Source organism: Nocardia sp. NPDC127526 (assembly GCF_042672265.1).
Taxonomy (GTDB): domain Bacteria; phylum Actinomycetota; class Actinomycetes; order Mycobacteriales; family Mycobacteriaceae; genus Nocardia.
The window spans coordinates 56,315-111,467 of the sequence record NZ_JBHXVO010000017.1 but is presented as its reverse complement, the minus strand read 5'-3'; the positions used below and the strand labels follow the sequence as shown (position 1 = coordinate 111,467).

At 68.3% G+C, this 55,153-nt stretch carries 56 protein-coding genes and 1 pseudogene (1 of these 57 only partly in view); 26 read left to right on the top strand and 31 right to left on the bottom strand.

Annotated features, from left to right (window positions below; translation table 11 throughout):
• Both icmF and ACFVIV_RS25045 read left to right on the top strand, forming a co-directional pair.
• A protein-coding gene (gene icmF / locus ACFVIV_RS25050; RefSeq protein WP_379200222.1) for a fused isobutyryl-CoA mutase/GTPase IcmF crosses the window boundary here: on the top strand, nt 1-2,730 show its 3' portion. It extends 558 nt beyond the left edge of the window; the window shows 2,730 of its 3,288 coding nt (coding positions 559-3,288); its start codon lies beyond the left edge, outside the window; it ends in the stop codon at nt 2,728-2,730.
• 108 nt (nt 2,731-2,838) lie between these two features.
• A complete protein-coding gene (locus ACFVIV_RS25045) occupies nt 2,839-3,900 on the top strand; it encodes an amidohydrolase family protein (RefSeq protein ID WP_379200220.1) in 1,062 nt (353 codons plus the stop codon).
• Between the two features lie 43 nt (nt 3,901-3,943).
• On the opposite strand, the gene ACFVIV_RS25040 is transcribed toward ACFVIV_RS25045, so the two are convergent.
• Nucleotides 3,944-4,900, bottom strand: coding sequence for a DUF2157 domain-containing protein (locus ACFVIV_RS25040; RefSeq protein WP_379200218.1), 957 nt, complete (start codon nt 4,898-4,900; stop codon nt 3,944-3,946).
• A gap of 53 nt (nt 4,901-4,953) precedes the next feature.
• Nucleotides 4,954-5,355 (bottom strand): Dabb family protein, encoded by a 402-nt coding sequence (locus ACFVIV_RS25035; RefSeq protein WP_379200216.1) that lies wholly within the window; start codon nt 5,353-5,355, stop codon nt 4,954-4,956.
• 109 nt (nt 5,356-5,464) lie between these two features.
• Here ACFVIV_RS25035 and ACFVIV_RS25030 point away from each other — a divergent pair, with 109 nt between their 5' ends.
• Nucleotides 5,465-6,088 (top strand): TetR/AcrR family transcriptional regulator, encoded by a 624-nt coding sequence (locus tag ACFVIV_RS25030; protein WP_379200215.1) that lies wholly within the window; start codon nt 5,465-5,467, stop codon nt 6,086-6,088.
• On the opposite strand, the gene ACFVIV_RS25025 is transcribed toward ACFVIV_RS25030, so the two are convergent.
• Nucleotides 6,073-6,750 (bottom strand): TetR/AcrR family transcriptional regulator, encoded by a 678-nt coding sequence (locus tag ACFVIV_RS25025; RefSeq protein ID WP_379200213.1) that lies wholly within the window; start codon nt 6,748-6,750, stop codon nt 6,073-6,075. The genes ACFVIV_RS25030 and ACFVIV_RS25025 overlap by 16 nt on opposite strands.
• Nucleotides 6,751-6,853: 103 nt before the next feature.
• Between ACFVIV_RS25025 and ACFVIV_RS25020 the strand changes: the two genes are divergently transcribed.
• The 4 genes from ACFVIV_RS25020 to ACFVIV_RS25005 are packed head-to-tail and all read left to right on the top strand — an operon-like array spanning nt 6,854 to nt 10,860.
• Nucleotides 6,854-7,690, top strand: a complete 837-nt coding sequence (locus ACFVIV_RS25020) for an SDR family NAD(P)-dependent oxidoreductase (protein WP_379200211.1) — start codon at nt 6,854-6,856, stop codon at nt 7,688-7,690.
• Nucleotides 7,691-7,706: 16 nt separating this feature from the next.
• Nucleotides 7,707-8,630 (top strand): ferritin-like domain-containing protein, encoded by a 924-nt coding sequence (locus ACFVIV_RS25015; protein WP_379200209.1) that lies wholly within the window; start codon nt 7,707-7,709, stop codon nt 8,628-8,630.
• On the top strand, nt 8,627-9,325 hold the full coding sequence (locus ACFVIV_RS25010; protein WP_379200207.1) for a hypothetical protein: 699 nt from the start codon (nt 8,627-8,629) through the stop codon (nt 9,323-9,325). The genes ACFVIV_RS25015 and ACFVIV_RS25010 overlap by 4 nt, the downstream gene beginning before the upstream one ends.
• The gene (locus ACFVIV_RS25005) at nt 9,322-10,860 is read left to right on the top strand and encodes a flavin-containing monooxygenase (RefSeq protein ID WP_379200205.1); all 1,539 of its coding nucleotides are present in this window, start codon (nt 9,322-9,324) and stop codon (nt 10,858-10,860) included. Before ACFVIV_RS25010 ends, ACFVIV_RS25005 begins: the two co-directional genes overlap by 4 nt.
• A 297-nt stretch (nt 10,861-11,157) precedes the next feature.
• Here the strand turns inward: ACFVIV_RS25005 and ACFVIV_RS25000 are convergent, their stop codons facing one another.
• Together ACFVIV_RS25000 and ACFVIV_RS24995 are read right to left on the bottom strand one after the other, a co-directional pair.
• A complete protein-coding gene (locus tag ACFVIV_RS25000) occupies nt 11,158-11,928 on the bottom strand; it encodes an SWIM zinc finger family protein (RefSeq protein ID WP_379200203.1) in 771 nt (256 codons plus the stop codon).
• Complete coding sequence (locus tag ACFVIV_RS24995; protein WP_379200201.1) at nt 11,925-14,819, bottom strand: DEAD/DEAH box helicase; 2,895 nt, start codon at nt 14,817-14,819, stop codon at nt 11,925-11,927. Before ACFVIV_RS24995 ends, ACFVIV_RS25000 begins: the two co-directional genes overlap by 4 nt.
• A gap of 255 nt (nt 14,820-15,074) precedes the next feature.
• Between ACFVIV_RS24995 and ACFVIV_RS24990 the strand changes: the two genes are divergently transcribed.
• Both ACFVIV_RS24990 and ACFVIV_RS24985 read left to right on the top strand, forming a co-directional pair.
• On the top strand, nt 15,075-15,437 hold the full coding sequence (locus ACFVIV_RS24990) for a hypothetical protein (protein WP_379200199.1): 363 nt from the start codon (nt 15,075-15,077) through the stop codon (nt 15,435-15,437).
• Nucleotides 15,438-15,552: 115 nt separating this feature from the next.
• Nucleotides 15,553-16,257: an HNH endonuclease family protein gene (locus ACFVIV_RS24985; RefSeq protein ID WP_379200197.1), complete on the top strand. Its 705-nt coding sequence runs from the start codon at nt 15,553-15,555 to the stop codon at nt 16,255-16,257.
• Here the strand turns inward: ACFVIV_RS24985 and ACFVIV_RS24980 are convergent.
• Entirely contained in the window at nt 16,198-16,776 is a 579-nt protein-coding gene (locus ACFVIV_RS24980; RefSeq protein WP_379200195.1) for a TetR/AcrR family transcriptional regulator, read from the bottom strand. The genes ACFVIV_RS24985 and ACFVIV_RS24980 overlap by 60 nt on opposite strands.
• A gap of 120 nt (nt 16,777-16,896) precedes the next feature.
• Between ACFVIV_RS24980 and ACFVIV_RS24975 the strand changes: the two genes are divergently transcribed.
• Nucleotides 16,897-17,628: a class I SAM-dependent methyltransferase gene (locus ACFVIV_RS24975; protein WP_379200194.1), complete on the top strand. Its 732-nt coding sequence runs from the start codon at nt 16,897-16,899 to the stop codon at nt 17,626-17,628.
• Nucleotides 17,629-17,637: 9 nt separating this feature from the next.
• On the opposite strand, the gene ACFVIV_RS24970 is transcribed toward ACFVIV_RS24975, so the two are convergent.
• The 3 genes from ACFVIV_RS24970 to ACFVIV_RS24960 form a co-directional block, all read right to left on the bottom strand.
• On the bottom strand, nt 17,638-18,471 hold the full coding sequence (locus tag ACFVIV_RS24970; protein ID WP_379200192.1) for a sulfurtransferase: 834 nt from the start codon (nt 18,469-18,471) through the stop codon (nt 17,638-17,640).
• A 296-nt stretch (nt 18,472-18,767) separates the two neighbouring features.
• Nucleotides 18,768-20,003: a benzoate/H(+) symporter BenE family transporter gene (locus tag ACFVIV_RS24965; RefSeq protein ID WP_379200190.1), complete on the bottom strand. Its 1,236-nt coding sequence runs from the start codon at nt 20,001-20,003 to the stop codon at nt 18,768-18,770.
• 79 nt (nt 20,004-20,082) lie between these two features.
• Nucleotides 20,083-20,631: an Lrp/AsnC family transcriptional regulator gene (locus ACFVIV_RS24960; RefSeq protein WP_379200188.1), complete on the bottom strand. Its 549-nt coding sequence runs from the start codon at nt 20,629-20,631 to the stop codon at nt 20,083-20,085.
• 178 nt (nt 20,632-20,809) lie between these two features.
• Between ACFVIV_RS24960 and pdhA the strand changes: the two genes are divergently transcribed.
• From pdhA to ACFVIV_RS24945, 3 genes are read left to right on the top strand one after another with little or no spacing between them, the layout of a single operon-like run.
• Complete coding sequence (gene pdhA / locus ACFVIV_RS24955) at nt 20,810-21,889, top strand: pyruvate dehydrogenase (acetyl-transferring) E1 component subunit alpha (protein WP_379200186.1); 1,080 nt, start codon at nt 20,810-20,812, stop codon at nt 21,887-21,889.
• The gene (locus ACFVIV_RS24950; RefSeq protein WP_379200185.1) at nt 21,886-22,869 is read left to right on the top strand and encodes an alpha-ketoacid dehydrogenase subunit beta; all 984 of its coding nucleotides are present in this window, start codon (nt 21,886-21,888) and stop codon (nt 22,867-22,869) included. The genes pdhA and ACFVIV_RS24950 overlap by 4 nt, the downstream gene beginning before the upstream one ends.
• Nucleotides 22,870-22,914: 45 nt before the next feature.
• Nucleotides 22,915-24,393, top strand: coding sequence for a dihydrolipoamide acetyltransferase family protein (locus ACFVIV_RS24945; protein ID WP_379200322.1), 1,479 nt, complete (start codon nt 22,915-22,917; stop codon nt 24,391-24,393).
• Here ACFVIV_RS24945 and ACFVIV_RS24940 read toward each other — a convergent pair.
• Together ACFVIV_RS24940 and ACFVIV_RS24935 are read right to left on the bottom strand one after the other, a co-directional pair.
• A complete protein-coding gene (locus ACFVIV_RS24940; protein ID WP_379200183.1) occupies nt 24,390-24,833 on the bottom strand; it encodes an acyl-CoA thioesterase in 444 nt (147 codons plus the stop codon). The genes ACFVIV_RS24945 and ACFVIV_RS24940 overlap by 4 nt on opposite strands.
• Before the next feature lie 26 nt (nt 24,834-24,859).
• The gene (locus ACFVIV_RS24935; RefSeq protein ID WP_379200181.1) at nt 24,860-25,816 is read right to left on the bottom strand and encodes a cupin domain-containing protein; all 957 of its coding nucleotides are present in this window, start codon (nt 25,814-25,816) and stop codon (nt 24,860-24,862) included.
• A gap of 74 nt (nt 25,817-25,890) precedes the next feature.
• Here ACFVIV_RS24935 and ACFVIV_RS24930 point away from each other — a divergent pair, with 74 nt between their 5' ends.
• The gene (locus ACFVIV_RS24930; RefSeq protein ID WP_379200179.1) at nt 25,891-26,748 is read left to right on the top strand and encodes an NmrA family transcriptional regulator; all 858 of its coding nucleotides are present in this window, start codon (nt 25,891-25,893) and stop codon (nt 26,746-26,748) included.
• 141 nt (nt 26,749-26,889) lie between these two features.
• Nucleotides 26,890-28,242 carry an MFS transporter gene (locus ACFVIV_RS24925; RefSeq protein ID WP_379200177.1) on the top strand — a complete coding sequence of 451 codons (1,353 nt, stop codon included), beginning with the start codon at nt 26,890-26,892 and terminating at the stop codon, nt 28,240-28,242.
• A gap of 27 nt (nt 28,243-28,269) precedes the next feature.
• Here ACFVIV_RS24925 and ACFVIV_RS24920 read toward each other — a convergent pair whose 3' ends face one another.
• Entirely contained in the window at nt 28,270-28,761 is a 492-nt protein-coding gene (locus ACFVIV_RS24920; RefSeq protein ID WP_379200175.1) for a MarR family winged helix-turn-helix transcriptional regulator, read from the bottom strand.
• 105 nt (nt 28,762-28,866) lie between these two features.
• On the opposite strand from ACFVIV_RS24920, the gene ACFVIV_RS24915 reads away from it, so the two are divergent.
• Nucleotides 28,867-30,300: an MFS transporter gene (locus ACFVIV_RS24915; protein WP_379200173.1), complete on the top strand. Its 1,434-nt coding sequence runs from the start codon at nt 28,867-28,869 to the stop codon at nt 30,298-30,300.
• Nucleotides 30,301-30,304: 4 nt separating this feature from the next.
• Here the strand turns inward: ACFVIV_RS24915 and ACFVIV_RS24910 are convergent, their stop codons facing one another.
• Genes ACFVIV_RS24910 through ACFVIV_RS24900 form a run of 3 tightly spaced genes read right to left on the bottom strand, consistent with a single transcriptional unit; the run spans nt 30,305 to nt 32,214 of the window.
• Nucleotides 30,305-30,943: a Type 1 glutamine amidotransferase-like domain-containing protein gene (locus ACFVIV_RS24910; protein ID WP_379200172.1), complete on the bottom strand. Its 639-nt coding sequence runs from the start codon at nt 30,941-30,943 to the stop codon at nt 30,305-30,307.
• Nucleotides 30,944-30,949: 6 nt separating this feature from the next.
• On the bottom strand, nt 30,950-31,768 hold the full coding sequence (locus ACFVIV_RS24905) for a maleylpyruvate isomerase family mycothiol-dependent enzyme (RefSeq protein ID WP_379200170.1): 819 nt from the start codon (nt 31,766-31,768) through the stop codon (nt 30,950-30,952).
• Complete coding sequence (locus ACFVIV_RS24900; RefSeq protein WP_379200168.1) at nt 31,765-32,214, bottom strand: HIT family protein; 450 nt, start codon at nt 32,212-32,214, stop codon at nt 31,765-31,767. Before ACFVIV_RS24900 ends, ACFVIV_RS24905 begins: the two co-directional genes overlap by 4 nt.
• A 400-nt stretch (nt 32,215-32,614) precedes the next feature.
• Between ACFVIV_RS24900 and ACFVIV_RS24895 the strand changes: the two genes are divergently transcribed.
• From ACFVIV_RS24895 to ACFVIV_RS24875, 5 genes are all read left to right on the top strand, one after another.
• Nucleotides 32,615-33,733 (top strand): Re/Si-specific NAD(P)(+) transhydrogenase subunit alpha, encoded by a 1,119-nt coding sequence (locus tag ACFVIV_RS24895; protein WP_379200166.1) that lies wholly within the window; start codon nt 32,615-32,617, stop codon nt 33,731-33,733.
• Nucleotides 33,733-34,053: an NAD(P) transhydrogenase subunit alpha gene (locus ACFVIV_RS24890; RefSeq protein ID WP_379200165.1), complete on the top strand. Its 321-nt coding sequence runs from the start codon at nt 33,733-33,735 to the stop codon at nt 34,051-34,053. Before ACFVIV_RS24895 ends, ACFVIV_RS24890 begins: the two co-directional genes overlap by 1 nt.
• Nucleotides 34,054-35,472: an NAD(P)(+) transhydrogenase (Re/Si-specific) subunit beta gene (locus tag ACFVIV_RS24885; protein ID WP_379200163.1), complete on the top strand. Its 1,419-nt coding sequence runs from the start codon at nt 34,054-34,056 to the stop codon at nt 35,470-35,472.
• Between the two features lie 60 nt (nt 35,473-35,532).
• Nucleotides 35,533-36,108, top strand: a complete 576-nt coding sequence (locus tag ACFVIV_RS24880) for a TetR/AcrR family transcriptional regulator (RefSeq protein WP_379200161.1) — start codon at nt 35,533-35,535, stop codon at nt 36,106-36,108.
• Between the two features lie 71 nt (nt 36,109-36,179).
• A complete protein-coding gene (locus ACFVIV_RS24875; RefSeq protein ID WP_379200159.1) occupies nt 36,180-36,968 on the top strand; it encodes an SDR family oxidoreductase in 789 nt (262 codons plus the stop codon).
• 49 nt (nt 36,969-37,017) lie between these two features.
• Here the strand turns inward: ACFVIV_RS24875 and ACFVIV_RS24870 are convergent, their stop codons facing one another.
• Both ACFVIV_RS24870 and ACFVIV_RS24865 read right to left on the bottom strand, forming a co-directional pair.
• Nucleotides 37,018-37,338 carry a GroES family chaperonin gene (locus ACFVIV_RS24870; protein ID WP_379200157.1) on the bottom strand — a complete coding sequence of 107 codons (321 nt, stop codon included), beginning with the start codon at nt 37,336-37,338 and terminating at the stop codon, nt 37,018-37,020.
• Nucleotides 37,339-37,347: 9 nt separating this feature from the next.
• A complete protein-coding gene (locus ACFVIV_RS24865; protein ID WP_379200155.1) occupies nt 37,348-37,929 on the bottom strand; it encodes a TetR family transcriptional regulator in 582 nt (193 codons plus the stop codon).
• Nucleotides 37,930-38,087: 158 nt separating this feature from the next.
• Here ACFVIV_RS24865 and ACFVIV_RS24860 point away from each other — a divergent pair, with 158 nt between their 5' ends.
• From ACFVIV_RS24860 to ACFVIV_RS24850, 3 genes are all read left to right on the top strand, one after another.
• Nucleotides 38,088-39,539 carry an MFS transporter gene (locus ACFVIV_RS24860; protein WP_379200153.1) on the top strand — a complete coding sequence of 484 codons (1,452 nt, stop codon included), beginning with the start codon at nt 38,088-38,090 and terminating at the stop codon, nt 39,537-39,539.
• 104 nt (nt 39,540-39,643) lie between these two features.
• On the top strand, nt 39,644-40,963 hold the full coding sequence (locus ACFVIV_RS24855; protein ID WP_379200320.1) for an FAD-binding oxidoreductase: 1,320 nt from the start codon (nt 39,644-39,646) through the stop codon (nt 40,961-40,963).
• Between the two features lie 46 nt (nt 40,964-41,009).
• Nucleotides 41,010-41,300 carry a GNAT family N-acetyltransferase gene (locus tag ACFVIV_RS24850; RefSeq protein ID WP_379200151.1) on the top strand — a complete coding sequence of 97 codons (291 nt, stop codon included), beginning with the start codon at nt 41,010-41,012 and terminating at the stop codon, nt 41,298-41,300.
• Here ACFVIV_RS24850 and ACFVIV_RS24845 read toward each other — a convergent pair.
• The 5 genes from ACFVIV_RS24845 to ACFVIV_RS24825 all read right to left on the bottom strand — a co-directional run bounded on the left by ACFVIV_RS24845 (nt 41,297) and on the right by ACFVIV_RS24825 (nt 45,571).
• Nucleotides 41,297-41,641 carry a hypothetical protein gene (locus ACFVIV_RS24845; RefSeq protein WP_379200149.1) on the bottom strand — a complete coding sequence of 115 codons (345 nt, stop codon included), beginning with the start codon at nt 41,639-41,641 and terminating at the stop codon, nt 41,297-41,299. The two genes, ACFVIV_RS24850 and ACFVIV_RS24845, sit on opposite strands and share 4 nt — an antisense overlap.
• 153 nt (nt 41,642-41,794) lie before the next feature.
• A complete protein-coding gene (locus ACFVIV_RS24840) occupies nt 41,795-42,952 on the bottom strand; it encodes an acyl-CoA dehydrogenase (RefSeq protein WP_379200147.1) in 1,158 nt (385 codons plus the stop codon).
• A gap of 174 nt (nt 42,953-43,126) precedes the next feature.
• On the bottom strand, nt 43,127-43,816 hold the full coding sequence (locus ACFVIV_RS24835; RefSeq protein ID WP_379200145.1) for a TetR family transcriptional regulator: 690 nt from the start codon (nt 43,814-43,816) through the stop codon (nt 43,127-43,129).
• Nucleotides 43,817-43,851: 35 nt separating this feature from the next.
• Nucleotides 43,852-44,355, bottom strand: a complete 504-nt coding sequence (gene purE, locus ACFVIV_RS24830) for a 5-(carboxyamino)imidazole ribonucleotide mutase (RefSeq protein ID WP_379200143.1) — start codon at nt 44,353-44,355, stop codon at nt 43,852-43,854.
• Nucleotides 44,348-45,571, bottom strand: coding sequence for a 5-(carboxyamino)imidazole ribonucleotide synthase (locus ACFVIV_RS24825; RefSeq protein WP_379200141.1), 1,224 nt, complete (start codon nt 45,569-45,571; stop codon nt 44,348-44,350). Before ACFVIV_RS24825 ends, purE begins: the two co-directional genes overlap by 8 nt.
• A 64-nt stretch (nt 45,572-45,635) precedes the next feature.
• On the opposite strand from ACFVIV_RS24825, the pseudogene ACFVIV_RS24820 reads away from it, so the two are divergent.
• Nucleotides 45,636-46,160: pseudogene (locus tag ACFVIV_RS24820) on the top strand (GtrA family protein); the annotation flags it as partial.
• 82 nt (nt 46,161-46,242) lie between these two features.
• Here ACFVIV_RS24820 and ACFVIV_RS24815 read toward each other — a convergent pair.
• From ACFVIV_RS24815 to ACFVIV_RS24790, 6 genes are all read right to left on the bottom strand, one after another.
• A complete protein-coding gene (locus tag ACFVIV_RS24815) occupies nt 46,243-47,826 on the bottom strand; it encodes an ATP-binding protein (RefSeq protein WP_379200139.1) in 1,584 nt (527 codons plus the stop codon).
• A complete protein-coding gene (locus tag ACFVIV_RS24810) occupies nt 47,823-48,527 on the bottom strand; it encodes a response regulator transcription factor (protein ID WP_379200318.1) in 705 nt (234 codons plus the stop codon). The genes ACFVIV_RS24815 and ACFVIV_RS24810 overlap by 4 nt, the downstream gene beginning before the upstream one ends.
• Before the next feature lie 105 nt (nt 48,528-48,632).
• Nucleotides 48,633-49,037, bottom strand: coding sequence for a hypothetical protein (locus ACFVIV_RS24805; RefSeq protein WP_379200137.1), 405 nt, complete (start codon nt 49,035-49,037; stop codon nt 48,633-48,635).
• Between the two features lie 125 nt (nt 49,038-49,162).
• Nucleotides 49,163-50,476: a sensor histidine kinase gene (locus tag ACFVIV_RS24800; protein ID WP_379200135.1), complete on the bottom strand. Its 1,314-nt coding sequence runs from the start codon at nt 50,474-50,476 to the stop codon at nt 49,163-49,165.
• 132 nt (nt 50,477-50,608) lie between these two features.
• Nucleotides 50,609-51,286 (bottom strand): response regulator transcription factor, encoded by a 678-nt coding sequence (locus ACFVIV_RS24795; RefSeq protein ID WP_067544166.1) that lies wholly within the window; start codon nt 51,284-51,286, stop codon nt 50,609-50,611.
• Nucleotides 51,287-51,295: 9 nt separating this feature from the next.
• Complete coding sequence (locus ACFVIV_RS24790) at nt 51,296-51,841, bottom strand: PH domain-containing protein (protein WP_379200133.1); 546 nt, start codon at nt 51,839-51,841, stop codon at nt 51,296-51,298.
• A 168-nt stretch (nt 51,842-52,009) separates the two neighbouring features.
• Here ACFVIV_RS24790 and ACFVIV_RS24785 point away from each other — a divergent pair, with 168 nt between their 5' ends.
• On the top strand, nt 52,010-52,963 hold the full coding sequence (locus ACFVIV_RS24785) for an acyl-ACP desaturase (RefSeq protein ID WP_379200132.1): 954 nt from the start codon (nt 52,010-52,012) through the stop codon (nt 52,961-52,963).
• A 79-nt stretch (nt 52,964-53,042) separates the two neighbouring features.
• On the opposite strand, the gene ACFVIV_RS24780 is transcribed toward ACFVIV_RS24785, so the two are convergent.
• The 3 genes from ACFVIV_RS24780 to ACFVIV_RS24770 all read right to left on the bottom strand — a co-directional run bounded on the left by ACFVIV_RS24780 (nt 53,043) and on the right by ACFVIV_RS24770 (nt 54,892).
• Nucleotides 53,043-53,834: a biotin--[acetyl-CoA-carboxylase] ligase gene (locus ACFVIV_RS24780; protein ID WP_379200130.1), complete on the bottom strand. Its 792-nt coding sequence runs from the start codon at nt 53,832-53,834 to the stop codon at nt 53,043-53,045.
• A gap of 300 nt (nt 53,835-54,134) precedes the next feature.
• Nucleotides 54,135-54,482 (bottom strand): hypothetical protein, encoded by a 348-nt coding sequence (locus tag ACFVIV_RS24775; protein ID WP_379200128.1) that lies wholly within the window; start codon nt 54,480-54,482, stop codon nt 54,135-54,137.
• Entirely contained in the window at nt 54,482-54,892 is a 411-nt protein-coding gene (locus ACFVIV_RS24770) for a DUF1707 domain-containing protein (RefSeq protein WP_379200126.1), read from the bottom strand. Before ACFVIV_RS24770 ends, ACFVIV_RS24775 begins: the two co-directional genes overlap by 1 nt.
• Nucleotides 54,893-55,153: the final 261 nt, after the last annotated feature.

Here is a 55,153-nt window from a genome sequence, read left to right as displayed (position 1 = left end):
GGGGCGCGGCAGGCGCCGGTGCTCGGCATCACCGGTACGGGCGGATCCGGAAAGTCTTCTCTCACCGATGAACTCGTGCGCCGGCTGCGCACCGATCAGCAGGACAAGCTGCGGGTGGCGGTGCTGGCGGTGGATCCCACGCGGCGGCGCGGGGGCGGGGCGCTGCTGGGCGATCGCATTCGGATGAACGCCCTCGACGGCGAGCGGGTGTTCTTCCGGTCCCTCGCCACCCGGGGCGAGCGGGAGCTGCCCAACAATATCGATGCCATGGTGATCGCCTGCAAGGCAGCGGGATACGACCTGGTCATCCTGGAGACCCCGGGTATCGGGCAGGGCGATGCGGCGGTCGCCGAGCATGTGGACGTGGCGCTGTATGTGATGACGCCGGAGTTCGGCGCGGCCTCCCAGCTCGAGAAGATCGACATGCTGGATTACGCGGATGTGGTGGCCATCAACAAGTTCGAGCGGCGCGGGGCCGAGGACGCGCTGCGGGACGTGTCGCGCCAGCTCATCCGCAATCGCGAGGAGTTCCATGCCGCGCCGGAGGACATGCCGGTATTCGGCACCAGCGCCGCCACTTTCAACGACGACGGGGTGACGGCGCTCTATCAGCATCTGAGCGGGTTGCTCGGTGAGCACGGGTTGCGGCTGGAGGAAGGCGTGCTGCCGCGAGTGACCACACGGGCCTCGACCCGGTTCGCGCAGATCATTCCGCCGGCGCGGGTGCGCTATCTGGCGGAGATCGCGGAAACGGTGCGGGACTATCACTCCGAGACCGCCGAGCAAGTGACAGCCGCACAGCGCGTGCAGCGACTGGAGCAGGTAGTCGCCGACTTGGAGGTCCACTCGTCATCCCGGCGTGCTCTTGGCCGGGATCCAGGGGTGGATTCTGGCCAAAAGCACGCCGGAATGACTGGGGCGGGGGGCGAGGTAGCCGAGTTGCTGGAGCAGGCGTGCACCGAGCTGTCGCCGGAGAATGCGGCACTGCTGGCAGAGTGGCCTGCCGTGGCGGAGTCCTATCGGGGCGAGGAGCAAGTGGTGCGGGTGCGCGATCGGGAGTTGCGCACGACCCTGCGCCGGGAAACCTTGTCCGGCAGTTCGATTCCCCGGGTGGCGCTGCCCCGCTATACCGATCACGGTGAACTGCTGCGATTCCTGCGCTCGGAGAACCTGCCGGGCCGCTTCCCGTTCACCGCGGGCGTCTTCGCGTTCAAACGGGACAACGAGGATCCCGCGCGCATGTTCGCCGGTGAGGGTGATGCCTTCCGCACCAATCGGCGGTTCAAGATCCTGTCCGAACATGCTGATGCCAAACGGCTTTCGACCGCCTTCGACTCGGTGACGCTGTACGGGCACGATCCGGCCGAGCGGCCCGATATCTACGGCAAGGTCGGCACCTCCGGGGTGTCCATCGCCACCGTCGAGGATATGAAGGCGCTCTACGACGGCTTCGACCTGGACGCGCCGTCCACCTCGGTGTCCATGACCATCAACGGTCCCGCGCCGACCATTCTGGCGTTCTACCTCAATACCGCCATCGACCAAGCGCTGGAACAGTTCTCGGCGGCCGAGGGCCGCGAGCCCACCGCCGAGGAGGCGGCGCGGCTGCGCGCCGAGACGCTGGCCACCGTGCGCGGCACCGTGCAGGCCGACATCCTCAAGGAGGATCAGGGCCAGAACACCTGCATCTTCTCCACCGAGTTCAGCCTGCGCATGATGTCCGACATCCAGGAATGGTTCGTGCGCAACAGCGTCCGCAACTTCTATTCGGTGTCCATCTCCGGCTATCACATCGCCGAGGCCGGGGCGAACCCGATCAGTCAGCTGGCCTTCACGCTGGCCAATGGATTCACCTATGTCGAGGCGTATCTCGCGCGCGGCATGCACATCGACGATTTCGCGCCGAATCTGTCGTTCTTCTTCTCCAATGGCATGGATGCCGAGTATTCGGTCATCGGCCGTGTCGCCCGGCGCATCTGGGCGATCGCCATGCGCGACAAGTACGGCGCCAACGAGCGTTCGCAGAAGCTCAAGTACCACATTCAGACCTCCGGCCGCTCACTGCACGCACAGGAGATGAACTTCAACGACATTCGCACCACGCTGCAGGCGCTCATCGCCGTCTACGACAACTGCAACAGCCTGCACACCAATGCCTACGACGAGGCCGTCACCACCCCCACCGCGGAATCGGTGCGGCGGGCCTTGGCGATTCAGCTCATCATCAATCGGGAATGGGGGCTGGCGATGAACGAGAATCCCCTGCAGGGCAGCTTCATCATCGATGAGCTCACCGATCTGGTGGAAGAGGCGGTGCTGCGCGAATTCGAGCGGATCAGCGAGCGCGGCGGCGTGCTCGGGGCCATGGAGACCGGCTATCAGCGCGGCCGCATCCAGGACGAATCCATGCTGTACGAGCGGCGCAAACACGATGGCAGCCTGCCCATTGTCGGCGTCAATACCTTCCGCGGCACGGGCGGCGAGGAGCATCGGGTGCTGGAGTTGGCGCGCGGCACCGAGGAGGAGAAGCAGTCGCAGCTTCGGCGGGTGCGCGAGTTCACCGAACGGCATCGTGACGAGTCCCCTGCCGCGCTGGCCAGGCTGGCCGCTGCCGCCGGTGGGGACGACAATGTCTTCGAAGTCCTCATGGACGCCGCGCGGGTCTGCACCCTGCAGCAGATCACCGACACTTTCTTCACCGTCGGCGGGCAGTATCGCCGTAACGTGTGACCCGTCCCCGGCACCGGCCGGTCCGAATTCGGCTCTCCCGGGGTCCCCGCGTGGAACAATCCGGAACAGGCCGACCCGGATGGAAGGGACATCATGGACCTCACGGGCATGACAGTCGTCGATGCGCACATCCACCAGTGGGATCCGCTCACCACGCCGCGGGAGTTCAGCGGGCTCGCCAGGCTCTTCAAATACCTGCCCGTTCCGCTCGATGTGGCCAAGCGGGTGGCGCCCAAACGGGACCGCGAATTCGTCGGCGATCCCGCGCCGTTCGTGGGCCCGTACCTGCCCGCCGACTACCGCACCGATGCCGGGGACGTGCCCGTCGAGGCCATTGTGCACATCGAGGTCGAATGGGTCGCCAAGAAGCCGCTCGGCCAGGCCGATGAGACCCGGTGGGTGGCGAGCCTGCCATTCGGGGTGGACACGCCCGCGCTGGGAGCCATTGTCGGCGCGGCGGATCCGGCCGCCCCCGGTTTCGCCGAACTGCTCGACGCGCACCGGTCTGCGTCGCCGCTGTTCCGCGGCATCCGATGCCGCGTGGAACACCATCCCGACTCCGGTATCCGTTCGCACTGCAAACAGCCCGGGACCCTCACCGCGCCCGCATTCCTGGACGGCTTCGCCGCCCTCGCCGAACGCCGCCTGTCCTTCGAAGCGTGGGTGTACTCCCGGCAGCTGCCCGAGGTCACCGCGCTGGCGCAGCGCTATCCGGACGCCACCATCGTCCTCAATCATCTCGGCACGCCCGCGGGCATTTTCGGGCCGGTCGGCAAGCACACCGGCCGCAATCCGGGCGAACGCCGCGAGCTGTTCATCCGCTGGCGCGACGACCTCACCGCCCTGGCCGCGCACCCGAATGTGGTCGCCAAGATCAGCGGCCTCATGATGCCCATCCTCGGCCACCCGGTCCCGCCGCGCGGCATCCCCACCCCGGTCCCCGACCTGGTCGAGCGCATCTCCCCCATGCTGCACCACGCCTACGACGTCTTCGGCGCCGACCGCCTGCTGTGGGGCTCGAATTTCCCGGTGGACAAGGCGATTACGAGCATCGGCAATGCCGCCGAGGCCATTGTCACCGCCCTCGCCGCCCACGGCGCCGACGACAAGGCCGTCGAGCAGATCTTCCGCGCCAATGCCCAGCGGCTCTACCGCATCGACGATGTCTGAATCCACGCAGGTCCCGGGGCCGCGCCCGCGGTAGCCGGTCCCCTCACGTGCGATCGCGCGTGAGCCGGAACCCGGCGATGCCGAGGACGACGGCTCCGATGAGCAGGACGACGGCGGCCAGTCCGACGGCCTGGTCGAACCATTCCCAAATCGCCTGTAGCACAGCGATGGTGACGCAGATACCGCCGCCGATCACCAGCACCGGATTGCGCTGTGCGCCGTACAGGGCGAAACAGGTCACGGCCACGAGCAGGGTGAAAGCGACGGCCCAGCCCACGTGCGTGTCCTCGGCGAGGATTCCGCCGGAAACACCGGTGAGGATGGCTATCCCGTAGCCCGCCCACGCGGGCGCCGCGCGACCGGACCGCGTGGCCGCGAACCAGATTCCGCCGAGCGCCACGAATCCGACACCGCCCCAGATCTCATCGAGATCGGCCCAATCCATGAGGACCCCGCCCACCGCGGCGGCGCCGAAGAACCCGATGGCGAGCAACCCGATCAGCGAGGGCAATGCCGCGTAACCCGCAATGGCGCACAGCGCGCCCACCACCGCGGCCGCCACCCACGCCTCATCGTCACCGCGACCGTCGAGGGCGAACCCCACCAGGGCGGTGCAGGCGATGGCCGCCACCACGAACAGCGCCGCGGCCAACCGCGTCGGCACCGAATGCGCGCCCCCGCCAGGCCGGAACAGCCGCCTCGGCCCGCCCGCCAGCCAGACACCGGCACCGGTCGTACCCAGCACGATCACGGCCAGCACCAGCACCCGGCTGAGCCTGCCGAGATCGTCCCACGACGAGTCCATCAACATCAGCAGCCCGCCCAGCACCAACCCGGCCCCCGCATACGCGGCGATCTCGGCGATCACCCGCCCACCCGGCGACCGCCCGGCCCGCTCCTGTTCCAAGGCCCCCAGCACCGCGTCCCGCTGCGCGCCGCTCAGCACCCCCTGATCGACCAACCGTGCCAGCACGGCCCCCACCGAATGATCAACTGTCATATCCGATTATCGCTGCGCGGCGGATTTCGCAACGGAGACTCGCCCTGCCGAATTCAGGCGATACGAACCTCGGGGATGGTGGCCATCAGTTCGGCCCACTCCGGATACATCGCGGACTTGCGCTGATGCATCGCCATGATCTTGGCCCCCAGCTCCGGATCCGGATCGTCGGACAGATCCGGCCCGATGGCGAGCTTCGCGAAATGCGGGGCGATGACCGGATCACCGGCCAGGTGCACCGGATCGTGCATATAGCGCTCCAGCGCGTCGAGGTCCTCGATGCCGACGCAGTAGGCGTGGGTGAAGCCCTCCGACGGGTCTCCCAGGTTCTGCCCGACGGTCGAGAAGCGCACCGATTCGACGGCGGCGGTGCGGCGCATGGTGGCCAGCACCTCGGCACGCTGCTCCTCGGTGGTCTCGTCACGGAATCGGAAACGCAGCACGTGAACGATCATGAATCCTCCTGAATTGAACTTGTCGGTTCAATCTAGTGAACTAACCTGACAGTCCACAAGATCGGACCCGCAAGTCCATAACCGGCGGCGGCCGGGCTAGGCTGCGAGGGTGGCAGCACCGGCACGGGGTCGCATCGACAAGCGACAGCAGATTCTGGAAGCCGCGTTCGCGGTCTTCGCGCGGCGCGGGTACGCCCAGACCTGCGTGCAGGAGATCGCCGACGCGGCGGGCGTGGCCAAGCCAACGGTGTACAACCACCTCACCGACAAGGGCACCCTGTTCCGGGAGGCGCTGCTGGCGGCGGCGGATGCGGTGGGGGCCGAAACCCTTGCCGCCGTGGAACCTCTGCGGGACAGCGGCGGCGATCCGCGACCGGCGTTCACCGATTCGGCTTACCGCCTGCTCCAGGCGTGTTCGAGTGAACGCGGCCGGTCCCTGCACCGGCTCGCCTACGCCCAGGCCGACGAGTTCGCCGACCTGGCCGCGGAAGTCCAGCAGCGCACCGCGATTCGGCTGCGCGAGGCGCTCGCCGATCGGCTGGCCCGGCTGGCGCTGGCCGGGCGGCTGCGGCCGTGCGCTCCGGAAACGGCCGCGGAACAGTATCTGGCACTGCTCACCGGCCCGCTGGAAACCCGATCACGCCTGGGCGCCCGCAAGATTCCGGCCGCCGAACTGCGCGCCATCGCCGACGCCGCGACCGATACGTTCCTGCGCGCCTACGCGCCGGACTGATCCGCGGGGCGGTCGGGCAGGGCCAGATAGCGGGCGCCCAGCAGGTCGGCGGTGCGGGTCACGTGGTCGATGATGCGGTCGGTATCGGTGTCGATGGTGCCGGTGCGCCACGCGGTCAGCAGTTCGGTGAAGCCGCCTATGCCCATGAGAACGCCCATGCGCAGGTCGGATTCGTCGACTCCGGGGCGCAGGTAGGGGCGGCCGGTGGCGATCAGGAGGTCGGTGGCCTCGGTGAGGGTGGATTTGCGGCGCTCCTCGAGGATGCGGCTGCCGGCGTGATTGCCGAAGAGAATGCGGGCGGGGCCGTCGGATTGCAGGGCGACGGCGCGGGCTATGGCCAGGTGCAGGATTTCCAGTGGGGGCAGGGCGAGGTTTTCGGCGACCACGGCGGAGAGTTCGCCGAAGACTTCGAAGCAGACCTCGTCCCAGACCGCGGCCAGCAGTTCGTCGCGGTCGGCGAAGTGCTCGTAGAAGTAGCGGTCATTGAGGCCGACGCGGTTGCAGATGCCGCGCATGGTCACTGCGGCCCAGCCGTTTTCGAGCCAGATGTCCAAGGCGGCCGCGATTATGCGGCGGCGGCGTTCGGCGCGGCGCTCCTCCTGGGTTCGGCCGCCCCAGGTTCCGCTCCGCCTCCCCTGGCCTGCCGGTGCGCGCACGTCCATGGTTGACAAAATAGCGCACCGAGCGCCTAATTGGTGGCAGGTGCGGCCAATGGGGGCAGATGCCACCAATTGACTGCCCGGATGACCTTTTCCGGGAGTTCTCATGCGACTCAACCCATTCGGCGGATCACGCCGGACCCGGCAAGCCGACGCGGTGGTGACCGGCGCCGGCAGCGGCATCGGACGCGCCTTCGCGATCGAGCTCGCACAGCGCGGCGGACGGGTGATCTGCTCCGACATCGATGGCGATCGAGCACGCGAAACCGTCGAGATGATCGATGACGCGGGCGGAAAGGCCTTCGACACCGTCTGCGATGTGAGCCGGATGCCCGACGTCGCGGCGCTCGCCGACACCGCCGAACAATGGTTCGGGAAACCCGCGGACATCGTGATCAACAATGCCGGAATCGGACGCGGCGGCACCGTGATCGGCGATGCGCCGCTGAGCGAATGGCATCAGGTCCTGGATGTGAACCTGTGGGGCGTCATCCACGGCTGCCATGTCTTCGCGCCCCGCATGCGCGCCGCCGGGCACGGCGCCATCGTGAATGTCGCCTCCGCGGCGGCCTTCGCCGCCGGACCGCGCATGGCCGCCTACAACGTGAGCAAAGCCGGGGTGCTGGCGCTGTCGGAGACCCTCGCGGCGGAACTCGCGGGCACCGGCGTGAGCGTCACCGTACTGTGCCCCACCGGCGTGAAAACCAATATCCTGGAAGGCGTTTCGCTGCCCGACGATGCCATGTCGCGCTGGGGCGAACGGCTGCTGCGCTGGACCGAACGCCCGCCCGCGCCGATCATCCGCGGCACCCTCGACGCCGTGGACCGCGGCCGGCTCTATGTGGTGCCGCAGGTCGAGGCCAAGCTCATCTGGCAGTCCAAACGGCTACTGCCCGAACCCTATACCCGCGCCGCCGGATTACTGGAACGGCTGGCCCGGTAGCCGAGGAGTCAGAACAATGGCGTTCGCATATTCCGACATGCTCACGGTCATCAAGGACCGGCAGTGGGCCCTGGCCGATATCGACTGGGACGCACCGGGAGCCGAACTCATCACCGCGGAACAGCGGCCGCGGCTCGCGGCGTTCATGGCCGATCTGGTGTGGATCGAGCACGTGGGCGCGCGAGGTTTCGCGGCGCTCACGCTGCGCGCGCCCGACGGGCCGCTCAAGGAGATCTACCGGTACTTCCATGCCGAGGAGCAGAAGCACGCCAATGCCGAACTGGCGCTCATGCGGCGCTGGGGCATGCTCGACGGCGATGCGATGCCATTGCCCAACAAGAACATCCGGCTCGTCATCGAGTGGGTGGATCGGTACGGCGACGGACTGTCATTGCCGGTGCTGGGCACGGTCATTCCGTCGCTGGAATGCGCGCTCGACGGGGCGCTGGTGAAGTTCCTGCTGGACGAGGTCCAGGATCCGGTGTGCCACGAGGTATTCCGGCACATCAACAGCGACGAGTCGCGGCATCTCGCGGTCGGATTCCAGGTGCTGGAACAGCTCGGGGCCGGGCCGATGCGGCGGATCGCCATCGAGACGGCAGGTTTCGCGCTGCGGCCGACGTTCCTCCTGGGCGCGCTGCTCTATACCCCGCTGCTGTCCCGCATGGCCGCCAACATCATGGCAATGGGCCTCGACGAGGAGAAGCTGTGGAATGCGGTGCGCCGCTATGAGAAAGCGGGTGAGCGTGAGCCGAGCATCAAACGGCTGCCGCTCTACCACGTGGTGCGCACCCACGGCATTGCCACCATCAATCGCTGGCAGCCCATCCAGGCGGTCAACGACACCCTCAACAAGGCCATCGACCGCTTCCCGGTGCGGGTGCTCGGCAAGCCGCCGACCTGGTCGCAGGGGCTGACCTACGAACCGGTGGAGAAATGACCTCCCCCGCGCGCCGCCGCAGCGTAGAAACCTTCACCGGACCGCAGATCCATTGCGCCCGCTGGCGCGACGAGGTTCCGCTCACCGGGCGCAGCGTGGCGGTGATCGGCAGCGGCGCGGCCGTCGCACGGGTCCTCCCGCCCGTCGTCGATCTGGCCCGCAAAGTGACGGTGTTCCAGCACGATCCGGTGTGGGTTTTGCCTTGGCCCGAGCTGCCCGGTGCCCGCGAACTGGTGCTGCTCCTGCCCTACGATGCCCTCGGCTTGCTGCCGGCCAACCTCTCTCGTCATTCCGGCGTGCTTTTGGCCGGAATCCATCAACAGCGGCCAAGCCATCCGGGGTATGGATCCCGGCCAAGAGCACGCCGGGATGACGGGGCTGACAGGGTTGAGAGGGTTGACAGGGTGGGCCGGCTCGCACGGGCCGGGTTGCGCCGGGTCGGGTCCGCAGTGCTGCGCCGTGCTGCCACGGCGAATCTCCGTGTGCAAGTGGCGGATCCGTGGCAGCGAAGGCAGCTGACCCCGGATACGACAGCCGGGGTGCGGTTGCACAACCACTACTACCGGGCCTTGCAGCGGCCCAATTGCAAGCTCGTCACCTGGCCGGTCGCCCGGCTCGCACCGCTCGGTGTGCGCACCGTGGACGGGATCGAGCATCGGGTGGACCTGATCATTCATGCGGAGGACATGCCGTGAACAGCACCGTGGTGGACCACGAGATCATTGTCATCGGGACAGGGTTCTCGGGTATCGGGATCGCGATCGCGTTGCGCAAGGCGGGGTTCGATGACTTTCTCATGGTGGACGATGCCGATGGGGTGGGCGGGACCTGGCATTGGAATACCTATCCCGGTATCGCGGTGGATATTCCGTCGTTCAGCTATCAGTACTCGTTCGAGCAGCGGCGCACGTGGTCGCGGGTGTACGCGCCGGGCCGGGAGCTGAAGGCTTATGCCGAGCACTGCGTGCGGAAGTACGGGCTGCGGCCGCGGATTCGGTTCGGCACCACGATTGTTCGTGCGGATTTCGATGACGGGCTGCATTTGTGGCGGTTACGAACGGCCGGCGGGGAGGAGCTCACCGCGCGGTTCGTGATCGCGGCGACCGGAGTGCTGACGCGACCCAAGATGCCCGACATTCCCGGAGCGGAACGGTACTCCGGCGTCACCATGCACACCTCGCGCTGGGATCACGGGCTGGACCTGCGCGGTAAACGAGTAGGGGTCATCGGCACGGGGGCATCGGCGGTTCAGGTGATTCCGGAGATCGCACCCGAGGTGGCCGAACTCGTGGTGTTCCAGCGAACGCCGATCTGGTGCCTACCGCGACCGGATGCGCCTTTGCCGGCGGCGGTTCGAGGGCTCATGCGATTGCCCGGCGGGCAGTTGCTGACCCGGGCGCTCAGCCAGGCGTTCGTGGAGCTCACTTTTCCGCTCTCGGCGCACTACTACAAGGTGCTGCCGGGGGTGGTGAAACTGGGTGAGCGGTCCGGGCTCGCACACTTGAAGCAGCAGGTGCACGATCCGGCGGTTCGGGACAAGCTCACGCCGCGTTATGCGCTCGGCTGCAAACGGCCGTCGTTCTCGAACGACTATCTGAAGACGTTCAATCGGGAGAACGTCGTCCTGGAAACCGATCCGATCACCGAGATCACCAGGACAGGCGTACGCACCCACCAAACCCACCACGAAGTCGACATCCTGATCATGGCCACCGGCTTCAAGGTCATGGAATCAGGCAATATGCCAACCTTCGACCTGCACGGCAGCGACGGCCTCCGCCTCGAGGAATGGTGGGACACCCACCGCCTGCAAGCCTACGAAGGCGTAAGCGTCCCCGGCTTCCCCAATTTCTTCAGCATCATCGGCCCCTACGGATACAACGGGGCGTCCTACTTCACCCTCATCGAACTCCAGACCCGCCACATCCTGCGGTTGCTCCAGCAAGCTCGGCGTGACCGCGCCACTCGCGTCGAAGTCACCCATGAAGCCAATGACCGATACTTCCAGGAAATGCTGAACCGCCGTGGAACCCAGGTCTTCTGGCAAGACAGCTGCACCCTCGCCAACAGTTACTACTTCGACAAAAACGGCGATGTCCCCTTACGCCCAATGAGTACCGTCGAAGCATTCTGGCGGGCAGGCCATTTCAACCTGACCGATTACCACTTCAAGAAAACCCCCCACCCCCAACAGACAACAACCAAAGCAGATCGAGCCTCCACTCACTAACCCGGCAAGCCCCCACCCCGCCCCACCCCGCCTCTTCTATCCGAGATGTCCGCCGAAGGCGAACCGTCAATTAACTGTAGGGATAACAGTTGGTGCACCCACTGTGTGGGTTCGGGGCCGTCTCGATTTTGGACTGAGTGGAGCGTGCGTCGGAGCGGGGGAGCGAAGCGGAGGAGCTCCGGCGTGCGCGGAGGGAGGGAAAAATCGAGACCTCCAGGCCCCGAACCCCGCCGGAGCGAAGCGGAGGCAAATTAAACACAGCCACGAGCGTTCCTAATCAGACCACCCCAGTGACGCTCAGTCCTCCAACGCGCGATACAGCACCCGAACCTGCCGCAACCCCGACTCAGCAGTCTGCTCGTCCTCAGCAGTCATCCGCAAAGCCTGCCGCAGCAACACAGCGTCAAGATCCTCCGGAGCCGCCCGATATTCCGGCTTCGGCAACTTCGGCAGAGCAACCTCGTCACCATAAAGATCAGCATTGTCCACCGCCACCGTCTCACGCTCGACGCTCCCGATGAGCGCGTCGATTTTGATGCCGCGCAGCGTAAGCAAATCCCCCGGATGCTCGTCGAGCCGCTCAGCGATGACATAACAGATCGCCGCCACATGCTTACACGGCCAGCCGGAATCCGGACAGGTACACGAGAAATCCAATTCCGACGCCGTGGTAGGCAGCAGCAGCGGCGCCAACCCATGAGGCAGTGTGCCGGAAGCAATTTCGCCGAGCATGCCCGGAGTAGCACGAACCAGCGTCACCAGTTCGGCCAGCCGTTCGTCGCGAAGCTGCCGCATGGTCAGCACCGAGATGAACGGCCGCGGCTGGCTGCCTTGAACCTCCGCGCTGACCGCGCCCGGTTCCAGCCGATAGCTGATGACCTGCCCCGTCCGGGCATACGAGCGTCCGCGAGTCAAGCGCCCGGCGTCGGCAACGTCTTCAATGGCTTCGAGAAACGAACGCCCCCACCAGGTTTTGGCAAAGGCAGCCCCTCGCCGGCTACGAGCAGGCACCCCGCCCTTGACCGCCCGCCGAGGACCGAATTCCGAGAAGTCGATACGGCCATTCATTCGCCAACCGCCTCAGCACCGAGCGCGAGCAACGCACGCAGCTCATCATCCCCCAGTTCGGTGATCCACTTCTCGCCCGCACCAACAGTCAGATCAGCGAGTTGCCGCTTCCCCTTCAACATGTCGTCGACCCGCTCCTCGATGGTGTCCACGCACACCAGCTTGCGAACCTGCACATCCCGGCGCTGCCCGATGCGAAAGGCGCGGTCGGTGGCCTGGTTCTCCACCGCCGGATTCCACCAGCGATCCAGGTGCACAACGTGATTGGCGGCCGTGAGATTCAAACCGGTGCCACCCGCCTTGAGCGACAGCAGCATCACCGGCGGGCCACCTTCGGACTGGAAGTTCTCCACCATGGCATCCCGCCGCTGTTTGCTCACCCCGCCGTGCAGGAAGGGCACCTCGGCGCCGAACCGCTCGGACAGGAAGGGAGCCACCAGATCACCGAATTCGGCGAACTGGGTGAATAGCAACGCCCGCTCGCCATCGGCGATCACCGACTCCAGAATGTCCTCCACCAGAGCCAATTTCCCGGAACGATGGTGGCCCCGTCGCAGCAGCGCCGAACCGTCGCTCAGGTAGTGCGCGGGATGGTTGCACACCTGCTTGAGGCGGGTGAGCGCCGCGAGCACCGCACCCTTGCGCTCCATCCCCTTCGCGGACCTCAGCTTGGCCGACATATCGTCGAGCACCGCCTGATACAGCGCCGCCTGCTCCACCGTCAGATTGGCCCGCACCGTCATCTCGATCTTGTCCGGCAGGTCCGAGATCACCTTCGGATCGGTCTTCACCCGCCGCAGCACGAACGGCGAGGTGATGGCGCGCAGCCGGGTGATGGCGTTCTCGTCGCGCTCCCGCTCGATCGGCACCGCGAAGCGAGCATGGAAGTCCGCGGGTCGGCCCAGCAGTTTCGGGTTGGCGAAATCCAGAATCGAGCGCAGCTCCTCCAAGCGGTTCTCCACCGGGGTTCCGGTGAGCGCCAGCCGATGCCGCGCCGGGACCAGCCGCGCCGCCCGGGACTGCCGGGTCCCGGCATTCTTGATGTGCTGCGCCTCGTCCAGCGCCACCCGCTGCCAGGACTGCCGCTTCAGCTCCTCCACATCCCGCGCCAGCAACGCGTAGGTGGTGATAACCAGATCCGAATCCGCCACCGCCGCATCGAATTCCGCACCCGAACGCCGAGCCGCCCCGTGGTGCACCAGCACCCGCAGGTCCGGTGCGAATCGCTCCGCCTCGCGCTGCCAGTTGCCCACCACGGACATGGGGCAGACCAGCAAGGTGGGGCCGACGGCGTCCTTCTCGGAAGTTGCTGCCGCAGCGGCCTTTTCACGCTCGTGCACGAGCAGCGCCAGCACCTGCACCGTCTTGCCCAGGCCCATGTCGTCGGCGAGGATCGCGCCGCAGCCCAGGCGGCTCATGGTGGCCAGCCAGGCCAGGCCGCGCAGCTGGTACGGCCGTAGCTGCGCCTTCAATCCGACCGGCTCCGCGACCGGTTCCACCTCGTGTTCGGCATCGAAAAGCTGTGCGGCCCAACCGGTCGCGGACACGTCCTCGAGCGGGACGCCGATCACCGGATGCGCGGACAGCTCGGCGAACAGCCCGCCGATGGTGGTCTCGGTGGCGTCGGTGCGGCCCGCCACATAGTCGGCCGCCGCGGCCAGCATGCGATGGTCGGCCTGCACCCATTCCCCGCGCAATTGCACGAGATCCGATTTCGACCGCACCAGCCGGGCCATCTCCGCCGGTGACAGCACCGTGTCCCCGAGCGCCAGCTCCCAGCGGAAGGACACCAAACCCGCGAGCCCGACGGCGCTTTCGCTCGCGGGCGGGCTCTGCACCTGCAGGCGCAAACTGGGCGCGGCTATCCGCCAGGCACGCGGCAGCAGCAGTTTCACGCCCGCTTCGCGAAGCACGGCCGCCCCGTGCGCGACCAGGTCCATGACGACCTCGGTGGGCAGGAACAGATCCAGGCTGCGGTCGTCGCTGGGCAGGTCCCGCAGGCGCGGATAGGCGTGCTTGGCGGCCGCCAGCTTCTCCCCGGCCGTGCGCACCAGATGCGGATCACCGGGCAGCAGCACCGGTTGCGGCGCCTCGCCCTCACTGCGCAGGCACACCTCCAGCCGCCACAGCCCGCCCTCGTCCTCGGTATCGGGCTCGAGCAGCCGCAGCAGCAGTTCCGGCTCGTCCACGGTGATGCTGGTGCGCCAATCCTCGAGCACCGCGGCCGCCCGATGCGAGCCGCTCGCCAGCGGTTGCGCCCCGAGCAGGGCGCCGAGCAGCGGATGCGCGGGCGATTCCGCGAGACCGAGGCCGCCGCCGACGGCCACCACCGCCGCCGAACCGTCCGCGGCGGCGGCCGGCAACCGGGGCATGATGCGCAGGCGCGCGATCGGATCGGCGAGCTCGCCGGTTAGATGCTCGAGCACCTCGCCCGGACTGCCCGCGACCTGCAGGGCCGGCGGCATGGCCACGGCCAGTTCGGCCAGCCAGGCGCGCTGCCGCTGCCCGCCCACCAGGCGCCAGCGCACCCACCATTCACCGTCGTCACGGCGCATTTCCGGCACGATCCGCCCGGCCCGCACCCAGCGGTCCACCCCGCGCGCCACATGCGCCAGATACCGCAGATCCCCCGCCACCGCACCGGCCGGCAGCTCTTGCAACAGCACCTTCGCGGCCCGTTCCGGCGCCAGCGCATGCGCTTTGACCTGCGCCTTCTCCGGTCCGTTCGGCCCGGGGACCAGGACCTGCGCCTGGTGCCGGAACTTCGCGGCCTGCACGATCGCCCCCAGCGGATCGGGCAGCGTCACGGCGTCGATGGCTGCCACGGCATCACCGGTTGAGTCGTGCCACAGCACCAATCCCGACCCGGGCGACCACAATCCGTGCAGCATCCGACCATCCAATCAGCCCGCACCGACACCGCTGCCGGGACCCGCAGCCACCCGCCGGCGGAAATCCGGCAAATCACCACCCCTACCGGGTCTTTATTTCTGGCCGATATCGGAACATACTGGAATAACCGCAGGTCATCGCATACGGCGATATCAGCTGTGCTCAGCGCAGCCGTCATGCGGGGGTGCACCCGATAATCAACCGCGACTCAATCCGGAGCCGTGGCACTTTCGATACCGAGGGAGGCCGTGAAGATGACGATTCTGCTCCAAGTGCTCGAGCAGAGCTTCACGCCGACGACGCCGTGGGAACGACGAAAGTTCACATTCGTCGATACGACAAAAATCGTGGGGATGCGCCTGGACGGCCAATCCGGGGTGTGGCTGGACCTGTCCCGGCCGGGGGAATCACAGCGGCTGGCGCGCACCGCCGATCCACGCGATGCCATCGCTTTCCTGCTCGCCACTTTCGCCAAGATCGCCGAATGCGAGGAGCGCGGCGGATCCTGGCTGATCGGCCACGACGGCTGCCGGGTGGATTCCATCGCGGCCACCAGGTTCCCGCCCCAGCTCTCCGAAACCGCGGCGGACGACCTCTTGGCGCACGCCTGGTTGTAAGAAACCTCCCGCACAAGTCCGCCGGCCGCGATTCGCGGTCGGCGCGAGAAGTTCTGTGGGGTGCGAAGTTTCGTAATCGACGCGCGCTGTGGGCGCGGGCGAGTAGATATGTGACATGTCCATGGAGCGCGTCCTCGCACTGCTGAGTGCGGTGCTGGCCGTGCTCGTTCTTCCCGGCTGCGAAATGGTCGGCGGGCAGGTCGCGCCCGCGCCCGGCAGTCCGACGCGGGTGGAGATCGAACAGCTGCTGGCGGCGGTGCAGGTCATGCCGGCGCGGCCGAATCCGGCCGGATACGAACGCGGTTGCAAGGCGGGGCAGGGGTGTGTGTTCGGCCAGGCCTGGAGCGACGACCACGACGGGCCGGGCGGGCACGACGGCTGCGATACCCGCAACAATGTGCTGGCCCTTCAGCTCACCGCGGTGGAATTCCGGGCGGGCACCAATAACTGCGTGGTGGTGGCGGGGATTCTGCAAGACCCCTATACGGGAAATCGCATCGAATTCGCGAAGGCCGAGGCGCGGGACGTGCAGATCGATCACGTCTATCCGCTGGCCGCCGCCTGGGATATGGGCGCCTCCGGCTGGCCGCTGGAGCGGCGGGTGCGCTTCGCCAATGATCTCGACTACAACCTGCTGGCGGTGGACGGGAAGACCAACGAGGACAAGAGCGACAGCACGCCCAGCGACTGGCTACCACCGGCCAAGGCCAATCACTGCTTCTACGCGGGGAAGTACCTGCGCGCCGCCACCCAGTACGGCCTACCCATCACCGTGGCGGACCAGGCCACGCTCGAGGGCATTGCCCGAACCTGCCCATAGCCGCTCGAACAGGCGATATGCCTCCGGGGCGGTGAGCGGGTCCTGGGAATCCATCACCGCCTCCTGCAAGCCGAACAGACCCCAGGACAGGTAGGTGATGGTCCCCGCCAGATCGGCGGGCTCCAGCGCCAGCCGCGGCCCGAGGTGCTCGGTGAGCAGCTCCGCGTACATCTGCCGGACCGACCGCAGCACAACGGCATTGGCGCGCTGGCCGATCAGGGGTCGGTAGATGTCGGGGTGGTCGCCGACGAGCCGGAACAGAATGGCGACCGGAGCCAGCAGCGGCGGGTCTCCGTCGTAGGCCGCCAGTTCGGTCGAAATCACCTCGCGCACATGCTCGGTGCAGCTGACCACCAGCAGATCATCCTTGTCGCGGTAGTGCGCATAGAAGGTGGACCGGCCCACATCGGCGCGATCGATGATGTCCTGCACCGTGATCCGGGCGTAGGAGCGCTCCTTCATGAGCTCGATCAACGCGATGTGCAGGGCCATGCGGGTGCGCCGAACCCGGCGGTCCACGGCGCCGCCAGAGCCATTCTCCGGCTTTCCGGCACACTTTCCGGGCCAGTGTTCGGTAAAGGACACATCCCCGGAATCTGGTTCTGGCCTGGCATTTCTCATCCTTCGATGATTGAGCACATGAACTCGAAACAGCAAGTGTCCCGAAACGAACCGAATGAAATCGGCGAGCTCATCACCTGGCCGCGCCGCTACAACCTCTTGACCGATCTCATCTTCCTGGGCCGCGCCGGCGCGGTGCGACGCCGGTTCGCCGACGCCAGCGGCGCCGGGCCGGGGGACAGCGTGCTCGATATCGGTAGCGGGCCCGGCCGGCTGGCGCGCGAACTGGCGCGGCGGGTGGGGCCGCAGGGCCGGGTGCTGGGGATCGATCCCTCCCCGCCGATGCTCGCGTACGCCGCCGAGGACGCACCGCCGAACTGCCGATTCGAAGCGGGCGCGGCACAGGAGCTCACCCAGCCCGATGCCAGCTTCGACGTCGTCACCTCGACCTTCGTCATGCACCACATTCCCGAGGCCGAACGGAAGAATGCCCTGGCGGGCATGTTCCGGGTGCTGCGCCCCGGCGGGCGGTTGCTGCTCGTCGACGCCAATCCCAACACCGGCGTGCACGGCGCGGTGTTGCGGATCCTCGGAAAACTGTTGCGGCACCGGCACGACCACGACCACAATGCGCACGGTCACAACCACCATGCGCACGGCCACGACCACCATGCGCACGGCCAGGATCCGCTGGCGGAGGTCGATGTCCGCCAATATCGAGCCACACTGACCGAAATCGGCTTCACCGACCTGGAATTCAGCCCCGAGCGCTACTCCATCGGGATTCTCACGGCGGTCAAACCGCGCTGATCCCGGGCCTCAGGCCGGTTCCGAACCGGTGGCGACCGGGCGCTTCGGGTCGTTGGACCACTGCGACCAGGATCCGGGATACAGCGACGCCTCGATGCCCGCGGCCGCCAGCGCGGCCACCTGGTGGGCGGCGGTCACGCCCGACCCGCAGTACACCGCCACCGGCCCCGTGCCGAATCCCTCGAAGCGGGAACGCAATTCGTCGGCCGTCTTGAAATATCCGTCCGCGGTGAGGTTCTCGGCCGTCGGCGCGCTCACCGCACCCGGAATGTGCCCGGCGCGCGGATCGATGGGCTCGACCTCACCGCGATAGCGCTCCCCCGCCCGCGCGTCCAGCAGCAGGCCCTGCCATCCGGCGGCCGCGTCGGCGTCGATGACCGGCATATTGCCCGGGGTCAGCACCACATCTCCGGCCTCCGGATCGGGCTCCTCGCCCGCGATCACCTTGCCCCCGGCGCGCTCCCACGCCGGCAGCCCACCGTCGAGAATCGAAACATCCTGCACCCCCGCCCATTTGAGCAGCCACCAGGCCCGCGCCGCCGCCATACCGCCGGTGGCGTCATAGACCACCACGGCATCCCCGCCGCGGATTCCCCAGCTGCGCGCGCACTTCTGCAGGTGCGCCACCTCGGGCATGGGATGCCTGCCCTTGGCGGGCGAGGCCGGCGCGGCCAGCTCGGTCTCCATATCCACGAACACCGCACCCGGAATATGCCCGTCCAGGTAGTGCTGCGGACCGTCCGGGTCCCCCAGCGCCCACCGCACATCCAGCAGCCGCACCGGCGAGCCCCCACTCGCCAGCCGCTCCCGCAGGTCCTCCGCCGAGATAAGCACCGCGCTCAAGCCAACTCCTCTTCGAAGATTCCACCTCGAAACCGACGCCCCAACCCTACGCAGCCCAGCGCGCCACGCACACCAACACACCTCCACTCGCCGAAGAGCTTTCGCGCGCGGGAAGAAACGCTGCCGCCGGCCCGGCATACCGCCGCGCCCCTGCCGTCCGCGCTCGTCACCCGGCACCAGCCGTCCACCATCGGGCGGCCCGCCGATCGTCGTCCCCGGCATGGCGTCCGGCTGGACCGCTGCCCGCCGGGCGGATTCCGGCCGAAAGCGCGCCGGAACGACGAGGGTACGGGGCTCTATCGCTTGCCGGTGGCGGGCGCTGCGGCGGAGGAGGCCGGGCGCAGCAGCCAGCGGACGAGCAGGCCCGCGACCAGGGCCCAGAAGGCCGCGCCGATGCCCAGGAGGGTGACGCCGGAGGCGGCGACCAGGAAGGTGAGGGCGGCGGCGGAGCGGTGCTCGGGCGGCGTCAGGGCCGCGGTCAGGGCGGCGGCGAGGGTGGCGATGAGGGCCAGGCCCGCAACGGTTTCCAGGACGCCTTCCGGGGCGGCGGCGACCAGGGTGACCAGCGCACCGGACGCCAGGGCCAGCAGCAGGTAGGCGAAACCCGCTGTGCCGGCGGCGATCCAGCGGCGCTTGGGGTCCGGGTGCGCGGCGGGGGCGGCCGAGAGGGCGGCGCTGATGGCGGCCAGATTGATGGCGTGCCCGCCCGCCGGAGCGCCCAGGATGGTGCCGAGACCGGTGACCGTCATGGCGGCGCGCCACGGCACCTTGTAGTCGAAGGTGCTCATGACCGCGGTGCCCGGAATGTTCTGCGCGGCCATCGTGACGATGTAGAGCGGCACCGCCACGCCGATGAGCGCCTGCCAGCTCCAGTGCGGGACGGTCAATTCGATGCGCGGCACCATGGCCGACACGTCGACGCTGCGGTGCGTGACGGCGATATCGATGCCCGCGCCCACCGCGGCCACCGCGAAGGCGGCCAGCACCGACCAGCGCGCGGCGAACTTCTGCAGCACCAGCCAGGTGAGAATGACCGGGACCACCACGGCCGGGCTGACGCTCAGCGCCTTGATGGGCGCCAGGCACATGGGCAGCAGCACGCCGGCCAGCATGGCCTGCGCGATCTCCCCTGGAATGGCCGCGATGAGCGCGCCGAGCCGCTGCCAGAAGCCGGTCAGCACAATGAGCACGCCCGCCACCGCGAACGCGCCCACCGCCGCGGGCCAGCCGCCCGCGACCAGGCCGGTGCTCGCCAGCAGCGCCGCGCCGGGCGTGGACCAGGCCAGTGTGATGGGCATCCGGTAGCGGCGGCTGAGCACCAGCATGCCGACGGCCTGGGTCACGCAGACCGCCAGCAGGCCCGAGGCCGCCTGCGCCGAGGTCGCACCCATGGCCGTCAAACCGGCCAGGACCACCGCGAACGAGCTCGTGAAACCGACCAGCGCCGTGACGATTCCGGCTCCGATGGGCTGGCCGATACCGGCCCGGGGCGGACTGTCAATAGCCGGATCGCTCGTGGTGGTTGTACTCATCGGGCAATCGTCGCGGTCCAGTGACCGTCAGGTCAGCGGCCAATCCATGGAAACTGGACTGAATTTCGCGTCGGCTCGCTCAGCGCTCGGCCCGATCGACATCGGGCGGCACCATGCGGAAGGCCTCGTTCGCGGGCGCGGCCCCGGCGAGCCGGTCCAGCAGCGGCGCGGTGCGGGGAGCGACCAGCGAACGCATGACCAGCGCCATATTGGTGCGCTCCACCCCCGGGATCTTCAGGATCCGCCCGGTGATCCGATACAGATCGTCGGCATCCTGGGCCACCACGCGCACGGTGAGATCGGTCGGCCCGGTCATGCCGCAGACCTCGGTGACCTCCGGAATCTCCGCCAGTTCCGCCACCACGGCATCGAGCTGATGCTGATCCACGACCACGGCGACGAAGGCCGCCAGGGGATAACCGAGGGCGCGGGGATCCACGCGGCGTTCGAAGCTGGCCAGCACCCCGTTGGCCTCCCAGCGAGCCAGCCTGGCCTGCACGGTGTTTCGGGACAGGCCCAGCCGGGCGGCCAGTTCGACACCGGTGGCGCGAGGGTTGGCGACGAGCTCCAGCAACAATCGGGCATCCGTGGCGTCCACCGAGCCGGTGATCGGTTCCCTGCTGCTCATGGGGATCAGTATGACACTGGTCAAGGGCCCCGAAACGCGCATTCTGCACAGTTGCCGTGTCGATGCTTGCGCATCGCGCCCAGCGGAGGATCCTGTGTGGTACAGGACACAACGCATCGCTCACGGGACACAATCCCCCGGCGATAACCGTGTATCCGGTGCTCGAGGAGGCGAACCCATGCCCGAGAAGAACACCTACCCGGTGCAATTGATGCAGCCCGACGGCCGCCGCGTATTCGATCGCGCGCATGTCCCCCTGGTCGCCGATATCGACGGCGACGACCTGCGCACGCTCTTCACCGATATGACCGTCGCCCGGCGCATCGACACCGAGGCAACCGCCCTGCAACGTCAGGGGCAGCTCGGTCTGTGGCCGCCGCTGCTCGGCCAGGAAGCCGCGCAGATCGGTTCCGTGCACGCCCTGCACCCCGACGATTACGTCTTCTGCAGTTACCGCGAAGCCGGTGTCGCCTACGTCCGGGGCGTACCGCCGGAACAGCTCACCAGACTCTGGCGCGGAGTGGCCCACTCCTGCTGGGACGCCGACGCGGTCAAGATGACCAATCCCGCCATCGTGGTCGGCGCGCAGGGCCTGCACGCCACCGGCTACGCCTACGCGGCCCATCTCGAGGGCTCCGAGATCGCCACCATCGCCTACTTCGGCGACGGCGCCACCAGCCAGGGCGATATCGCCGAGGCGCTGGGCTTCGCCGCGACCTGGGGTGCGCCGGTGGTGTTCTTCTGCCAGAACAATCACTGGGCCATCAGCGCCCCGGTCCGCACCCAGAGCCCGACCCCGCTCGCCAATCGTGCCCTCGGCTACGGGATTCCCGGCGTCCAGGTGGACGGCAACGACGCCCTCGCCGTGCTGGCCGTCACCCGGCAGGCGGTGATCCGCGCCCGGTCCGGCGGCGGGCCCTCGTTCATCGAGGCCATCACCTATCGCATGGGCCCGCACACCACCGCCGACGATCCGACTCGCTACCGCACCGCCGCCGAACTCGAGCTGTGGCAGCGCCGCGATCCCATCGACCGCATGCGCCGGCTATTGGAGCGGGAGGGACTGTGGGACAGCGCTTTCGAGCAACAGGTGACCGCGGTCTCCGATGACGTCGCCAAACGATTGCGCAGTGCGACGCTCGCCCTGCCCGATCCCGAACCCATGGAGTTGTTCGAGCACGTCTACTCCACCCCGCACCGGCTCGTCGAGCAGGAACGCCGCGAGTACGCCGACTACCTGGAGGGAGCGCGGTCATGAAGACGACTTTCGCGGGCGCCATCAACTTCGGGTTGCGCCGAGCGCTCGAGGACGATCCCAAGGTCGTCTTGATGGGCGAGGACATCGGCCGCCTCGGCGGCGTCTTCCGGGTCACCGATACGCTGCAGAAGGATTTCGGCAACAATCGGGTCATCGATACGCCGCTGGCCGAATCCGGGATCGTGGGAACCGCTTTCGGAATGGCCCTGCGCGGATTGCGGCCGGTGTGTGAAATCCAGTTCGACGGGTTCGTGTATCCGGCCTTCGATCAGATCGTGTGCCAGGTGGCGAAAATCCACTATCGCACCCAGGGCAAGGTGGTCGCGCCGATCACCATTCGCATTCCGTGCGGCGGCGGCATCGGATCGGTGGAACACCATTCCGAATCGCCCGAAGCGTATTTCGCGCACACCGCGGGATTGCGGGTGGTGTCGCCGAGCAATCCGGCCGATGCGTATCTGATGATCCGGCAGTCCATCGCACTCGACGACCCGGTGATCTTCTTCGAGCCGAAACGGCGCTATTGGGACAAGGCCGACGTGGACTTCGATCAACTCGACCGCGGCGGCGGCTTGGCCCTGGACAGGGCGCGGGTCTGCACCAGCGGCGCGGACGCCACGGTCGTCGCCTACGGCGGCACCGTCGCCACCGCGCTCACCGCCGCCGATATCGCCGCCCACGAAGGACATTCGCTGGAAGTGATCGATCTGCGCAGTCTCTCGCCCATCGATTTCGACACCATCGAAACCTCGGTGCGCAAGACCGGCCGCTTGATAGTCGTGCACGAGGCGCCGGTTTTCGGCGGGCTCGGCGCGGAAATCGCGGCCCGCATCACCGAACGCTGTTTCTATCAATTGGAGGCCCCCGTCCTGCGCGTCGGCGGCTTCGACATCCCCTATCCCCCGGCTAAACTCGAACGGCACCACCTGCCCGACCCCGACCGTATTCTCGCCGCGGTCGACCGCACGCTCGCCGCATAACGGTCCATGCACGGAGGAAGCTCGGTGGAAGATCAGCAGCAGGTCATGGAATTCCGATTGCCGGACCTCGGGGAGGGATTGGCCGACGCCGAATTGGTGTCGTGGGCGGTGCGAGTCGGCGATGTCGTCGAGTTGAACCAGACCATTGCCGATGTGGAGACCGCCAAGGCGCAGGTGTCGCTGCCGTGCCCATTCGCCGGGACCGTGCTGGAGCTGCTGGCCGAGCCCGGGGACACCGTGCTGGTGGGCGCGCCGCTGATTCGAGTGGGCGTCGCGGCCGAGTCCGCCACCGCCCCGGCCGAGTCCGCCACCGCCCCGGCCGAGTCCGATGCCGCCGCAGCGGAGACCGCCGCCGCCCCGGCGGAGACCACCACTGCCGCGAGTGGCACGGCCGGGTCCGCCAAGACGGCGGCCGAGCGGCAGTCGGTGCTCGTGGGCTACGGCCCCGACAGCGAACCGGTCTCCCGGCGCGCACGGGCGGCGGCCGCGCGGGCGGCCGCGCCGGAGCCGGAAGCCGCACTGTCCAATGGCACCCCGGACGCTCGGCCGGCCGAATCCGCCACCCGCAGCGCCGGTTCCGGCTTCGACGACGACCGCATGCGGCTCGCCCGCCCCGCCGCCACCCCGGGTGCGCGGAAGCTGGCGCGCGAGATCGGCGTCGATCTGGCGAGCATCACCGGCACCGGGCCGGAAGGCGCCGTCACCGTGGACGATCTGCACGGGGCGCGCCGCGAGCCCCTTGCGGCCGACCACATTCCGATCCACACCGCGCCGCCGGTATCGCCCATGCGCGCCCCGGCCGGTGCGCGCCCGGCGGCCTCCGAACGCGAAACCCGCACGCCCATCAGCGGAATCCGCAAGCGCACGGCCGCGGCCATGGTGGCCAGCGCCCAGCACATTCCGCAGGCCGGCACATTCGTCACCACCGATTTCACCGGCTCGATGGAGCTGCTGGATCATCTGCGCGCCACGCCCACCTTCGCCGGGCTGACGCTCACCCCGCTGGCCCTGGTCGCCAAGGCGACGCTGGTGGCGCTGAGCGAGTTCCCCGAGATCAGCTCGTACTGGGACGAATCCAATCAGGAGATCGTCACCAAGCACTACGTGAATCTCGGCATCGCCGTGGCGACCGAGCGCGGGCTGCTGGTGCCGAATCTGAAGGAGGCCCAGGGCCTGAGCCTGCGCGATCTGTGCCAGGAGATCGGGCGGGTGGCCGAGCTGGCGCGCGGCGGCGCAGCCACGCCGGCCGACCTCACCGGCGGCACCTTCACCATTACCAATGTCGGCGTGTTCGGCGTGGATACCGGTGTGCCCCTGGTGAATCCGGGCGAGGCGGCCATTCTGTGCCTGGGCTCGATCCGCAAGCGCCCGTGGGTGCACCGCGACGAACTGGCCGTGCGCTGGGTGACCACCCTGGGCCTGAGCTTCGATCACCGCATGATCGACGGCGAGCAGGGCTCCCGCTTCCTGGCGAGTGTGGCCGCGCTGCTGGAGGATCCGCTGACCCTGCTGGGCCGGGTCTAGCTCTCCGCGCCGGCCGTGACCACCAAAGGTTCGGCGGCGCTGCGGATGATCTCCGGAATCGGGATGGGCTTGCGGGTCTCATTGTCCACGTAGACGTGGGTGAAGGTGCCGGTGGCGGCCAGCTCCAGGGCGTCGCCGGCCTCGCGGAAGATGGCCAGCTCGTAGTTGATGCTCGAATTGCCCAGGCGCGCGATGCGAATGCCCACCCGCAGCTGATCCGGGAAGCTGAGCGAGCCCAGGAACTTGCAGGAGGTCTGCGCCACCACGCCGATGGCGGGCAGCTCGCGAATGTCCACCCCCGTGGCATGGATCAGCCACGCGTTCACAGCCGTGTCGAAGTAGCTGTAGTAGGTCACATTGTTGACGTGCCCGTAGTGGTCGTTGTCCGCCCAGCGCGTCGGCACCGGCCACAACACCGGGTACTGCTCATCCTGCGTCACCCTGCCGACGATAGCGGGCGGTGATCTCAGGCCGAGCGCTGGTCGGTGGCGTTGCGGTGATCGCGCGGGCTGATGCCGTAGTGGCGTTTGAATGCCGTGCTCAGGGCGAAGGCGCTGCCGTAGCCGACCCGGCGGGCAATGGCCTCCAGGGTGGCGTCGGATTCGTGCAGCAGGTCCGCGGCCAGGGCCAGCCGCCAATCGGTGAGGAAGGCCATCGGGGGCTCGCCGACCAGCTCGGTGAACCGGCGGGCCAGGGCCGCGCGGGACACGCCGACCTCGGACGCCAGCGACGCGACGGTCCAGGCGTGCGCCGGATTGTGCTGCATGAGGCGCAGGGCCTTGCCCACCAGCGGATCGCCGTAGGCGTGGTACCAGGCCGGGGCGTCGGCGCGGGAGAACCAGGCGCGCAGGGTCGCGATGAGCAGCAGGTCGAGCAGGCGGTCCAGCATGGCGCCCTGGGCGGGCAGATCCTTGGCCGCCTCGTCGACGAGCAGATCCAGCACCCGGTCGTCGATATCGCCGCGGCTGAGCACGGCAATGGGCGGCAGGGCGCGCAGCAGTCGGCGGCTGGCCGCCGATTCCTGCTCATAGGTGCCGGTGACCAGGACCGTCGCCGCGTCGGCGCTGGTGCCCCAGCTGCGGATGCCCAGGCTGAGGGTCTCGCAGAGCACCTCGCCCGCGGGCGTCATGGTGATCTGGCCGGGGTGGATGATCACCTGCGGCTCGGTGCCCGGATCGTCGGCGACGGTGTAGTGGTCCGGCCCGCGGAACAGCGCGATATCGCCGGTGCGCAGTTGCCGCGGGGGTAGCTGCTTGCCGTTCTTGGCGTCCGGGATCACCCAGCCGCCGCCGCGCACCACCGCCACCAGGGTCAGCGGGGCCTCGTCGCGGATACGCAGCGACCAGGGCGGATCGAAACTGCTCCGCATGACGAACGCCGACCGTGCGCGTGGTCCTTCGAGCAGGCTGGCCAACGCATCCATACCCAAGACGATGGCAAATGTGGCCGCGCTTCTCAACCATGTTCGCGCGCACCGAATCTCGGTGTACTGGGGATATGACCACCAAAGGCACCGTGAACAGCGAGAATCCGGTTCTCGTACTCGGCGGCACCGGCAAGACCGGCAGCCTCGTCGCCGCCGGGCTGACCGCCCGCGGCGTGCGGGTACGGCTCGGATCGCGCCGCGCGGACATCCCCTTCGACTGGACCGACCGGAGCACCTGGGCACCGGCGCTCAGCGGCATCGACGCCGTCTACCTGTCCTACCAGCCGGATCTCGCGGTGCCGGGCGCGCCCGCCGATATCAAGCGCTTCACCACGGCGGCCGTGGCGTCGGGTGTGCGGCGGGTGGTGTTGCTGTCCGGGCGCGGTGAGCCAGAAGCGCTGGAATGCGAGGGGATCGTGCGGGATTCGGGCCCGGCGACCACCATCGTGCGGTGTTCGTGGTTCGCGCAGAACTTCAGCACCGGACAGTGGGCCGCGGACATCCGCGACGGGGCCATGCTGCTGCCGTGCGGGGATGTGCCGGAGCCGTTCGTGGACGCCGGCGATGCGGCGGAGGTCGCGGTGGCGGCGCTGACCGAGGACGGGCATGCCGGGCAGGTCTACGAACTGACCGGCCCGCGCGCACTCACCCTCGCCGAGGCGCTCGCGGAGATCTCGCGGGCAACGGGGCGCGAGATCGTCTTCCGTTCGCCCGGGCGCATGGATTACGTGGCGCGGCTGACCGCTTCCGGACGGCCCGCAGATGAGGTCAGCCTGCTGGACTATCTGTTCGGAACGCTCTTCGACGGGCGCAACTCGCACACCACCGACGGGGTACGCCGGGCCCTGGGACGCGAGCCCAAGGACTTCGCCGATTATGTCCGCGACGTGGCGCTTTCCGGTGTCTGGGCGGCGCCCGCGCACGCATAACTTGTCGGTGGCCGGGCATACAATTGATACGAAACAGGTTGGAATCCAAAAGATTCGGATCCCCACCCGGAGCGTCGACGAAGCCGCTCGAGGGAGTGGGAAACGAGGAGATACCGGTTCCGGGCCGGTAGCGTCGTACCGATGGCCGCTACAACGCCTGCTCCTCCGATCCGAATCGCCCGTCTGGCCCTGTTTCTGATCTTCGGCCTCAATGGTTTGCTGTCGGCGATCTGGATCGTGCACATCCCGGCCGTGACCCAGCGGACCGGGGTATCGCACAGCACCCTGGGCATGCTCCTGCTGCTCATGGCCGCCGCCGCCATTGCGGGCATGCAGGCGGCGGGACCCCTGGCAGACCGGTTCGGCAGCCGCACCCTCACCGCCGCGGCCGCCGCCGGATTGTCGGTCACCCTGCTCGGCCTCGGCTACGCCACGTCCACGGTCACCCTCGCGGCCGCCCTGCTGGCCTACGGTTTCTGCAACGGCGCCCTGGACGTCTCCATGAATGCCCAGGCCGTCGTGGTGGAACGCGCCTACCCGCGCCCCATCATGTCGGCCTTCCACGCCTTCTTCTCGCTCGGCGGGCTCCTCGGCGCGGTAGCGGGGGCCGCCGCCCAGCGTGCCGACTGGACCAGCCACACCACCTTCGCGGTGTCGACGCTCGGTGGTCTGGCCGTTGTCGCATTGTGCGCGCCCCGCATGCTCGGACCCGGTGCGCCGGACGTGAGCGCCGCGGCCGGAGTGCACGCGGCAGACAGCCCTCCCCCGGCACGGCGGGCGGCCGAACCCGATGCGGGCCATGAGACCGCGGATGCGAACCCCGCGCGGGACGCGAGTCCGCATCCCGAGCCCGAGTGGCGGGCCCTGCCCTATGGCGATGCGGTGCCGAGCGATGCGAGGGCCGCCACCGGCGCGGCACCCGGCCCGCGCGGGATCTCGCGAAAAGTGCTGCTGCTGGGAGTGATCGCGTTCGCGCTGCTGATGGCGGAAGGGGTGGCAGCGGACTGGAGTGCGCTGCAATTGCGGGATCGGCTGGAAGTGGACACCGCCACGGCCGCATTCGCCTTCGCGGCATTCTCCACCACCATGACCCTGGGGCGACTCGGGGCCGACCGGGTCAGCGGGCGGTTCGGACGGGTGGCGGTGGTGCGGTGGGGAACCTTGCTGGCGGCCTTCGGATTCGCGCTCATCCTGGTATCGCCATGGCTGCCGGTCACGCTGGCGGGCTGGGCGCTGTGCGGGATCGGACTGTCGGGCGGAGTCCCGCAGGTGTTCACGGCGGCAGGCAATCTGGGCTCATCCGCATCCGCGACCGATATGTCGCGGGTCTTCGGTCTCGGCTATATCGGGCTGCTCGCGGGTCCGGCGATCATCGGCTGGTTGACCGAACTCATGCCGCTCACCGCGACCATGGCAGTCCCGCTGATCGCAATGCTCCTGTGCGCCTGGGGCGCTCGCGCCGTCGCCCCGGTATCGGCGCCCGCGCGAGATTAGCCGGCCGAGCGAAGGACCAGGCCCGGGTCAGGACCGCCGGTCGCGGACGAAGGCCAGCGGCGAGCGCGGGCCGAGATCGCCGGCCTGCTCGGCATGGTCGAGGAAGGCGTCGACCATGCGGTGATTGAGCACCGCGAGGGCCTTCAGGTCCTCGGAGCTCCACTCGGACAAGGCTTCTCGCATCCACTCGCGCATGACATCGCGAATGGAGTCGACGGCCCGGCGGCCGTCGGCGGTCGGGCTGACCCGCTGGGCCCGGCGATCGTCCGGATCGGGAACGCGCTCGACGAAGCCGGCTTTCTCCAGCCGCTGGATCTGGCGGCTCACGTGCGGCGCCTCGACATCGAGGCGGACGGCGAGCTCGCCGAGCCGCATGGGTTCGGGCGCGTCGGCGAGCAGGCGGAGCAGCGGCACGCTGGCGCGATCGATCTTGATGCCGCATTTGGTCATGGCCCGGTCGTGCCGCCGCACCCGCGTGAGCAGGTAGGACACCCGAGCGAGAGCACGTTCGAGCTCCACTATGTGACCTGTGTCAACGTTGGGGCGGATGGCTTCCGGGGGCGGCATGTGGTTATCTTACGAAATCCGTTTACTTAATTTCGGTAAGTAATCCCAAGGAATCCTATGACTTCGACCGCAGTCGGTCCGGGCGCCGGTGCCGGCACCGACGAACGCCCACAGATTCATCTCGGCCTGACCCTGCTCGCGCTGTGCGCGGCCGGTCTGGTCGTCTCGCTCCAGCAGACCGTCGTGATCCCGCTGCTGCCGCGCATGATCACCCAGCTGCACACCGACGTCTCCGGCGTCACCTGGCTGTTCACCGCCGCGCTGCTCACCGGCGCGGTCTCCACTCCCCTGCTGTCGCGCTTCGGCGACATGTACGGCAAGAAGCCGATGGTCATGGTGGCCATGGGGCTGCTCATCGCCGGCTCGGTGGTCTGCGCCTTCGCGGACTCGCTCGGCGTCTATATCGCCGGGCGCGCCCTGCAGGGCACCTCGGCGGCCATGATTCCGCTGGCCATCGGCATCATCCGCGACACCTTCCCGCGCGAGCGCCTGGTCGGGGCCATCGGCATCGTCTCCGGCACCATGGGCGTCGGCGGCACCGTCGGCCTGCTGGTCACCGGCGTCATCGCCGACCACACCCAGGATCCGCACCCGGTGTTCTGGCTGACCGCCGGGCTCGGTGTCGTGGCCGCGGTGCTGATTCAGGTGAGCGCCAAGAACACTGGCGTGCGGCACGGCGGCAAGCCCGACTTCCTCGGCGCGGCGCTGCTGGCCGGACTGCTGGTGAGCCTGCTGCTCGGCATCAGCCAGGGCCCGCGCTGGGGCTGGGGATCCGGTTCGGTGCTGGGGCTTTTCGGTATCGCGGCCGTGCTCACCGCCATCTGGGTGGTCGTCGAGCTGAAGGTGGAGCAGCCGCTGGTGCGGCTGCAACTGCTGGTCGGGCCGCAGTCGCTGTCGGCGAATATCGCCTCGGCGCTGCTCGGCTTCGCCATGTTCGGATCCTTCACGCTCATCTCGAATTTCATTCAGACACCGGCGGACAAGGTCGGCTACGGCCTGTCGGGCTCGGTGCTCGCGGTCGGCCTGTACGGCATTCCGAGCGCGGCGCTCATGACGTTCTTCTCCTTCCGCACCGGGCGGATCGCGGCGAAGATCGGACCGGCGTACACCCTGGCCATCGGCTCGGCCTTCGCCGGGCTGTCCATGGCCTGGCTGACGTTCTCCAATGCGCACGGCTACGACATGATCATCGCGAATGTGCTGCAGGGCACCGGCTTCGGCATCGGCTACGCGGCGCTGGGCACGCTGGCGGTGCAGCACGTTCCCATGAGCGAGAGCGGGATCGCCTCCGGCATCAACTCGCTGGTGCGCACCGCGGGCGGCAGTATCGCGGGCGCGGTCACCGCCTCGATCCTGTCGGCGCATGTCATCGCCAATACGAAGGTGCCGACGCTGGACGCCTATGTGGCCAGCTTCGCCATTCTGTCCGTCGGCGCGTTCGGGGCCGCCGCCGTCGCCCTGGGGCACGGCCTGCGGCACAAGGGCCACTAGGCCATCAGGTCAGCACGTCGAGGCGCTCGCCGTCGACCACCACCACGTGGTCGTCGGTGAGCGCCCAGTGCCGGATTCCGGCGGCGGCGTAGTCGCGCACCAGTTTCCGGGACAAGCCCTCCGGATCGGTGGGCGAATCCAGGTGCGGAACGATCGGCCGGTCCACCAAACCCAGTCCGTCCCACAGCGGTTCGATGCCGCAGGCGGTCCGGACCTCCTCCGGATCGTCCATGGATTCCAGCCCGTGCAGGTCGGGGGTCAGGACGCAGGCGCCGGCGCTGTAGCCCGCGTAGACCAGCGCGTCCGCGGCCAGCAGGCGTTTCAGCACGACATCGGCGCCGCTGCGGGCGAATTGGGCGCGCAGCACGAAGGTATTGCCGCCGCGCACCCACACCAGCGGGAACCGCGACAGCGTGCGCTCCAGCTCCGCGGTCCGGCCCACATACTCCCGCAGATCGACGACCTCCGGCTGGAAACCCAAGCGGCGCAAGGGGAACAGATCGCTGGTGACGGCGCTCTGCCAGGCCGAGGGCCAGGCGTCACAGGCATTGGCGATGACCGCGACCCGGCCCGGCTCGCCCACCATGGCGAGCAGGCGGGCCTGGTGCGCGCCGAAACGGTAGCTGGACAGGAACAGTCGCACCGCGGCTCAGATGGTGAAGGCCAGGCTGCGAACCAGGCGGTTGCCGAGTTCGGTATCGCCGGTGAGGGTGAATTCGCCCGGATGCGCGTCGGCGGTCGTGCGGCCGCCCCGCAGGCGGGCGAACAGGCGCGAGTCCATGGTGACGACGACGGTGGCGGGACCGGACAGGGCTTCGACCAGGGCCGCCCGACCGGCCGCCACCTCTACGTGCAGTTCGCGCGCGACAGGGCCGGTGAGCTCGAAGGTGACCCGTGAACCGTCCGGCGCGGCCGCGCCCTTGACCACGGCCTTGCCCAGACCGGGAAGCAGCTCCTCATACGCGGTTTCGCCGCGGGAACCGCCCTCGTCGACCGTGACGCCCAGCCCGTCGGCGATATCGTGCTCGTGCATCCAGCAGTCGAACAGGCGAATTCGCATGAACCGGCCGTAAGGGGCCATGCCCACCGGCGTCGGTACTTCCTGTGCCCACATCTCCGGGCTGGTCTCCGCGAGCGCCTTCAACCTGCGGCCGGTGACATCGCCGAACCGTTCCAGCAGTTGCGCACCCCTGAGCGGGCGCAGCGATTCGATCCACTTCTCGTTGAGCGCGCCGATGTCGTTGTGAATGTGCTCGCCGGCCACCTCGACATCCGGGGTCGGCTCACCCAGCAGCATGGCCTCGACCCCGATGACGTGCGCGATCACATCGAAGACCGTCCACCCCGGCAGCGCCGAGGGCGTCCGCCAGCCCGGCTCGTCGAGCCCGTCCACTAGCCGGGCGAGGGCGTCCCACTGGCCGGATAAGGCGGCGGCGATATCGGCGCGGTCCGGCACCGTGTCGGTCATGCGCTGGTTTCCTTCTCCTCGGCGGCGAGCCGGTCCAATCCGGCTCGGATGGCGGCTGCCGTGACTTCCCGGTCGTGCGGGCGGCGCAGCACGAATCCCTTTGCGAAGGTGAACATGTCGCCATTGCGGCGCGGGACCACGTGCAGGTGCACATGGCCCACGGTCTGGAAAGCGGCCTTGCCGTCGTTCATGACCAGATTCGCCGCGTGCGATCCGAGATCGCTGCGGCGCAGGGCCTTCGCCAGCCGGTGACCGAGGGTGAACAACTGCGCGCCCAGCGCCGGGGTCAGCTCGTCCAGATCGGTCGCGTGCCATTTGGGAATCACCAGCGTGTGCCCCCGGGTGATGGGCCGGATATCGAGAAACGCCAGCAGGGTGTCGTCCTCGTATACCTTCGTCGCGGGCGCGGTGCCCGCCACGATCCGGCAGAAGATACAGCCACTCACCCCGCAGACATTACGGCGTAAGAGTGATGCGCGACACCCCCGGCGGCCCCGGCGCGCGGCTCACCTGCTCGCACACCCCTACGTAAGTAACCGCCCCCCTATGTACGTACTTGTCGCAGGTCATCGGGCCGCGCACGATTGGCGAGTCCGTTTCACAATAGAAAGGCGGGTTCCAACCAGGAGGAATGGTCCGGGCACACCGCTCCTCCAGGAATACCGCCACAGGCGATTCGATTGAGCACAATGCACAGTCCGGAGCCCCGCGGAGCCCTTCGCACCACGCAGTGTGATGGTCATCTCCGCTACGCTCACCGCGGACCGGGTACAGTTGCGAGAATTCTCACGAACTTACTCAACAGTAAGTTCGGCCCACCGTTGGACCGAGAAGGAAGTTAGACAAGTGGACACAACGCAGAGCGCACAGACCGCTGCGCCCCGCGGTGCGCGCGTCGGCGTGGTTCGTGAGACGAACCCGGACGAACGACGTGTCGCATTGGTGCCGAAGATCATTCCGTCGCTGCGCAAGCAGGGCGTGGAGGTGATCGTCGAGTCCGGTGCCGGTCTGGGCGCACTCATTCCCGATGAGCTCTACACCGAGGCCGGTGCCACCATCGGCGATCCGTGGAGCGCGGACGTGGTCGTGAAGGTCGCGCCGCCCAATGACTCCGAGATCGCGAAGCTGTCCGAGGGGCAGACGCTGATCGGGTTCCTCGCCCCGCGCAATGCCGACAACAAGATCGGTGCGCTGAAGGCGGCGGGCGTGCAGGCTTTTGCGGTGGAAGCGATTCCGCGCATCTCCCGCGCGCAGGTCATGGATGCGCTGTCCTCGCAGGCCAATGTCGCCGGCTACAAGGCCGTGCTGCTGGCCGCCTCGGAATCCACTCGATTCTTCCCCATGCTCACCACCGCGGCGGGCACCGTGAAACCGGCGACGGTGCTGGTGCTCGGCGTGGGCGTCGCGGGCCTGCAGGCCCTGGCGACCGCCAAGCGCCTCGGTGGCCGGACCACCGGGTACGACGTGCGCCCCGAGGTCGCCGATCAGGTGCGCTCGGTCGGCGCGCAGTGGCTCGATCTCGGTATCGACGCCGCCGGCGAGGGCGGGTACGCCCGAGAGCTCACCGACGAGGAGCGTGCTCAGCAGCAGCAGGCGCTCGAGAACGCCATCAAGGGCTTCGACGTGGTCATCACCACCGCGCTGGTGCCGGGCCGGCCCGCGCCGCGCCTGGTGACAGCCGCCGCGGTGGAGGGCATGAAGCCCGGCAGCGTGATCATCGACATGGCCGGTGAGACCGGCGGCAACTGCGAGCTCACCGAGCCCGGCAAAACCGTTGTGCGCCATGACGTCACCATCGCCTCGCCGCTGAACCTACCGGCGACCATGCCCGAGCACGCCTCCGAGCTGTACTCCAAGAACATTGCCGCGCTGCTGGAACTCATGCTGAAAGACGGTGCGCTGGCGCCCGATTTCGAGGACCAGGTGCTCGCGGACTCCTGCGTTACCCGTGAGGTGGATGCCTGATGTACACCGAACTGCTGGCGAATATCGCCATTCTGGTGCTGTCCGGATTCGTCGGCTTCGCCGTCATCTCCAAGGTGCCCAATACCCTGCACACCCCGCTCATGTCCGGCACCAATGCCATTCACGGCATTGTCGTGCTCGGCGCGCTGGTGACGCTGGGCAAGATGGAAGACCCCTCCATCGGCATTCAGATCATTCTCTTCGTGGCCCTGGTCTTCGGAACCCTGAACGTGGTCGGCGGTTTCGTGGTCACCGACCGCATGCTCGGCATGTTCAAGGGCAAGAAGGCCGCGCCGGTTGCCGAGAAGGCGGACAAGTAAATGGACAACCTGGTCAATATCCTCTACATCGTCGCCTTCTCGCTGTTCATCTACGGCCTGATGGGACTCACCGGTCCCAAGACGGCGGTGCGCGGCAACTGGATCGCCGCATTCGGCATGGGGCTGGCGGTCGTGGCGACCTTCATCTCCATTCGCGACACCACCAACTGGATCATCATCATCGCCGGCCTGGTCATCGGTATCGCCCTGGGCGTGCCGCCGGCCAAGTTCACCAAGATGACGGCCATGCCGCAGCTGGTCGCCGCCTTCAACGGCGTCGGCGGTGGCACCGTGGCTTTGATCGCCTGGGCCGAATTCATCGACACCACCGGCTTTTCCAACTTCAAGCACGGTGAGGAGCCGACCGTCCACATCATCGTGGGCTCGCTGTTCGCCGCGATCATCGGCTCGATCTCGTTCTGGGGCTCGGTCATCGCCTTCGGCAAGCTGCAGGAGATCCTGCCCGGCAAGCCGATCGGCATCGGCAAGCTGCAGCAGCCGCTGAACCTGCTGCTGGCCGTGGCCGCCATCGCCGCGGCCGTGGTCATCGGCATCGGCGCCTCCGACGGCGGCGCCTCGCAGCTGTGGATGATCGGCCTGCTGGTCGCCGCGGGCATTCTCGGCCTCATGGTCGTGCTCCCCATCGGCGGCGCGGACATGCCCGTGGTCATCTCCCTGCTCAATGCGCTGACCGGTTTGTCCGCCGCCGCAGCGGGTCTGGCGCTCAACAACACCGCCATGATCGTGGCGGGCATGATCGTCGGCGCGTCCGGCACCATCCTCACCAACCTCATGGCCAAGGCCATGAACCGCTCCATCCCCGCCATCGTGGCGGGCGGATTCGGCGGTGGCGGAACGGCTCCCGGCGCGTCGGGCGGCGAGCAGAAGCAGGCCAAGGCCACCTCCGCAGCGGACGCCGCCATCCAGATGGCCTACGCCAACCAGGTCATCGTGGTCCCCGGCTACGGCATGGCCGTAGCCCAGGCCCAGCACGCGGTCAAGGAAATGGCGGCCCTGCTCGAAGCCAAGGGCGTCGAGGTCAAGTACGCCATCCACCCGGTCGCGGGTCGTATGCCCGGCCACATGAACGTGCTGCTGGCCGAGGCCGAGGTCTCCTACGACGCCATGAAGGAAATGGACGACATCAACGGCGAATTCGGCCGCACCGACGTCGCCCTCGTCATCGGCGCCAATGACGTCACCAACCCGGCGGCGCGCGAGGACGCCTCGTCCCCGATCTACGGCATGCCCGTGCTGAACGTGGACCAGGCCAAGTCGGTCATCGTCCTCAAGCGCTCGATGAACTCCGGCTTCGCCGGCATCGACAACCCGCTGTTCTACGCGGACACCACCTCCATGCTCTTCGGCGACGCCAAGAAGTCCGTCGGCGCGGTCACCGAGGAACTGAAGGCGCTGTAGCGAATTCACGGAGATACCCCGTTCTTGACCTTGAGGTCAAGAACGGGGTATTTTCATGTCATGGGCAGGCCACGCAACTTCGAAGCGGACACGGTGGTGGATCGCGCGATGGAGGCGTTCTGGACCCATGGGTACGGCAATACCTCGCCGGCGCAGTTGGCCGAGGCCGCCGGTGTGGGAAAAGGGAGTCTGTACAACACCTTCGGCAGTAAGCGGGAGTTGTTCGATCGGGCTCTCGAACGGTACGACCGGCGGGGTGTGGAATTCTGCACCGAGATCTTGAATCAGCCGGGAACCACCCGGGAGCGGCTGCGGGCCTGGATGCGGTTCACGGTGGATTCCGATCTGGCGGAACCGGTTCGGCGCGGCTGCATGATGGTGAACACCGCCATGGAGCTGGGCGGGCGGGACGCGGAGGCCATGCGCGCCGTCTCGCTCGCACAGGAGCACATGATCGAGGCGTTCATCGCGCGCATCCAGCAGGGGCAGCGCGACGGGGACGTGCGGGCCGACGCCGATCCGCGGGCCACGGCCGAGTTCCTGCTGAACACCATTATGGGGCTTCGGGTTTCGGCCAAGAGCTCCGACCACACGACGCTGTACCGGATCATCGACACCGCGTTGACCGCACTCTGACACAGGGCCGCGACAGGCGGCCTTTTCTTCTGCTCTAGTTTTTGACCTGTAGTTCAAGAAAGGCATGCATCATGGATCTCGGACTGAACGGCAAGACCGCCCTCGTCACCGGCGCCAGCCGGGGCATCGGACTGGCCGTCACCGAAGCACTTGCCGCCGAGGGCGTTCGCGTGTTCGGCGTCGCCCGCACCATTACGCCCGAGCTCGAAAAGGCCGCGGCCGGAACCGTATCCGCCGATCTGAGCACCGGCGCGGGAGCCCTCGCGGCGGTCGACGCGGCGCTCGCCGAACTCGGCGGGATCGACATCCTGGTCAACAATGTCGGCGGCGGCGACGGGGACAAGCTCACCCTCGGCGGCTTCCTCGACAGCTCCGACGAACAGTGGCGAGAGGTCTTCGCGCTCAACCTGTTCGGCGTCGTCACGACCATGCGCGCCGCGCTGCCGAGTCTGATCGAACGGCGCGGCGCGATCGTGAACATCTCCTCGATCAACGCCCGCGTCCCGGCCGTCGGACCCTCCGGATACAGCGAGGCCAAGGCGGCCCTCACCGCGTTGAGCAAGCGGCTCAGCGAGGAGTTCGGCCCGCAGGGCGTGCGGGTCAACACCGTCTCGCCGGGCGTGGTCGGCACCTCGATCTGGCGCGGACCGGACAGCATCGGCGCGAAGTTCGCGGCGGCCGGCGGCGTTCCGCAGGAGGACTTCCTCGCCGCCCTGCCGGAGCAATTCGGCATCGCCTCGCGCCGCATCACCGAGCCGCAGGAGGTGGCCGATCTGGTTGCCTTCCTGAGCTCGGAGCGGGCCGCGAATATTGTCGGCGCGGACCTCGTCATAGACGGCGGGACCGTCAAGACGCTCTGACGACGGCGAACGGCCCGGGCCCCGACGAAAGGGGTCCGGGCCGTTGCGCTTACAGGTACAGGCCGGTGCCGTGCTCGGGGCGTTCGTTGGCGACGGCGTGCAGATCGCGTTCGCGCAGGACGTAGTAGGCCTGGGCCTGGATTTCCACCTCGTACTGATCCTCGGCGCTGAAGAGGACCTGATCGCCCACATGGACGGCGCGCACATGGGAGCCGACGCCGCAGACCTCACCCCACGAGAGGCGTTTGGCCACTTGGGCGGTGGCCGGGATGAGGATGCCGCCGCTGCTGCGCCGCTCGCCCGCCTCCTGGTTGATACGCACCATGACGCGGTCGTGCAGCATTTGGATTTCGAGCTTTGGATCGGACACCGCGGCAGTTTACTGCGGCGCGCCGACGACGCGGCGGATGGCGTCCTTGGTCCAGGCGCGGATGGTGTCCACATCGTCGGGACCGTCCAGGATGAACGGGACCACCTGGGGCAGCATGGCCGGATAGTTGATCATGCCCATGAGGAGCAGCAGGACATAGCCGGGGGGCATGTCCGCGCGCATGAGGCCCTTGCCCTGCGCGGCGCCGACCTTGACGCGCTTCTGCTGATAACGCTCGGCGCGCACCTCGCCGGCGGTGCTGCTGCCGGGGCCGAGTTCGAGGGCCTCCCACATGAGCAGGCGGAGCAGTTCCGGGTGTTCACGGTGGTAGTCGACGTGCTCGTCGATCCAGGTGTCGAGGTCCTCGATATCGGTGGTCACCGATTCGGCGACATCGAGGACGGCCTTCTCCAGGACCTGATGGAAGAGCTGCTGCTTGTCGCCGAAGTAGGCGTAGATGAGCTGTTTGTTGGCATTGGCATTGCGGGCGATGCGGTCGACCCGGGCCCCGGCGATGCCGTATGCGGCGAATTCGTCCATGGCGGCGGCGAATATGCGTGCCTTCGTCGCCTCGGGATCCCTGGGAGCCATGTCCGCCATGGTAACCAACCAACCAGTTGACATGAGCTCGGACGGCGTGGAATAGTTCCAACTAACCAGTTGGTTGACTTCGCGAGAACTCGCACTCACACGACGCAACGTCGCGTCGCGCGTCCCCTATTTCCCCGCTTACCCGTTCGGGAGAAGACGTGACAACTCTTCAAACTCCGCCCGCCACAACACCGTCCGCGGCGCCGGGCGAGTTCGCCGCCCGGTGGCGCGCGCTGCCGGTCATCCTCAGCGCCATGTTCATGGCCATGTTCGACTACTTCGTGGTCAATGTCGCCGCCTCGTCCCTGCAACACGACCTGCGCGCCTCCGAGGCCGCCCTGGAACTGGTGGTCGGCGGTTACGGATTCGCCTACGCCAGCGGGCTGGTCACCGGCGGCCGGCTCGGCGATCTGTTCGGCCATCGGCGCATGTTCGTCTTCGGCATGCTCGCCTTCGTGCTCGCCTCACTGCTCTGCGGGCTCGCCTGGAACTCCTGGTCGCTGGTGGGATTCCGGGTACTGCAGGGAATCACCGCGGCGGCCATGATCCCGCAGCTGCTCGCCCTCATCAACACCATGTTCCCGGCGCACGAACGTCCCAGGGCCATGGCCGGATTCGGCGCCACCGTCGGCCTCGGCTCGGTGGCCGGCCAGGTGCTCGGCGGCGTGCTGCTCGACCTCGACCTGTTCGGCCTGGGCTGGCGGACGCTGTTCCTCATCAATGTGCCCATCGGCATCGTCGCCGCGGTGCTCGCCGCCCGCTGGCTGCCCCGGCACGAGCAGACCCACCGCCCGCGCCTGGATCTGATCGGCGCCCTGGGCATTTCGTCGGCGCTCGCGCTGGTGCTGATCCCGGTGACGCTCGGCCGCCCGGAAGGCTGGCCGGTCTGGACCTGGATGGCCATGGCGGCGGCGCTGCCCGTCCTGCTGGCGACCCTGCGCTACGAGAACCGGCTGCTGCGCGACGGCGGCCAGCCCGTACTGGACACCACCCTCATCGGTGACCGGAAGTTCCTGGCGGGCATGGTGATCTCCGGCGGCTACCTCACCTTCTTCGCCGGCTTCATGTTGTGCCTGACCCTGCTGCTGCAGAACGGGCTGGGCATGGACCCGCTGGCCGCCGGGCTCACCTTCGCTCCGCTGGGCCTGTGCTTCGCCTTCAGCTCCTTCTTCGCCCGCCGCATCGCGGAGCGGATCGGCAATCGGGTCATCCTGCTGGGCGCGAGCATCAGCCTGCTCGGCATGCTGGTCACCAGCGGCGTGCTGGCCTGGTACGGCTCGGCGGTCAGCGCGGCGGTGCTGATCCCCGGCATGATGCTGGTCGGCGCGGGCAATGGCATGGCCATCCCCTCGACCATCGGCGCGGTGCTCTCCTCCGGCATCCCGGGCCATCAGGCCGGCATGGCGGCGGGCGTGCTCACCTCCGCGCAGCAGTTCGGCAATGCCATCGGCGCGACCGTGCTGGGCACCATCTTCTTCAGCGCGCTCGGCACTGCCCACGGCACAGGCGATTTCGTGCACGCCATGGAGGTCGCGGGCCTGAGCGCCCTGGTCGTCATCGCGGTGGTGCTGGCCGCGGCCGTCACGCTGACCCGAACCACGGCCGACTGAAGCCGATCCCGGACAAACGGGGCGGGACGACGTAGTTTCTGGTTGTGGACCCGAAAAGCTCTGCCGTCGATCTCGTCGCCCTGCACGACCTGCTCCCCGCGGGCATGGTGGTGACCGATCCGGACGTGCTGGCCGCCTACCGGCAGGACCGGGCGCTCGATCCGGATGCCGGAACCGCGCTGGCCCTGGTCCGGCCGGTCACCACCGCGCAGGTGGCGGCGGTGGTGCGGTGGGCCGACGAGCATCGCGTGCCGATCGTGCCGCGCGGGGCCGGGACCGGATTGTCGGGCGGGGCGACCGCACAGCACGGGGCGCTGGTGCTGAGCACCGAGAAGATGCGGGAGATCAGCGTCGATCCGGTGACGCGCACGGCCGTGGTGCAGCCCGGGCTGTTGAATGCCGAGGTCAAACGGGCTGTCGCGGAGAAGGGGCTGTGGTATCCGCCGGATCCCTCGTCGTTCGAGATCTGCTCGATCGGCGGCAATGCCGCCACCAACGCGGGCGGATTGTGTTGCGTGAAATACGGCGTCACCACCGATTACGTACTCGGCATGGAGGTGGTGCTCGCCGATGGCACCGTGGTGCGGCTGGGCGGGCCGCGCCTGAAGGATTCCGCGGGGCTGTCGCTGACCAAGCTGTTCGTGGGCAGTGAAGGCACGCTGGGGATCATCACCGAGCTCACGCTGCGGCTGCTGCCCGCGCAACCGCCGCAGTCGACCGTGGTCGCCACCTTCCCGACGCTGACCGCCGCGACCGAGGCCATTCTGGCCATCACCGGGGCGCTGCGCCCGTCCATGCTGGAGTTCATGGACTCGGTCGCCATCAATGCGGTCGAGGACGAATTGCGAATGGGCTTGGACCGCACGGCCGCCGGACTGCTGGTGGCGCGCTCCGACGCCCCCGGCGACCATGCCGGGCAGGAGGCCGAGATCATGCTGGCCGCCTGCGAAAAAGCCGGGGCCACCGAGGCTTTCCGCACCGACGACGAGGATGAGGGCGAGGCGTTCTGCGCCGCACGGCGATTCGCCATCCCGGCGGTGGAACGCAAAGGGCCGCTGCTGCTCGAGGATGTCGGCGTACCGCTCCCCCGGCTCGGCGATCTGGTCAACGGCATTGCCGAGATCGCCCGCGCCCGTGAGGTACTCATCTCCGTCATCGCGCACGCCGGTGACGGCAATACCCACCCGCTCATCGTGCACGATCCGAACGACGCGGCCGAGGCCGAGCGCGCGCATCGGGCCTTCGGCGAGATCATGGACCTCGCGATCGGCCTGGGCGGCACCATTACCGGCGAGCACGGCGTCGGCCGGCTCAAGAAGGCCTGGCTGCCCGATCAGCTCGGGCCCGATGTGATGGCACTCACCCGCCGTATCAAAGACGCCCTGGATCCGCACGGGATTCTCAATCCCGGCGCGGTCATCTAGCCGATCCCCCGGAACAATCCACTTCGCAAGGGAGTTCACCCCGATCATGACCACCAGGCTGGAACACAATGCCGACGCCACCCGCTACGAGATCTACCTCGACGGCACTCTCGCGGGCTACGCCGACTACGCGGAGCGCGCCCAGGGCGAGACGAAGATCCGCGACATCCAGCACACCCTCACCTTTCCCGAGTTCCGCGGCCGCGGCGTGGCGGCGCAGGTGGTCGAGTTCGCGCTGAACGACGCACGTGCCGAAGGCTTCTCGATCATCCCCACCTGCTGGTATGTCGAGAAGTACATTGCCGAGCATCCCGAATACGCCGACCTGGTGGCCTAATTGGCGCGGCGGTGCGTATCGCCGTAGCGCGGCTGTTCCCGCCGCCGCCACACCAGGAACTGCTTGTCGGTGACGCTGCACATGGCCTCGATCACCTTGTCGTTGTCGAAACCCGGTAGTGCCTGCAAGCGAGCCAGAAACGCGGTGTCGGCCGCCGAATGCGGCACCACACAACCCTTACCGGTCGCCCCGATCAGCACGAAGAACACATCCTCGGCGAACGGGCCGTCCGCCGTCGTAATGATCCGCACCTCCGCGAGTTCGGTCCACGCGACCTCTTCCACCCGTCCATTGGCCAGCGTGCGCCGGACGAAGGTGTCGTTGATTTCGACTCCGGCCATGGATCAATAGTGCCCCCGCCCGCGGCGGCAAAACAGTCCCGAAACCACTGCTTTACCTGAGGAAAAGGTAAAGAAAAGCTCCGGCGAACCGACCGTCCGTCGAAGTGACGGCGGGTCGGTCCCCGGAGCAATCCACTAGCTATTGAAGCGATTTCAGCGCAGCAGCTGACGCGACATGACCACGCGCTGAATCTGGTTGGTGCCCTCGTAGATCTGGGTGATCTTGGCATCGCGCATCATTCGCTCCACCGGGAAATCGGTGGTGTAGCCGGCGCCGCCGAAGAGCTGCACGGCATTGGTGGTGACCTCCATGGCCACATCGGAGGCGAAGCACTTGGCGGCGGCGGAGATGAAGCCCAGGTTCTTCTCGCCGCGCTCGGCGCGGGCGGCCGAGGTGTAGACCATGAGGCGGGCGGCCTCGATCTTCATGGCCATATCGGCCAGCATGAACTGGGTGTTCTGGAAGTCGGCGATCGCCTTGCCGAACTGCTTGCGGTCCTTGGTGTAGGCGATGGCCGCGTCCAGCGCGCCCTGGGCCAGGCCGACGGCCTGCGCGCCGATGGTCGGGCGGGTGTGGTCCAGGGTCTGCAGGGCGGTCTTGAAACCGGTGCCCGGCGCGCCGATCATGCGGTCGCCCGGAACCCGGCAGTTCTCGAAGTACAGCTCGGCGGTCGGGGAGCCCTTGATGCCCAGCTTGTGCTCCAGCGGGCCGACCACGAAGCCCTCGTCGTCCTTGTGCACCATGAACGCGGAGATGCCGTTGGCGCCCTTCTCGGCGTCGGTCACGGCCATGACGGTGTACCAGTCGGACTTGCCGCCATTGGTGATCCAGCACTTGGAGCCGTTGATGATCCAGTCGTCGCCGTCGGCCTTGGCGCGGGTGCGCATGGAACCGGCGTCGGAGCCGGCCTCGCGCTCGGACAGCGCGTAGGAGGCCATCTTGCCGTCCACGATGTCGGGCAGGACCTTGTTCTTGAGCTCCTCGGAGCCGTTCAGGATCAGGCCCATGGTGCCGAGCTTGTTGACGGCCGGGATCAGCGAGGAGGAACCGCAGACGCGGGCGACCTCTTCGATGACGATGCAGGTGGCGACGGAATCCGCGCCCTGGCCGCCGTAGGCCTCGGGCACGTGCACGGCATTGAAGCCGGCGGCGTTGAGGGCGGTCAGCGCCTCCTCCGGGAAGCGGGAGTTGCCGTCCACGTCCTTCGCGTACGGGGCGATCTCCTTCTCGGACAGGCCGCGAATGGCCTCGCGCAGCTCGTGGTGGAAGTCCTCGAGCTGGAACAGGTTGAAATCGGGATTGCCCGCCATGGGTTCACTCCTGGTTCGTCGGTCGGGATCGCCGCTGCTTGGCCAGCGCCGTCACCAGCATCTCGGCACTCAGTGCCAGTCGTGGCCGAGTATACGCCGCGAAATCGCGGCCACATGCGCATACTGCCCGGATAAACGGTGGCACGCAGTGTCATCTCTGCCACTGCGGGCCGGTCACAGCGTATCCAGCCGCCGGGCCAGGAGGTCCGCGACCTGCCGGGGCGGCAGATCGCGCGGGAAGACCGCCACCACCATCTCCTCGGCCCGCGCCGCGGCGCCGTCGCGCGCCCCGCGCAAACCCCCGGCACCCCCGCGGGGAATGCCGTCCAGCGCGACACGCAGATCCGCCGGACTCGCGTCCGACTCGCCGCGCACCATGCGCCGCAGCAGATAGTTGTGCGTCGCGGTCACCGCCGCGGTGAACTGCACCAGCGCCAAATCCGACTCGCCTCGCAATCGGCTGCGCAGATAGTCGGTGAACAGCCGCTCGTAGCGGAACACCGTCACGATCTCGCGTTCCCGCAGCGCGGGCTCCTGCCGCACCACCCGGTACCGGCGCGCGGCCAGCTCCCGCCACTGGGTGAACCGCTCGAACACCTCGACCACGGCCGCGCACACGGCCTCCCACGGATCCCCCTGCGCCGCATCCAGGAAGGCCCGCGCCTGCGCCAGCTGCGATTCGTGATCGGCGAAGACCACATCCTCCTTGGACCGGAACTGCCGGAAGAAGGTCCGCCGCGAAATCCCGGCCGCATCCGCGATCTCGTCGACGGTCGTGGCCTCGTACCCCTTCTCGGCGAACAGCCGCAGCGCCTGATCCACCACGGTCAGGCGGCGCGCGGTCGCGTCATCGTCGGGGGCCACACGCCCACCGTAGCCGGGCGTGGTCACGGTGAGTCTCAGCCGAGGAGTTTGGCGCGGAGGGCGTCGTCCTTCTCCAGGACCATCTTCTCCAGATCCGCCTGGAATTGCTCCATGCGCGAACGCAATTCGGGGTTCGAGGCCGCCAGGATGCGGACCGCGAGCAGGCCCGCGTTACGCGCGCCGCCGATGGAGACGGTGGCGACGGGGACACCGGCGGGCATCTGGACGATCGACAGCAGCGAATCCATGCCGTCGAGATGCTTGAGCGGCACCGGGACGCCGATGACCGGCAGCGGGGTCGCGGAGGCGACCATGCCGGGCAGGTGCGCCGCGCCGCCCGCGCCCGCGATGATGACCTGGAGGCCGCGGCCGGCGGCCTCCTTCGCGTAGTCGAGCATGCGCTGCGGGGTGCGGTGCGCGGAGACCACGCCGACCTCGAAGCGAACACCGAACTCCGCCAAGGCTTCCGCCGCGGCCACCATGGTGGGCCAGTCGGAGTCGCTGCCCATGATCAGGCCGACCTGTGCGGTCTCAGTCATGATGTGGATCCCATCCGTCGGTCCAGATCGCGTGCGACATCCAGTGGGCCGCGCGCTCGGCTTTTTCGCGGGTCTCGGCGAGATCGTCACCGAGGATGTTGAGGTGGCCGATCTTGCGATCGGGGCGCTCGCCCTTGCCGTAGAGGTGCACCTTGGCATCCGGCATGCGGGCGGCCAGGTGATGCAGGCGCTCGTCCATGGACATCTCGGGAGCCTCGGGCGCGCCGAGGATATTGGCCATCACGACCACCGGAGCCAGCGGGCGGGTGCTGCCCAGCGGATAGTCCAGGACCGCGCGCAGATGCTGCTCGAACTGGCCGGTGCAGGCGCCGTCCATGCCCCAGTGGCCGGAGTTGTGCGGGCGCATGGCGAGTTCGTTCACCAGCAGCTCGCCGGAACGGGTCTCGAAGAGCTCCACGGCCATGACGCCGGTCACGCCCAATTCCGACGCCAGGCGCAGCGCCAGCGCCGACGCCTCGGTGGCCTTGGCCTCCGGCAGGTCCGGGGCCGGGGCGATGACGACCGCGCACTGGCCGTTGCGCTGCACGGTCTCCACGACCGGCCAGGCGGCGGCCTGCCCGAACGGCGAGCGCGCGACCATGGCGGAGAGTTCCCGCTTCAGCTCGACCTTGGCCTCGGCCAGCAGCGAAACACCGTGCGCGAGTTGGTCGGTGACGATCTTCTCGGTCTCGGCGGCGTCGGCGGGCATCCACACGCCGCGGCCGTCGTAGCCGCCGCGCACCGCCTTGAGCACGAAGGGCCAGCCGTGCGCGTCGCCGAAGGCCACGGCGTCGGTGACCGAGTTCACCTCGGTGAACGCCGGAATCGGCACGCCCAGCTCGGCCAGCTTGTGGCGCATGGCCAGCTTGTCCTGGGCGAAGATCAGCGCGCTCGGCGGCGGCTGCACGTTCACGCCCTCGGCGATGAGCGCCTCGAGATGCTCGGTGGGCACGCCCTCGTGATCGAAGGTCAGCGCGTGCGAGCCGACGGCGGCCTTGCGCAGCGCCGTCAGATCGTGGTGGCTGCCGAAGACCACGTCCGGGGTCACCTGGGCCGCCGGATCGTCGGGGCGTTCGGCGAGCACGCGTAGCCGCTGGCCCAGCGCAATGGCCGCCTGATGGGTCATGCGCGCGAGCTGGCCGCCACCGATCATGGTGACGGTGGGCATCGCGGAGGAGTCGAAGGAACGGGCGCTCACGTTGGTCAATGTTGTCATGACACCTACCGCCCCCTACCGTGCGGGTTGCTCACCGGTTCCGCGAGAGACGTAGACTCGCTCCGTGTCATTTGTCGACGACGTGATAAACGTCCTGCCCAAACCGCTGCGGGACCTCGCGGACCGCCATTCCGAACTGATCAAGTTCGCGATTGTCGGCGCGACGACGTTCGTCATCGACATCGGCATCTTCTACATCCTGAAGCTGACCATACTCGAGCCGAAACCCACGGTCGCGCGCATCCTGTCCGGCGTCATCGCCGTGATCGCGTCCTACATCCTGAATCGGGAGTGGACTTTCGATAAGCGCGGCGGCCGTGAGAAGCATCACGAGGCGCTGCTGTTCTTCGTCGTCAGCGGTATCGGCGTGCTGCTGGCCAGCGTCCCGCTGTGGATATCGAGCTATGTGTTCGATCTGCGCCAGCCGGATGTGAGTTTCACCGTCGAGAACATCGCCGACTTCGTCAGCGGGTTCATCATCGGCAATCTGCTGCAAATGGCGTTCCGATTCTGGGCACTGCGCAAATGGGTGTTTCCCGACGAAATGGCGGAACTCCAGGAGGAGCTCGAGGACCTCATCAACGAGGAGCAACTCGGACACAGCTGACGAAGACACCATTGCGGCCCGGAACCCGACGGTTCCGGGCCGCAGCCGTTTCGGGGGCGGGCGGTCATTCGGGATCGGTCGGCACCGCGGGACGAGGCGCGAACGTCACGCTGAGGCGAACACCGCCGAGCGGGCTCTGCTCGATGCTCGCCGCGCCCCCGTGCAGGCGCGCCTGCTGTGCGACCAGGGCCAGCCCGAGGCCGCTGCCGGGGGTCTTGCCGGCGCGATAGAAGCGTTCGAAAACCTTGGCGCGCTCCGGTTCCGGGATTCCGGTGCCGTCATCGTCGATGGTGAGCACAATGGTGCCGGGCGAAGCGCCGGTCGGGTCCGCGGACATGGCGGCAACGTCATCAGCGACCGCACGGTCGGGGGCGGGGTCGGCGTGTACGGCGACCTCGATGCGGGAGGCCCCGCCGTGGCGGACCGCATTGCTGACGGCATTGTCGATGACGGAACGCAATCCGGCCACGAGACCGCGCAGGCGGACAGGCTCGGCGGTATCGGTGCCGATGGTCACCGACGGATGGGCGCGCCGCGAGTCCTCCACGACCTGGTCCACGAGCTGACCCAGATCCACGTCCTCCCAGTCGGATTCGGTGGTGAGATCGCCGACGGCCAAGCGCTCCAGGGCATACAGGGTCGCTTCCACGGTCTGCTGGCTGGCCAGCACATCGTCGAGGATCCCGGCGCGGTCGGCTTCCGGCATCGGCACCGAGCGCAGGACCTGCAGATCGGTGCGCATGGCGGTCAGCGGGGTGCGCAGTTCGTGCGCGGCGGTGGCCGCGAAATCCCGTGCGGTGACCAGGGCTTCGCTGGTGTGCCGGCGCTCCTCGGCGATCCGCCCGAGCATGGTGTTCATGGCCTCGGCCAGTTCGGTGGTCTCGCTGGCCCCCGACCGCGGCGGCTCCAGTTCCAGCCGATCCCCCAGACCGGCCGTGGCCGCGGTGAGCCGGCGCAGCGGCGCCACCGCGCCCGAGGCGAAATACCAGCCCAGCAGGGCGGCCAGCGCGGTCGCGCCGACCCCGATGGCGACGATCCGAACGCGCTGCTTGGTCACCGAGTCCGCCACGACCTCACGCGAGACGGCGATCATCACCGGCTTCCCGTCCACGGGCACCGTGCGCTGGAAATCCGGCAGGTCCGGCGCGAGCGCGGCGGGCACCGCACCGGTGATGAAGACCCGGCCTTCGTGAACGCCGTCGTGGTCGATGCCGTCATGGTCCAGGATCGGAGGAGTCGGCCCGGCGACCGCTCCGGGCCCCTCGGTCGTCACGGTCCCGTCCGTGTGCGTGACCGCGAGCGACCGCACCAGCGTTCCGGCCTGCGTCCGGGCATCCGTGGGCGCCACCAGGAACAACAACGCGCTCATTGCCGCGACCACGACCGCGGCCGTCGCGGCGCTGGCCAGCGCCACCCGCGTGCGCAGCGACAGCGGGCGTCTCGGGCCACGGCCCAGCGCGTCTCCCGCCGCGCGGCGCACCGAGCGGAACGGGGCGCGCCTCGCGGCCGCCCCCACGGCGACGTCTCCGGCTACCGTGCCCGCACAGCGCACAGGACTGAAACGGAAGCGGCCTCCGGGGCGGCGGCGGGTGGCGTCTCCGGCCCCCTCGCCCGCACGCCTCGTGCGGGCGAGGCGGAACCTGCTCACGCGTCGGTCCGCAGGACGAAGCCGACGCCGCGCACGGTGTGGACCAGGCGGGGTGTGCCGTTGGATTCGAGTTTGCGGCGGAGATAGGAGACGAACACGTCGACCACTTTCGTCTGGGTTTCGAAGTCGTAGCCCCACACTCGATCCAGGAGCTGGGCGCGGGTGAAGACCTGGCCGGGGGCGGAGGCCAGCGCCAGCAGCAGGTCGAATTCGCGTTTGGTGAGGTCGAGCAGGGCGCCGTCGACATAGGCGCGGCGGGCGCCAGGATGCACGACGAGCGGTCCGATGACCGTGCGGTCATCGGACTCGTGCGCCGGGGCGGGGGCGCGGCGCAGCATGGCGCGCAGGCGGGCGATGAGCTCGCCGAAGTCGAACGGCTTGGTGAGGTAGTCGTCGGCGCCGGCCTCCAGCGCGCCGATGCGGTCGGTGACCTCCGAGCGGGCGCTGAGCACGCAGATCGGGATGTCATTGCCGAACGAGCGCAGGGCCGTCACCACCTGGACGCCGTCGAGCAGCGGCATATTGAGATCCAGCACCATGGCCTGCGGCGCGCTCGCGGTGATGCGCTGGAGCGCGCCGGCTCCGTCCGTCGCGGTCTCGACCTCGAAACCGGACAGGCGCAGCCCGCGCGCAATCGACTCCAGCACCCGGGCGTCATCGTCCACAACCAGAATCCGAGGGCTACTCACGGCACCGACGATACTGACGCGCAAACCCGCCGACCTGTGAAAATCCGGTCAATCGGGAGTGCTCGCCGGGCCGCGGGGGGTTCGGCCCGGCGAACCGGTTCGATCGCACCGACCGGATCAGCCCGCGCTGCCGGTGGAGGGCAGGGTTGCCCGCGGGACGACCGTCACCGCGTGATCGCCCGGATGGCCCGGATGCTGCTGGATGACGACGCCGGGCCCCTGCTCGACGTGCACGCCGGGCCCGATGGGCTGGGCCGGGACCGCGCCGGGCGGCAGCTGCGACAGATCGCCGCGCTGCACGGTGACGGTGCCGTCCGGGTTCTTGGTCACCAGAACCTGCTCGCCGTCCGGGCCACCGGGCAGCGCCGGCATGCCCGGATGCCCGGGGCTCACGATGACCGGGCCCGAAACATCCTCCGGCGTCTCGGCATTCGCGATTCCCGGCGCCAGCAGCGCGCCGATGACGGCCACGCCCGCGATGCCTCCGGCGAGGGCGCCCCGGCGAATGGTGGACTTCTGCATCTGTGCTCCTTCGAACTCGTCGGCGATCTGTCGCCGGTCCGCTCTGGACGAATCCGAAGGTATGGAGCGAATTATCGGCCCCGGCTAGCGAACGGTTAGGGAATCGATAGAAAGATCGCGGGGCGTCAACGCGGCTCTGTCATAGCGGTATTCGCGGGCTTGTCCGCCGTGGACGAGCCGAGGAAGACCGCGAACAGGGCCGGGCGGCGGCGTTGCAGTTCCAGGCGGCCGCCGTCGGCTTCGATGAGGGCGCGGGCCAGCGCCAAGCCCACGCCCGTGGACCCGGCGGCGGAGAAGCCGCGGTCGAAGATGTGCGGGGCGAGCTCGTCGCGCACGCCGTCGCCCTCATCGGCGACCTCCACGCAGACCAGCGGATCGCGATCGTCGCGGCCGCCGGTGACCGTGCGCACCGAGACCGTGCAGGTGCCGCCGCCGTGCATGAGGGCATTGTCCACCAGCACCGCGAGGGCCTCCCGCAGCCGGGAGCCGGTCACCGGCGCGGTCAGCGTGGGATCGCCCAGCAGTACGAGCTTGCGGCCCGCCTCCGCGAACGGGTGCCGCCATTCGGCCACCACGCCGCGCAGCTCCGCCACCACCGGCACCGGATCGCGGTCGGCGGCGCCCTCGTCGCGGGAGGCGCGCACCAGCTCGTCGATGGCGTCGGTGAGCCGATCCACCTGCGCCATGGCCTCTTCCGCCTCGTGCACCACATCCGGATCGTCGTGGGTGGACAGCTCGTCCAGGCGCAGCCGCACCGCCGTCAACCGGCTGCGCAGCTGATGCGAGACATCCGCCACCAGCGCGTGCTCGCGCTGCAGCCGGCCCGCGATCTCGACCGTCGCCGAATCCAGCACATCGGAGACGCGATCCAGTTCGGTGATGCCGTGCCGGCGCGGATCGGCGCGGAAGTCGCCCTTGGCCAGCCGGGCCGCGCGCGCCGCCACATCGCGCAGCGGATCGGCCACCCGGCGCGCGGTCACCACCGCCACCGCGATGCCCGCGCCCAGCGAGATGAGCACCAGGCCCAGCACCGCGCCCAGGGCCTGGCGCTGCATCGAATGCATCGGCGCCGCAGGGGTTTCCAGCCGCAGCGAACCGGAGGTGCCCATGGCCAGGGATTCGGAGATGGGGTCGTTCACCATTTCCGCGCCGATGTCGATGCGCGAGGCATTGTCCTGCGGCGTCGGATACACGATGGTCAGCCGCCCGCCCGTCGGGATGAGCGGCCGCACCGAGCGCAGATCCAGTTCGCCGTGCACCAGCCCGTCGTCGTGCTCCTGCGCCACCACTTCGACCGCGATGCGGTCGAGCCGGCTGCGCAGTTCGCCGCGGCTGATGTCCTCCACCCACTGCCAGGCCGTGAAGGCCAGCGGCACACCGAGAACCAGGGTGGTGAGGGTCAGCGCAGCCACCATGGACAGCAGAATCCTGCGTCTCATCGTCGAGATGCCTCGCTTCGCTGGGGAGTTCCATTCGTCATCCCGGCATGCTCTCGGCCGGGATCCACGCAAGCCCGGTAGATTCCGGCCAAAAGCGCGCCGGAATGACGAGAAGAACATTCGACTAGGGGCTCAGTCCGTGTTGAAGCGGAAGCCTACGCCGCGCACGGTCACGATCCGGCGCTCGGCCACCGGCCCCTCGTCGCCGATCTTGCGGCGCAGCCAGGACATGTGCATATCGAGGGTCTTGGAGCCGCGCAGATCGGCGTCGCCCCACACCTCGCGCAGTATCGTCTCCCGCGACACCACCTGCCCGGCCCGGTCGATGAGCACCTTGAGCAGCTCGTACTCCTTGTTGGCGAGGTTCACCTCGAGGCCGTTCACCAGCACCCGGCGCGCGGCCGGCTCCAGCCGGATGCCGCCCACCTCCACGGCCTCGTCCCCGATTCCGCTGCGCCGCAGCAGGGCTCGCACCCGGGCCAGCAACTCCGCGAGCCGGAAGGGCTTGCCCACGTAGTCGTCGGCGCCGGCGTCCAGGCCGACCACGAAATCCACCTCGTCGGTGCGCGCGGTGAGCATGAGCACCGCCAGGTCCGCGCCCTGCGCCCGCACCTGGCGGCAGACCTCGAGGCCGTCCATGCCGGGCAGGCCCAGATCCAGGATCAGCAGGTCATGGCCGCCCTCGAGGGCCCGCTCCAGCACCGCGGGGCCATAGCTCTCCACGGTCACCGAATAGCCCTCACGCCCCAGCGCTCGCGATAGCGGCGCGGCAATCGCCTCGTCGTCTTCGGCCAGCAGTACGGCGGTCACGGGACAAGCCTACGGGTAGCCCGCCTCGGATCCGTAGTAGCCGCCGCCGTTTCCATTGTTCTGCACCACATCGAAGACCTGGTGGTAGAGCAGGGCGTGCACCTTCTGCACCTGCGGGATGTCGTCGTATTCCAGCGGTTCGTCCGAGGCCGATCCGATGATCAGGGTGCCGGTGCCGAGCATCCGGTCGAACAGGCCGTGCCGGAATTGCACATTCGAGATGCGATTCATCGGAATATCGATTCCGGTGTGGGTCAGCACACCCTGCCGGATCAGCACCCGCCGATCGGTCACGATGAAATGCGTCGACTTCCAGCGAATGAGCGCGGAGACGCTGCGCCACAACACGATCGCCAGCCAGATCAGCAGAATCGCGAGCAGCAGCCAGGAGCGCGGCGGATCCTCGGTGCGCCGCGAAACCACGCCCGCGACGAATCCGGCCAACGCGGTAATCAGGATGAAAGTCACAGCGGGCCAGAACAACATCTTCCAATGCGGATGACGATGCAGCACCAGCTGCTCCTCCGGCGCCAATGCCTCCTCCGGATAACCCATGCGCACAACCTACCGCGCGGAGATGTCAGAATGCCTGACGCCGAGCAGCGGTGTGAAGCACAATATTGCGTCCGCCGCGTAGCATCGGCGACCACGATCTGCCTTTCGCGAGCTGTCCCCTGCACGACCCGTCCGGATCCCGACCGGCGCATGACACAGGAGGCGTGTGTGACCCGAGAGTTGACGCAGTTCCAGATACTCAAAGAGCTCGAACCGGTGGCCGAGCAGAACCTGAACCGCCACCTGTCCATGGCCAAGGATTGGAACCCGCACGATTACGTGCCGTGGGACCTGGGCCGCAATTTCGCCGCCATGGGCGGTGCGGATTGGGATCCCTCGCAGTCGTCGCTGTCCGAGGTCGCCAAGATCGCCATGGTCACCAATCTGCTCACCGAGGACAACCTGCCCTCCTACCACCGGGAGATCGCCGAGAACTTCTCCCAGGACGGCGCCTGGGGCACCTGGGTGGGCCGCTGGACCGCCGAGGAGAACCGGCACGGCATCGTCATCCGCGACTACCTGGTGGTCACCCGCGGCGTGGATCCGGTCGCCCTCGAAGAGGCCCGCATGATCCACATGACCCAGGGCGCGCAGTCCCCCGACGACTGGGGCGGGTTCCTGGAGAACGTCGCCTACGTGACCTTCCAGGAGCTCGCGACCCGCGTCTCGCACCGCAATACCGGCAAGGTCTGCAACGACCCCATCGCCGACCGCATGCTGCAGCGCATCGCCGCCGACGAGAACCTGCACATGATCTTCTATCGCACCCTGTGCGGCGCCGGCCTGGACCTGGTGCCGGATCAGGCGCTGGCGGCGATCGTGAAGGTGCTGACCAACTTCGTCATGCCCGGCGCGGGCATGCCCAACTTCCGCCGCAATGGCGTGATGATGGCCAAACACGGCATCTACGACCTGCGCCAGCATCTGGAAGAGGTCGTCAACCCGGTCCTCAAGCACTGGAACATCTTCGGGCGCAACGACTTCGGCTCCCGTGGCGAGCAGGCCCGCGAGGAGCTCGGCGCCTTCGTGGAGAAGCTCGAGGCCGACGTGGTCAAGTTCGAGGAGCAGCGCGACCGGATGCTGGCCCGCGAGGCCGCCCGCGGTCAGCTGCAACCCGCCTGAGCGATTCCGATGGGTAGTCCCACGAGAAGCATCCGACTCCGGATGCCTCTCGTGGGGTTCACAGTTGCGGAACTGCTGTTCAGTACTCGGCGCGCAGGTGGGTGACGTCGCCCGCCGAGACGGCGCGATCGCCCACCAGCAGACGCCCGTTCTCGTCCACGCCCGTGGCGATGCCGGTGAGGATCTCCCCGCCGGGCAGCTCGGCGCGCACCTGGGTGCCGATGGTGGAGCAGCGCTCCCGATAGGCCGCGGCCAGGTCCGCGATGTCCCAGCGCACCGCCTCCCAGGCGGTGAAGCGGCGGCCGAACTCGCGCATGATGGCGGCCACGAGCTCGGTGCGATCGGTGTCGGCGGCCCCGGACAGCGACAGCGAGGTGGCATGCGGGACAGGGAGTTCCGCCTCGGTGAGGCTCACGTTCAGGCCGACGCCGACCACCACGGCCGGATCGGGACCGACCGCGGCGATCTCGGCCAGGATGCCCGCCAGCTTGCGGCCGTCGACGAGGACGTCATTGGGCCATTTGAGGACGGCCTTCACCCCGGTCACCGCGCGCACCGCGTCAACGACCGCCACCCCGGTCAGCAGGGGCAGCCAGCCCAGCACCGCCGGATCGATGCCGCGCACCCGCACTAGCAGGGACATGGCGATCTGCGCGCGCGGCGGGCTCACCCAGTGCCGTTCGTGCCGCCCGCGCCCGTGCTCCTGGGCCTCGGCGATCAGCACCAGCCGATCCAGGTCCGAATCGGCCGCACGCGCAACGAGATCCGCATTGGTCGACCCCGTGGACTCCACCACGTCCACGCCGGAGAAGAACCTCTCCGCCGCCGACTCGCGCCGCAACCGTTCGATATCCAAGGCTGGCCTGTCCATGCCCGCAGGCTACCCCACCGGGCGCGGCCGGAATGGCGTCCATGGACGCGTTGGCGTCCATGGACGCCAGCTCGTCCGAATGCCGCCCTTCCGACTCGCTCTCGGTGAATTCGGCGCGGACATCGGGATCGGTGAACTTCGGCGCGGGTTCGGTGAATCGCCCGCCGCCGAAAGCGGCCACGGCCGCCCGATCGCCTTCGTGTTTACTCCAGCCCCACATAACCGTCTCCCCTGTCGCCGGTTTTCGGATGCGACTCCAGGGTCCCCCGGCGCAGGGGGCGGGCACCAATGATTTTCCGGCTAGGAGACGTCCTGCGGTTGCAGCCCGAGCGCTCCGGCGGTGAATCGGCGCACCGTGACCAGGCCGTCCGCCAGCGCCGCGTCGTATCCCGCACGGGCCCAGCCCGTCACCGCCGCGGTGCCGTCCGCACCGGGCGTCACCCCGATCTCGGCCACCATTTCCGCGGTCGTCGGCACGCACACCGCCCACGAGAAATGCGTCTCGTCCGCCCACCCCGCGGTCCGGCGCGCCACGTATTCCGGATCGGTGATCCCGCCGTCGGCCAGCGCGGGCCGGTCGTCGATCCGCTCATCGGCCCGCAATGCCCGCAGATACCAACTGCCCGCATTGATTTCGATGGGTTCCATCACTCCGCCCGCTTCTTGTTCTTCTTGTCGTGGTCGTCATCCGCCCACCAAGCCCACACATTCCCGAACAACAGCACCGCCGCCACCGGAATGATCAGAAACACCAGCCACACCTTCGTGACGAAGAACAGCACAATCGCCAGAATCACGATCAGCGGCATAACCCGCTGCTCCCGCCACTGCCCCCGCGCCTTCGCCTGCCGCTCCCCGCCGGCCTTCCCCACCACCGGCACCGGCAAATCCGCGAACACCGGCGCCAAATCCCCCCGCGTCCGCGCCGCCGACACGATCGCACTCCGCTCATCGAACTCGGCCACACTCAACCGCCCCGCCGCGAAATGCTCCGACAGCCGCTGCATGGCTTCCTCCCGCTCCGCGGTACCAATGCGAATCTCGGGACTCTCAGCCATACACCGACCATACCCACCTCTCGGAACCTCTCGGGGGCTTCGCCCCCGAACCCCAACCACATCCGTGGGGGCAAGCCCCCACACCCCCAAACGTCTCGGGGCAAGCCGCCGAACCCAGCCGCCAGGGGCAGGCCATCGCACCCCAGCCGCCAGCGGCAAGCCATCGCACCCCAGCCGCCAGCGGCAAGCCATCGCACCCCAGCCGCCAGCGGCAAGCCATCGCACCCCAGCCGCCAGCGGCAAGCCATCGCACCCCAGCCG

Bases quoted from the DNA above. Each gene is read 5' to 3' on its own strand.
- purE (WP_379200143.1), bottom strand. From the start codon at position 44,355: ATGACTGAGACCGCACAGGTCGGCCTGATCATGGGCAGCGACTCCGAC.
- ACFVIV_RS24995 (WP_379200201.1), bottom strand. From the start codon at position 14,819: ATGCTGCACGGATTGTGGTCGCCCGGGTCGGGATTGGTGCTGTGGCAC.
- ACFVIV_RS24985 (WP_379200197.1), top strand. From the start codon at position 15,553: ATGTCCATGGAGCGCGTCCTCGCACTGCTGAGTGCGGTGCTGGCCGTG.
- ACFVIV_RS25015 (WP_379200209.1), top strand. From the start codon at position 7,707: ATGGCGTTCGCATATTCCGACATGCTCACGGTCATCAAGGACCGGCAG.
- ACFVIV_RS24945 (WP_379200322.1), top strand. From the start codon at position 22,915: ATGGAATTCCGATTGCCGGACCTCGGGGAGGGATTGGCCGACGCCGAA.
- ACFVIV_RS25020 (WP_379200211.1), top strand. From the start codon at position 6,854: ATGCGACTCAACCCATTCGGCGGATCACGCCGGACCCGGCAAGCCGAC.
- pdhA (WP_379200186.1), top strand. From the start codon at position 20,810: ATGCCCGAGAAGAACACCTACCCGGTGCAATTGATGCAGCCCGACGGC.
- ACFVIV_RS25010 (WP_379200207.1), top strand. From the start codon at position 8,627: ATGACCTCCCCCGCGCGCCGCCGCAGCGTAGAAACCTTCACCGGACCG.
- ACFVIV_RS24840 (WP_379200147.1), bottom strand. From the start codon at position 42,952: ATGGCGGGCAATCCCGATTTCAACCTGTTCCAGCTCGAGGACTTCCAC.
- ACFVIV_RS24845 (WP_379200149.1), bottom strand. From the start codon at position 41,641: ATGGCCGGAGTCGAAATCAACGACACCTTCGTCCGGCGCACGCTGGCC.
- ACFVIV_RS24950 (WP_379200185.1), top strand. From the start codon at position 21,886: ATGAAGACGACTTTCGCGGGCGCCATCAACTTCGGGTTGCGCCGAGCG.
- ACFVIV_RS25000 (WP_379200203.1), bottom strand. From the start codon at position 11,928: ATGAATGGCCGTATCGACTTCTCGGAATTCGGTCCTCGGCGGGCGGTC.
- ACFVIV_RS24990 (WP_379200199.1), top strand. From the start codon at position 15,075: ATGACGATTCTGCTCCAAGTGCTCGAGCAGAGCTTCACGCCGACGACG.
- ACFVIV_RS24825 (WP_379200141.1), bottom strand. From the start codon at position 45,571: ATGACAACATTGACCAACGTGAGCGCCCGTTCCTTCGACTCCTCCGCG.
- ACFVIV_RS24875 (WP_379200159.1), top strand. From the start codon at position 36,180: ATGGATCTCGGACTGAACGGCAAGACCGCCCTCGTCACCGGCGCCAGC.
- ACFVIV_RS24905 (WP_379200170.1), bottom strand. From the start codon at position 31,768: ATGACCGACACGGTGCCGGACCGCGCCGATATCGCCGCCGCCTTATCC.
- ACFVIV_RS24880 (WP_379200161.1), top strand. From the start codon at position 35,533: ATGGGCAGGCCACGCAACTTCGAAGCGGACACGGTGGTGGATCGCGCG.
- ACFVIV_RS24965 (WP_379200190.1), bottom strand. From the start codon at position 20,003: ATGAGTACAACCACCACGAGCGATCCGGCTATTGACAGTCCGCCCCGG.
- ACFVIV_RS25035 (WP_379200216.1), bottom strand. From the start codon at position 5,355: ATGATCGTTCACGTGCTGCGTTTCCGATTCCGTGACGAGACCACCGAG.
- ACFVIV_RS24915 (WP_379200173.1), top strand. From the start codon at position 28,867: ATGACTTCGACCGCAGTCGGTCCGGGCGCCGGTGCCGGCACCGACGAA.
- ACFVIV_RS24975 (WP_379200194.1), top strand. From the start codon at position 16,897: ATGAACTCGAAACAGCAAGTGTCCCGAAACGAACCGAATGAAATCGGC.
- ACFVIV_RS24775 (WP_379200128.1), bottom strand. From the start codon at position 54,482: ATGGAACCCATCGAAATCAATGCGGGCAGTTGGTATCTGCGGGCATTG.
- ACFVIV_RS24885 (WP_379200163.1), top strand. From the start codon at position 34,054: ATGGACAACCTGGTCAATATCCTCTACATCGTCGCCTTCTCGCTGTTC.
- ACFVIV_RS24805 (WP_379200137.1), bottom strand. From the start codon at position 49,037: ATGCAGAAGTCCACCATTCGCCGGGGCGCCCTCGCCGGAGGCATCGCG.
- ACFVIV_RS24865 (WP_379200155.1), bottom strand. From the start codon at position 37,929: ATGGCTCCCAGGGATCCCGAGGCGACGAAGGCACGCATATTCGCCGCC.
- ACFVIV_RS24780 (WP_379200130.1), bottom strand. From the start codon at position 53,834: ATGGACAGGCCAGCCTTGGATATCGAACGGTTGCGGCGCGAGTCGGCG.
- ACFVIV_RS24790 (WP_379200133.1), bottom strand. From the start codon at position 51,841: ATGGGTTATCCGGAGGAGGCATTGGCGCCGGAGGAGCAGCTGGTGCTG.
- ACFVIV_RS24930 (WP_379200179.1), top strand. From the start codon at position 25,891: ATGACCACCAAAGGCACCGTGAACAGCGAGAATCCGGTTCTCGTACTC.
- ACFVIV_RS25040 (WP_379200218.1), bottom strand. From the start codon at position 4,900: ATGACAGTTGATCATTCGGTGGGGGCCGTGCTGGCACGGTTGGTCGAT.
- ACFVIV_RS24935 (WP_379200181.1), bottom strand. From the start codon at position 25,816: ATGGATGCGTTGGCCAGCCTGCTCGAAGGACCACGCGCACGGTCGGCG.
- ACFVIV_RS24800 (WP_379200135.1), bottom strand. From the start codon at position 50,476: ATGAGACGCAGGATTCTGCTGTCCATGGTGGCTGCGCTGACCCTCACC.
- ACFVIV_RS25025 (WP_379200213.1), bottom strand. From the start codon at position 6,750: ATGGACGTGCGCGCACCGGCAGGCCAGGGGAGGCGGAGCGGAACCTGG.
- ACFVIV_RS24855 (WP_379200320.1), top strand. From the start codon at position 39,644: ATGGTGGTGACCGATCCGGACGTGCTGGCCGCCTACCGGCAGGACCGG.
- ACFVIV_RS24850 (WP_379200151.1), top strand. From the start codon at position 41,010: ATGACCACCAGGCTGGAACACAATGCCGACGCCACCCGCTACGAGATC.
- ACFVIV_RS24925 (WP_379200177.1), top strand. From the start codon at position 26,890: ATGGCCGCTACAACGCCTGCTCCTCCGATCCGAATCGCCCGTCTGGCC.
- ACFVIV_RS24770 (WP_379200126.1), bottom strand. From the start codon at position 54,892: ATGGCTGAGAGTCCCGAGATTCGCATTGGTACCGCGGAGCGGGAGGAA.
- ACFVIV_RS24960 (WP_379200188.1), bottom strand. From the start codon at position 20,631: ATGAGCAGCAGGGAACCGATCACCGGCTCGGTGGACGCCACGGATGCC.
- ACFVIV_RS25045 (WP_379200220.1), top strand. From the start codon at position 2,839: ATGACAGTCGTCGATGCGCACATCCACCAGTGGGATCCGCTCACCACG.
- ACFVIV_RS24890 (WP_379200165.1), top strand. From the start codon at position 33,733: ATGTACACCGAACTGCTGGCGAATATCGCCATTCTGGTGCTGTCCGGA.